This is a genomic window from uncultured Parolsenella sp. (assembly GCF_958346945.1).
GTDB lineage: Bacteria > Actinomycetota > Coriobacteriia > Coriobacteriales > Atopobiaceae > Parolsenella.
The window spans coordinates 1-57,671 of the sequence record NZ_CATVTL010000006.1 but is presented as its reverse complement, the minus strand read 5'-3'; the positions used below and the strand labels follow the sequence as shown (position 1 = coordinate 57,671).

Here is a 57,671-nt window from a genome sequence, read left to right as displayed (position 1 = left end):
ACCCTGAGGTGGCCTACCACGAGGTTGCCACCACCGAGCAGATCTGCGCGGACCTCGAGGCGCTGGGCATCCCCTACGAGCGCCCCACGAAGACGGGCGTGGTCGCCATGATCGCGGGCGCCGCGCCGGGTGCCTATGACGGGCAGGGCCATCCGCGCCGCCGCCTCATGCTGCGCGCCGACATCGACGCCCTTCCCGTGACCGAGCAGACCGGCGAGCCGTTTGCCTCGCAGAACGAGGGCTTCATGCACGCCTGCGGGCACGACTGCCACATCGCGATGCTGCTGGGCGCGGCACGCCTGCTCATGGGCCTACGTAGCGAGCTCGCGGGCGAGGTGCGCCTGGTGTTCCAGCCTGCGGAGGAGGGCGGCAACGGATCGAAGACGATGATCGAGGCGGGCGTGCTCGAGGGTGTCGACGGGGTCTATGGCACCCACATCTGGAGCGATGTCGAGGAGGGCAAGGTGAGCGTCGAGGCGGGGCCGCGCATGGCCGCGACCGACTGGTGGCGCATCGACGTGACGGGCCGCGGGGCGCACGGGGCCATGCCCAACCAGGGGGCGGACGCGGTGCTCGCGGGCGCGGCGATCGTCGAGAGCTTGCAGGCCATCGTGAGCCGCAACATGAGCCCGTTCGAGCCGGCGGTGGTCACCGTGGGCCAGTTCCACGGCGGCACGGCCCGCAACGTCATGGCCGGCAGCGCCTGGATGGAGGGCACGGTGCGCACCTTCCACGAGGAGGCGCACACGAGGATTCCCCAGCTCATGGACCGCATGGCGTCTGACGTGGCGGCCGCGTTTGGCTGCACGGCGCAACTCACCTACGAGGTGGCCCACACGACCGTGGTGAACACGCCCGAGGCCAGCGAGCGCGCAGCGGGGGCCGCAGCCGAGGTGCTGGGCGAGGACGCCATCACGCGCTACCAGGGTTCCATGCCCGGCGAGGACTTCTCCGAGTACCTGCAGAGGTGCCCCGGCGTGTTCGTGTTCCTGGGCAGCGGCACGGCCGACCCCAGCGGCAAGGTGTGGCCGCAGCACAGCAGCCACTACGACCCCAACGAGAGCGTCCTCGTGCGCGGCTCGATGCTCGCCGCCCAGTACGCCGTCGATTTTTTGAACGAGTAGGGCGAGAGGGGCGCAGTAGTAGGTACGTGTCACGGCGCGGGTCTCGCGCAGTTGACCGCAGTCCCTACATTTAGCTGCACTTTTATGCAAACTACCGAGTTGCGCGTCTGTCGTTTGCAGCAAATAGCAGGTTTGTGTAAAACGCGGGCCTCCGAGAAGGGCCTAAACCTTCCACTTTTCGGTAGTTTGCTGCAAACGGCAGGCTCCCCGCCTTACACAAAACGGCGCTTTGCAGCAAAAACCGAAACGCGCGCTTACAAGAATCGGTAGTTTGCGTCAAACGCAGGGACAGGCTGCTCGCCAGCTCGTCCTAATTTCGCGTCCGCTACGACGGTTCATCATAATTACGCGCCAGGAGCCCTCTGAGCACGTAATTTGGATGAACCAAGGCGTGGGACGCGTAGTTTGAATGAACAGACACTGCCGAGAAGAACGGGGCAGCGCGCTTCTCGGCAGTGTGCTTCTCGCCCACCCCATCGCGCGCCCACATCTACGCGCCCACCCCATCGCGCGCCCATATCTGTGCGCTCACCTCATCGCACACCCTATCGAGCACCCACATCTACGCGTCAGAACAACGAGCACCCACCTTTACGTGCTAGATGGCCTCCGGGCACGCAAAGATGGATGCTCGATGTATGCGGACACGTAAAAGCGGGTACTCGCCGCTGGTGGTACGCAATAGCGGGCTCTCGCTAGCAGCAGCACGTAATAGCGGGTGCTCGTTGATGGCGACGCGTAAAAGCGGGTGCTCGCCGTTGACGGCGCAAAATAGCGGGCGAGCGGCAGCAGCCCGGCCGCATCGCGCGCCACCCATTCGTCCATTTGGCGCGCCTACGCCATTCATTCGTCCGAATTACGCATCCGAAGCCTTCCAAACGCGTAGCTTGGACGAACCGATGCGCGAGACGCGTAATTTGGATGAGCGAACGAGAAGCGAGCGCGAGAAGCGCACCCCAATGCTCTCGTGCGTGAAAAGGCCGCGGTGGGCATGCGAGCCACACATCCGCCCATACAAAAAGGGCGAGAGACACGTGGCCCCTCGCCCTTGCTGCGCGCCATAATCGCCGCGCTACTCCTTCTCCTCGCCGGAAATGAGGCGCTGGTACATGGCATCGTTTGCCGCCATCTCGGCCTCATCGTCGAGGGGCGCGAGCTCGCTCGAGCCATACCTGCGCTCGAGTGCCTGGCCAATCAGGTAGTCGGCCACGCCGGGGTTCTTGGGCAGCAGCGGCCCGTGGATGTAGGTGCCCACCACGTTCTTGTAGAGGCATCCCTCGTACCCACTCTCGCCGTCGTTGCCATGGCCATGCACCACGCGGCCCAGCGGCTCCACGCCACTGCCCAGGTGCGTGCGGCCGCCATGGTTCTCGTAGCCCACGATGGGACGGACCGAAATGCGGCTCTCAATCGCGATGTTACCAATGAGGCGAGGCGTCCCGCGGTCGGTATAGAGATCGACCAGCGACAGGCCCTCGACCTTCTCGTCACCCATGAGGTACGAATGGCCCAGCAGCTGGTAGCCGCCGCACACGGCACCCAGCACGCCACCGTCCTCCACGTAGGCGGTGAGCTCGGCCCGCTCGGCCAGCAGGTGCTCGCACACGATGCGCTGCTCGCGGTCGGACCCTCCGCCAATGAACACGATGTCAACGTCGCCAAAGCTCGGGCGGTCGTCCACGTGCACCTCGCGCACCTCGCACTCGATGCCGCGCCACTCGAGGCGCTTCCGCAGCACCAGGATGTTGCCACCGTCCCCGTAGAGGTTCAGCAGCTCGGGATAGAGGTGCGCGATGGTCAGCTTCTTCTCGCTCACAGTCTCTCCCCCATCCCCTCGAGCTCGGCCTTTGCCGGCCACAGCGCCGAGTAGTTCGTGAGCACGTACAGCGGCCTGTCCTTGGGCAGGTCTGCCACGGCGTCGAGCGCCTCACGCACGGTGTGGGCCACCGGCGCCTCGAGGCCCGCGTACTTCATGCGCACGCACACGTCCTCGCCACGGTGCCCGCCCGCAACAACAGCGAGGTCACCGGCCTCGACCACGCCATCGCGACAGGGCGCGCCCACGGCCAGGCGCTCGAAGTCCACGTCCCAGATCCAGGAGATGTCCTTGCCGTCGTTGTAGTTGTCGTTGATGACAAAAAACGCCGCCTTCTTGCGGTCGTCCGCAAGCATGAGCGAGATGTTCTGGTTGAAGCCCGTGGGGTTCTTGGCGAGGTTGAGCACCACCTCGCGCCCGTCCACGCGGAAGTACTGCAGGCGGCCGTTCTCGGGGTGGTAGCCGTCGAGCGCGTGCTGGAACGTTGCCGCGTCGACCCCCGCGAGGTGCGCGCCCACAAAGGCCGCGAGCAGGTTGTAGACCATGTACACGCCGCCAAAGCTGGCGGAGAGGCGCACCGGCTCCTCGAGGCCGTCTCCCGCAACCGTGAAGCTCACCCCCGTGCGGCCCACCTCGACACCCGTGGCCCGCCAGTTGAGGCTGGGGCGGCAGAAGTCGCCGTTGGGGCAGCGGAAGGCCCCCAGCTGGGCGTAGGCGCGGTAGTCATAGGCAAGCTCGGCGCCGCACACCTGGCAGAAGCGCGCCTCGGGCACGCGGTCCGCGGGCAGGTGCAGGTCCTCGCCAATGCCAAAGGTGAGCACGCGCGTGCCCGCCTTGCGCGCACGCGCCGCCACACCCATCACCAGCGGGTCGTCGCCGCAGGCAACGAGCGTGGTCTCGGGCGAGGCCGCCAGCGCGCTCACGATGACGTCCTGCACGCGGTCAATCTCTCCGGCGCGGTCGAGTTGGTCGCGGAAGAGGTTAAGCAGCAGCAGGTAGCGGGGCCTGAGCTCGGGCAGGATGTTGATGGTGGAGAGCTCGTCGGCCTCCATGACCGCCCAGTCGGCGCTGCCGCCAGGCAGAAGCGCGGCAGCAACGCCCGGCGCCATGTTGGCGCCAACGCGGTTGCACAGCACGCGCGCACCACCTGCCTCGATGGCGCTCGCGAGCACGTTGTTCGTGGTGGTCTTGCCATTGGTACCGCACACGACGAGCGAGCCGTGCGCCAGCTTGGGCGCCAGGTTCGCGATGGCATGGGGGTCAACGGTCAGCGCCACGCGGCCGGGCAACTGGGAGGCCGAGCGGCCCGCCAGGTGCAGTCCGGCGGCCGTGAGACGGCCCAGCCCCCGTGCCAGTAGGCTCCTTGCTCCCACGGCTCGCTACTCCTCTTCCTGATTGGCCTCGGCGTCCTCGCGCACGCCCTGCATGCGCTCGTACTCCTCGGGCGTAAGCACGTCCTCGATGCGCAGGTTGACGCCGCCCACCTCGAGGCCCGTCATGCCGGCAACCTGCTTGACCACGACCTTATTGACGTCCTCGAACACCTGCGGGGCGTAGGCGCCGTACTCGATGAGCACGGAGATGTTGACGCGCACTGAGGAGTCGGGCATGACCTCGACCGAGACGCCCTTCGTGGGGTCGGCCGCGCCAAAGGTCTCCTGCACGCGGTTGATGAAGCCGCCCTTCATGCCCAGCACGCCAGGGACGTCGCGCACGGAGATGGCGACGATCTTCTCGATAACGCCGTTGGAGAACGTCAGCGAGTCCTCGGAGTCGAGGTCCTCGTCGGCATCGGAGAACGTGAGGTCGCCGGACTCGCTCTCTGCCAGGACGGTGGAGTCTGCGGGCTGCTCGGCCACCTCGGGCTCGAGCGTGGTCTCTTCGACGTTTGCCTTCGTGCTCATGTTGGCTCCTATCCGGGGCGATGCCCCTCACGCGACAATGGCGCCGCTAGTGCTTCTTGATCAGCTTCTCGACGATGCGGACGAGCTTGGGGTCGCCATCGGCGAACTGCCCCAGGGCCACGCCGGCCACCACGAGGATGGCGATGACGAGGGTCTTGAAGATGCCGATGGTGAACAGCAGGATGGCCACTAGCAGGCCGCAGGCGCCGCCGAGAACCGCGTTTCTGCTGTGCGGGAACGTCTGGTCGAGCCACTGCGAGGCGCGCGCGAACGCGCCGGGCTCGGGGGCGGCTGCGGCGGACTCGGGGGCGGCGCCGGTCGCGTCGGTGGCGCTATCGGCGGCCGCAGCCGCGCTGGTGCCCGTCTCGGCTTGGGACGCGCGCTCGTCCTGCTCGGCCTTGTCGCTCTGGGCGGGCTTTGGCTGGGCCGGCTCGATGCGGGCCTGGATCTTCTCGGACATGCGCTACGCCTCCTTCTCGCCGTGCATGGGAATCGTGATGTCGCCCGCGTCTTGCGCCGCGCTGGCGGGGATGTCGAGCTTCACGTCGACGAGAGGCTCGCGAGCGTCGCCTGCGCCCCGCTCGCCCTCGTCCTCGTACGAGCCGTCCTCGTCTTCGTCTGCCACGGCAACGAGCGAGCTTGCGTGCTGCGGCTCGAGGAATTCGACGTTGACGCTGCCCAAGTGCTCGCCCACCATCGCGGAAAGGCCGCAGGTAAGCGCCTCGTGCAGGGCCGGCGCCTCCTCAGTGACGTCGATCGACTCGTACGGCGTGACCTTGAGCCCCACGGTAACAGTGCCATGCTTGGCCACGACGCTCACGTCCTTGGCCACGCCCAGCCCCAGCTCCTCGACGATGTGCGAGGCCTGCGACGCCACGGCCGAGCGGGCCACCGTGATGGCGCCACCGTCGACGTCCATGACCGAGATGGCCTCCTTGCGGCGGCGCGAGAAGATTGAGCGCAGCAGCTCGAACGCGAGCCAGGCCGCCGTCATGCCCAGGCAGACCTCGACCGCCGTGACGTAGGCGGGGTATGACTCGAGGACCGTGACCTCAACCTCGAACAGGCCAAACCACGGGCATGCGAGCGCGGCGAGGGCAAACAGCCCCGCCAGCGAGAAAACGAACAGGATGAAGCGCCTGAAGCCGCCCATGGGCCTCCCCTTTCCTATAAAAAAGCGCCCCGGCCACACGACCGGGGCGCGTTACGTATTAGCATACCCCGAACGCCGGACACAAAGCCCCGCGGCGGGAAGCCACACACCTTGGCTGGACTACTCGTCCTCCTCCAGAGCGGCGACGACCTCGTCGGTCATCTCCATGGTGTGGTAGACGTTCTGGACGTCCTCGAGCTCCTCGAGGCGGTCGACCAGGCGCTGGACCTTCTTGGCGTCAGCGGCGGAGACCTGCGTCGGGGTGGTGGGGACCATGGTGAGCTCGGAGCCCTTGACCTCGATGCCCTGGGCCTCGAGACCCTTCTGGACCTCCTGCATCTTGTCGTAGGCCGTCCAGACGACCCACTCCTCGCCGGCGTCCTCGTAGTCGTCTCCGCCAGCCTCGGCGACGGCCATCATGAACTCGTCCTCGTCGACGGCGTTCTCCTTGTCGGCGACCTTCTTGTCGTCGGACTTGATGACCTTGTCGACGGCGATGGAACCCTTGCGCTCGAACTGGAAGGCCACGGAGCCCGTGGTGCCCAGCGAGCCACCGGAGTGGGTGAAGGCCGAGCGGACGTCGGCGGCGGTGCGGTTCTTGTTGTCGGTCAGGCAGTCAACGTAGACGGCGACGCCAGCGGGGCCGTAGCCCTCGTAGGTGACCTCGGAGTAGACGGCAGCGTCGGCGCCGGCACCAAAGGCCTTGTCAATGGCGGCCTTGATGCGGTCCTTGGGCATGGAGGACATGCGGGCCTTGGCCACGGCCGCGGCGAGAGACGCGTTGTTCTCGGGCAGCGGGTCGCCGCCGAGCTTAGCCGCGACGGTGATGTTACGAGAGAGCTTCGAGAACAGGGCAGAGCGCTTGGCGTCCTGCGCGCCCTTACGGTGCTTGGTGGTTGCCCACTTGGAGTGTCCGGACATGCACGTCTCCTTCTTGCCACAGCGCGTCCGTCCCTGTGGCCGACGCGCAAATCCATAGCCGTTCTGCGCGAATATACGCCTTTGGGGCGCATGCGCGCAACTTGCTTATATTAGACCTTTTTTATTCCCCATGTGAAGCGACGCGACAAAGGGGTCAGACCCTTTTGTCACGCGCGGAACCCTGCGGGGCGCGACGTCCCGACGCGCGCAAGGGACCACGGGGACATACATAAGACGAGAAGGACGCCCGCGTGGCGCCCTTCTCGGCATGGTCGTACTTGTTGTTGGGCACACAGCCGGCATGAACGCTTGGGGCATGCGGGGTGCGTAGCCCCCGCGTGTTCGCCCTTCTCGGCAAGAAACCCTAGGCGGCCCGCTTGAGGTGGCCCACCTGCGGGCGCTGCCAGCGGTGCGCCAGCACGAGCACGACGACGCCCGCGACCACGAGCGGCAGGCTCAGCAGCTGGCCCATCGTGATGGGGCCAAGGAGGTAGCCAAGCTGGGCGTCGGGCACGCGCACGAACTCGATGAGGAAGCGAAACACACCGTAGAGCACAAGGAACGTTCCCATGAAGGTGCCCTGGGGGCGCGGCGGGCGCCTGTGCGACAGGCAGAGGAGCACGACGAAGATCACGAGGCCCTCGAGAAGCGCCTCGTAGAGCTGGCTGGGGTGGCGCGCCACGTTGCCGCCCGTCTCGAACACCACGCCCCAGGGAAGGCTCGTGGGCTTGCCCCACAGCTCGCCGTTCACGAAGTTGGCGCAGCGGCCAAAGAAGAGTCCCAGGGGCGCGCCGATGACGCCCAAGTCACAGAAGGTCGCAGCCGACACGCCAATGACGCGGCAGACGAACGCGCCGCCCACGATGGCGCCAACAAAGCCGCCATGGAAGCTCATGCCACCCTGGTTCAGGGCAAAGGCCTCGAGCGGGCGCGCGAAGTAGTAGCCGTCGCCGTAGAAGACAACGTAGAAGAGGCGCGCACCGATGATGACGCCCCAGGCAATGCCCACGATGACGTTCACCACGTCGTCGGCCGTGAGGTCGAGTCCCCAGCGGCGGGCAACGCGATAGACCACGACACCCGCGAGGACAAATCCCGCGAGGTAGGCCAGCGCGTACCAGTGGACCTGCAGCGGTCCCAGGGTAAACGCGATGGGGTTCAGGCTGTGGTAGAGCTCGTTGAGCATGGGCATCCCTTCGACCGCGGCCCCGGCGAGCGTCCCGTTGGGCGGGCGCGGGGTCGTGGTGCTTCTCGGCATTGGTTGCGCGAGGCAGCGCCTCCTGCGCGCGGCGGCGCTAGTGCGTGAGCGTGTGGGCCGCGGCGGCACCGCGCTGGCCCTGGTAGTGGCTGCCGAGGCCGGCCGAGCCGTAGGGGCGCTCGGCAGGGCTCGACATGCGCTCGAACGACATCTGGCCAATACGCATGCCCGGGTGCAGCACGATGGGCAGGGTGGCGACGTTGGACAGCTCGAGGGTGATCTCGCCGTCCCAGCCCGGGTCGACGTAGCCGGCCGTCGAGTGAATCATGAGGCCCAGCCGGCCCAGGGTCGACTTGCCCTCGAGCTTGCCGAGGATGTCGTCGGGCACGGCGATGCGCTCGAGTGTGGTGCCCAGCACGAACTGGCCCGGGTGCAGCACGAACTGGCCGCCCTCGGGCACCTCGACCTCCTCGGTGAGGTCTGGCTGGGAGGTCGTGGGGTCGATGAAGGTGTGGGTGGTGCTGCGGAAGACCCTGAAGCTCGAGCCCAGGCGCACGTCGACCGACGCGGGCTGGACGTCTCTGAGGTCGAGCGGCTCGATGACGATGCGGCCGCTTTCGAGCTCGGCCTTGATGTCGCAATCGGAGAGGACCATCTACATCACCGCCCGCACGGCCGTGACGCCCGGCACGTGCTTCTTGACCACGCGCTCGATGCCCTGCGAGATCGTGACGTCCGACAGCGAGCAGCCGGCACACGCGCCCGTGAGCTCGAGCGACACGACGCCCTTCTCGTCTACGCCAACCAGCTCGCAGTCGCCGCCGTCGGCCTGCAGGCTTGGCCGAACGGCGTCGAGCACGACCTTGAGAAGCTCCTCGTCAACTGCCATGGCTGCTCCCCCTTCCGCGGCTTGCGACCGCGCTAGTACATCACCGGACGCACCGCGGTGACGCCCGGGACATGCTCCTTGATGATCGTGTCGATGCCCTCGGAGATGTCCGACGAGGCGAACATGCAGGCCGCACAGGCGCCGGTCATCTCGATGGTCACGACGCCCGTCTCGTCGTCGACGCCGATGAGCTCGATGTCGCCGCCGTCTGCCTGGAAGCTCGGTCGGATGGCGTCGAGCACCTCCTCGAGCAGCACGTGGTCGATCTTGGCGGCCTTCTGCTCGGTCGGCTGCTGGGCGTTCTCGTTGTCTGCCATTGGTACCCCTCTCCCCGGCATGGCCGGGCGCTTGGTCTTGTTCGTTGCGGGCGGCACGCGGCCGCGTCTGGTTTGCCGCGCGTGCGCGGAGTCGCCCGCCGGCCAAATGTGACCGCGCGCGACAAGGTTGATGCTACCCGATTCCCCAGAAGAGGTGGCCGCTCGATGCGTGGCGCTCGCGGGCGGCGGGCTTGCGCCCGGCCGCGACGGCGGCCAGGGCGTGCACGAGGCGCTCGACCGCGGCGGTGGCCTCGGCCTCGTCGAGCAGGGTCGCGTCGACGGCCAGGCGCATGACGCCCGCGGCGACGAGGTCCCCCACCTGCGGCGTCAGGTCGAGCGGCACGGCGTCGTAGATGCGCGAGCGGGCGTGCAGGTCGGTGCGCACGGGCAGCAGGCGGCCGTCGCGGTCGCGCAGCGAGAGGCGCCGTGCACGCAGGCCGCAGCGGGCGCAGTCGTGGATGCAGGCGTCTGCCACCTTGAGCACGCAGTGCTCGGCGGTCATGACGCGCGGGCGGCCCGACACGACCAGGCCAACAGGCACGTTTGCGCAGCTCGCGAGGTGCGCGATCTCCTCGAGCGTGAGCTCTGGCGACAGCCACACGCCCGCGGCACCGGCTGTCTCGAGGGCGGCCAGGCACGCCTCGTTGTGCACCGGGATGCAGCCGCGCAGCTCGGGCGCGGCGCCGCGCTCGGCCGCCAGGGCCAGCTCGGAGACGTTGCCCACGGCAACCGGCGCGCCCGCGACGACGCGCGCGTCCAGGCGGGCGTGGTCGGGCTCGCGGCAGACCTCGTCGAGGATCGCGATGGTGCCCGTAGGCCAGCCCTCGAGCGTGTCGAGGTCGTCTACCTGGGCATACACGCGCGTGGCGCCAGCCGCGACGGCAGCGGCCGCAACCTCGGGCGTGGGCGCGAGGACGCAGACCTCGGGAGCGACGTCGGCGGCGGGCGTAGGCGCAGCGTTTCCGGCGGGCGCGGGCACAGCGGCGGCGGTCAACGTTGCCGCGGCGACGGCGGAGCTCGCACCCTTGGGCGCAGCAGCGAGCGCACGGGCGCGAGCGGCGTACGGCTCGAGGATCGCGTGCTCAAGCCGCTCGCAGGCGGCGGCCCTCACCTTGTGGACGGCGGAGAAGCCCATGCCACACCCCTCGTCGAGCTCTACCTCGAAGGATACAGGCTCAAAGGGCGTGGAGCCCATGCGGCCCACGTGCTCGGCAAGGTCTTCCGCCGTCACGGGGCGGGTGCGCGCAGCCTCGACGACGAACCCCTCCACAGAGGCGTGGAGCAGCGAGCCGTCAGCCAGTGCGGGGCCGTCGACGCAGGCGAGCTCGACGCGAAAGGGCTCGCCCAGGTGCGCGACGACGCGCACGCCCACGCGCCTCTTGCGCGAAACCTCGAGCGCGAGGGCAGCATCGCTGCCGGCATGGGCCGCGGCGCTGCGAATCACGCGAACCGGGCAGCCCTTGGGCATGGGGCGGGCCACACGACACTCGATGACGTCGCCAGGTGCAGCGTCTACCTGCGCCGTTGCGGTCAGGAAGGCATCCGGGTCGTCAACGGGGCGCAGCTCAAGAAGATCTCCCGCGCCAATGGGCTCGCTCACGCGGATGGTCACGGTGCAGCGGGCGCTGTGCTTGTCTTGGCGCGGGTCCTTGTGCAGGTTGCCGCGGCCGTCACGGCGCTGGACCTGGCCGCCCGAGCTCGAGAGCACCTCGCCCGCGAGCTCACCTCGGTTGTTCGAGCGCTCGTAGCTCATCAACTCGTCGTCCGCGCTTCCACGCAGGTAGGCATCGGTGAAGTCGCGGTTGAACGCGCGCTTGAGGCGATGCGCCACCGCAGGGCTAACCGGAGTGGCGCCCAGCTCGGGCACGGCAGCGTCGCCCGCGGCGAGCACCGAGTCGATCTGCTCGCGGTAGGCGCCCACGACGCTCCAGACGTAGTCGGGGGCCTTCATGCGGCCCTCGACCTTGAGCGACCCGACGCCCGCGTCCATGAGCGCGGCGACGTCGGCGGCGGTGCAGGCGTCCTTGGGGCACAGCGGCCGGGTACGACCGGGTGCGGCAACGTCGCGACCGCGCTCGTCGACCAGGCGGTAGAGCAGGCGGCACGGCTGGGCGCACAGGCCGCGGTTGGCGCTGCGACCGCCGGCCATGCTCGACATCAGGCAGACGCCCGAATAGCAGTAGCACAGGGCGCCATGGCCAAAGACCTCGAGCTCGACGCCCTCCTTTGCGATGTGGGCAATCTCGGGCAGCGACAGCTCGCGCGACAGCGTCACGCGGTGCGCGCCGCGCTCGCGGCACCACCGCACGCCGCGGGCGTCGTGGACGTTTGCCTGCGTGGAGACGTGAAGCTCGAGCTCGGGCCAGGTGCGGCGGATGGCCTCGAACAGGCCCCAGTCCTGCACGATGAAGGCATCGGCCCCGCGAATGGCGGCCGAGCGCACGAGGGCCAGGGCACGGTCCATCTCGTCGTCGCGAACCACGACGTTGATGGTCACGTAGACGCGGGTTCCGGCGAGGTGCGCGGCGCGGCAGGCCTGCTCAAAGGCATCATAGGTGAAGTTATGGGCTCCCCTGCGCGCGTTGAAGTCATTGCCGACGCCGCAGTAGATGGCATCGGCACCCGCGGCAAGCGCGGCACGAAACGGCTCGGGCCCACCCGCCGGCGCCAGCAGCTCCATCGTCATTGCAACCCCCATCTTTTCGCTCAATCTAACCCGATAACAATAGCGCAGCGGCGTCGCCATCTCCCGATTTCATGCCTTGGGAACATTCGCGCGGGCCAAACTGTCAGTGAAACCGGTTTCTGGTGCACCCTAGGGCGCGCCGCGGAGTCGCCAATAGACAGAATCGCTATTAGTGGATATCCGCGAATAGCCATTTGGACCTATGGGCACCCGGCTATGGCCTCATTCAGCTCCTCAAGGCCATCCGCTAATTTACCTCGCTGCACCAGAAACCGTTTACACTGACAAATTCAGTCTCGACAACCTGGGACGAGCTTTTTACGGAGCTCTACTTGTCTCTTAAGGAAGTCATCGCCGGGCCTCGAACGCCGGCCCATGGCCCTAAACAGCGAGTCGAGGAGCTTCGAGAACAGAATGGGATTCTTGAGGTCATCGATCCATACGTTGATGATGGTCCAACCCACGCCGATAAGGTCATTCTGGCGGCGATCGTCACGTGCGCTCTGCTCGATGGCGTGGTATTGAAGACCGTTGTACTCAAGCCCCACCTTAAGCTTGGGAATTGCCAGGTCAATGAAATACTCAGAGCCGGCAACAGCGACGCGGTAGTTCAGCGCCAGCCCCGAAAGCCCAATCCCGCCCAAACTGCGAGGCAAGCAGAGCAGAAGGGTCAGCACAGACTCCATAGGCGAATGCGAGCCATCAAGAATAGAGGTCAATGCTCGGCGCAGTTTGGGCGCCCCTCGCATGCTCGCAGGCGCATCGAGCATGCTGGCGATTCGTGAACGCGAGCAAACTGCCCTGTCGATGTTGGTAAAGCCCTCCCACGAGTCCTTGCTGGAATCGAGTAGGTACGTACCGCAAAGCTCGGTGGCAACGAGGGCAAGGTCAACGATGCCATAATCCCGGCGAGCAGCAAGCTGAGCAACAACCAATTCAGGTGACGAGATGAGTAGGTCGTCCTTGGCCCTGACAAGAGACGCTCGCGGAAGAGGGGCATCCCGGCGATGGCGTCTAACGCCCGGCTGCGCGAGCGTCGAAGTCCCCCACGGCGTCAGCACGTGCACGGGACGGGTGCGAACGCCAAGGCCAACGAGGAGATCGTCGAGCTCGGCGGCGTTGGGGGCGCGGCAGCCGTCGAGGCTCGACGTGCGCGGATGGTCCATCAGCTCGCCAACCAGCTTGCCGCTCGAGCGGATGGCCTCGAGGGCCGATATGTCACACAGGCAGATGCTCATGCGGTGAGCCTAGCGCACCGACACGACGACGAGTCCCAAGCCCTCGAGAAACTCCCGGGGCGTCAGACACAAACCTTGCCAGAATCTAACAAAAATCGCGGCAACAAGTACACAAACGCGCCAGGCCACCCACTGATAACTAGCATAGACCCAGCTCAACCACATGATGAAAAAGCCCCGCGGGCACAGGACCGCGGGGCTTCAAAAGGCTATCGAACGCGCTGTCTACGCGAGGCGCGCGAAGTGGCGCTTGCCCACCTGCAGCACGTTGCCCTTCACGAGCAGCGACGGGTCGACGTTGTAGCTCTTGGCCTGCAGGGCCTCGCCGTTGATGCGCACGCCGCCACCATCGATGTCGCGGCGCGCCTGGCCAGCGGAGCTCGAGAGGCCCGCGGCGACAAGGACGCGCGGCAGGTAGACCAGGCCATCGTCGCCGGTCTCGATCTCAACCGCAACATCCTCGATGTGCTCGGGCATCTCGCGGTTGGAGTGTACGCGCGTGAACTCGGCCGCGGCGGCCTCGCCGGCGCCGGCGCCGTGGTACAGGTCGCAGATGTTGGCTGCGAGCTGGCGCTTGAGCTCGTAGGGGTCAGCCGAGCCGTCGGCGAGGGCGGCGTCGATCTTGTCGACCTCCTCGACCGAGAGGGTGCTGGCAAGGCGGAAGTACTTGCCGATCATCGTGTCGGGAATGCTCATGAGCTTGCCGTACATGTCGGCCGGCGCGTCGGTGAGGCCAACGTAGTTGCCGTAGCTCTTCGACATCTTGCGCACGCCGTCGGTGCCCTCGAGCAGCGGCATCGTGAGCGCAACCTGCGGCTCCATGCCCATCTTGTCCATAAGGTCGCGTCCGGCGAGCAGGTTGAACAGCTGGTCGGTGCCGCCCATCTCGACGTCAGCCTTGATCTCGACGGAGTCGAAGGCCTGCATCACGGGGTAGAGGAACTCGTGCAGGGCGATGGGCGTCTGGCTCTGGTAGCGCTTGGTGAAGTCGTCGCGCTCGAGGATGCGGGCAACGGTGAACTTGCTGCAGAGCTCGAGCAGACCCTTGAGGTCGAGCGAGAGGATCCAGTCACCATTGTGTACGATCTTGGTCTTCTCGGGGTCGAGGATCTTCATGGCCTGCGACACGTAGGTCTCGGCGTTGGCCTCGACCTGCTCCTGCGACAGCTGCGGGCGCGTGGAGTTCTTGCCCGACGGGTCGCCGATGAGCGCAGTACCGTTGCCGATGATGAGCGTGACCTGGTGGCCAAGGTCCTGGAACTGGCGCATCTTGCGCAGGGGCACGGCGTGGCCAAGGTGCAGGTCGGGGCTCGTGGGGTCAACGCCGAGCTTGATGTTGAGGGGCTGGCCCTTCTCGAGCTTCTTGCGCAGCTCCTGCTCGGGCACGATCTGGGCGGCACCCGAGGCGATCACCTTCATCTGTTCGTCGACTGAAAGCACGGTTCCTCCAATGAGCACTAGCACCCTCGCCCACGGCTGGGCGGTGCTTGGTTAGCAAGTATCCCGCCTGTGCGGGAACAGCCCTTCAGTGTAGCGGAACAGGGCCGAAAGACCCACCGAGGATAGCGGCAGGGCCACAATCGCAAACGGCAGGACGTAGACGGCCTTGGCCTCCCACAGCAGGTAGCAGCCAAAGCCGGTGAAGAAGACGGCGGCAAGCAGCAGCACAGCCGCATTGCGCACTCCCCCGCGTCCCCAGCGGCGGCACGTCAGGACCGCAGCGCCAAGGGCGGCGGCAAACGTCACCGTCTGATAGCCGTCGAGGACGTCGATCAGCACCGAACTCGCGGCCCCCAGGGGCGTCGAGGTGTCGGCGGGGTTCACGCGCACGCCCGCGGCGTTGCCGCACATCGAGAGGTAGTAGAGCGACTGGTAGGTGGGGTCGGCCCACTCGGTGGCGAGCTTCACGGCAAAGAAGCGCATCGCGTAACCGGGGTGCTTGGCAAAAGCCAGGACGTCGGCCGCGAGCTCGTGGGTCGCCACCTCGTTCTGGACGTCCGCGTTCTCGCCCGAGGCAAGCCACACGGCGTTGGAGTGGTTGGACCAGCCGCCGGGCGCGTACTCGTAAGGGCCGTCGTCAACGCTCACGTAGAACTCACCTGCGCCCATGCGAAGGCCCAGCTCAAGATGGTTGAGCGTAGTGAGCGAGCCGCCAAACTCGTAGCCGCCCGAGGCAGTCGCCAGCGCGTCGAACGGCAGACCCGACAGCGCGTGCGCCACCGCCACGACCGCGACGCAGCCCACAAGGCCCCAGCCCCGGCGGCGCACCAGGGCAAGGACAAACCACGCAAGAAGCGCGCCAATGGCAAAGAGCACGAACGTCGCCTTGACGCACAGCGCCGCGGCAAGCGGCGCGAGCGAGGCTGCGCACCACGCGGCCGCCTCGCGGCCGCCCGCGCTCATCGCGCGCGCCTGCAGGGCAAGAAACGCCAGTGCAAGGCCACAGCCCATCGCGTTGCCGTAGAGAAACATCGACAGCAGGTACATCGGGGCGCACAGGGCCACGAGCACCCAGGCCACGCGCTGGCCGCGCGCATCCCGGCAGCACAGGCGCGCGAGATCGAGCAGCGCCCACACGCCCAGGGAGGTCGCCGCGGCAGAGATCAGCTGGTAGACCATGAACGACGCATCGCCAAAGACGAGGCGCAGGCCATACATCATCCAAAACAGGGTCGCCTGGAACGGATAGCACGAGAAGTAGAGGCGCGCATCGTAGAACAGCGTGCGATAGGGGCCGCGGAAGATCGACGGGATGCCGCCGTCGACCGCGGCGCGCACGAAGTCGGAGACCATCCAGGAGTCGCCCCAGTAGGTGTCGCGCGCCTGCAGGGCGAGGATGATGACGACCTGCACCACGAACGTCCCCGCCACGAGGGCACGGCGGGCGCGGGGGCCGTCGAGTGCGCGGCCGCGACCCCACGCTAGGCGGCACAGCGCCACCACGAACAGCGCCCAGACGAGGCCGGGCCCCAGGTTCGCCACCCCGCCCGGCGCCACCCAGGTGCGGATCGACATGCTCTGGGTGAGGTTGCCGTCGTCGGCGCCCACCATGAGCCATACGGTCGAGAAGGCCACGGCGGCAAGCACTATGCCGAGCGTCACGGCCGTGAGCCCCAGGCCCAGGCCCGCGAGCACGTCGCCCGCGCGGCCCATGCGGCCCTCGCCGTCGCCGGGAAGCTCGCCGCCGGCACCCAGGCCGGCGCGCCCGTCGCGCGGATGCGCCACAAGGCCCGCGGGCCCGTCCTGCTCGCCCGCGCCCCTCTCGCCCACGTTCTGCTCGACACGCGGGTGCGCCACCCAGCCCGCGGCGGGGCGCTCCCGCAGCGAGGGGGCAGCATGCCGCAACGTCACGGCGCCCGCGCTACGACGCATCGGTCACGACCTTGCCCGAGCCGCCCGCCACGCCAGACGCGCTCGTACCGTTCGCGGCGCGATAGCCTACGATTGAGTCCTTGCCGTACCACTGGCACAGGCGGTAGTTGATGTAGTTGTCCATGTTGTCGCGGATGTCGCCCATGAGCAGCACGTGCGGCACGTTGGTGTAGTAGGGCACACGCAGGCTGCTCTCGGTGGAGCTCTCAATGGTGTTCAGGCGGTCCCACACCTGCGCGTCGTAGGCGGCGGCCTGGCCCGAGACGAGCGAGCGGGCGGCCGAGACGCTCGAGAGCTCCTCGCCCAGGTCCTTGTCGGTGGCCATGGAGCCCACGGTGCAGCCAAGCACGACGACGCCCAGCGCAAAGGCCCAGGCAACGTGCGCGAGGCACGAGACCTGGCCGCGGGGGCTGCCCGCCCCCAGCTCGCGACGGCACGCGGCGAGCCAGCCACACACCCAGAACACGTTGAGGACGACGAGCACGACGAACAGGTCGAAGCGGCAGTTCTGCACGCGTCCCGGGCCCGGCGTGCCCTGTGCCCAGAACGTGGGCGTGAAGCTCGTGGCGAACAGGGCGATCGAACCCGCGGCGACGAGCAGAGGCCAGCGGAAGCGCCAGCCGCGCCCCGCGGCGCGCTCGCCCACGCGCACGGCGATGGGCACGCAGACGGCCGCGAGCACGAACACCAGCCCGCTCGCCCACTGCTGCAGGTACTGGAAGGCCGCGGCGGAGGACCCCAGGATGGTGCCGAGCACGCCCGCGCCGTCGTCGGGGAACTGCGTGAGCTGACGCACCTCGTTGCCCGGCGCCGCGAGCGACAGGGCAAGACCCACGATGAGCAGGGCAAACGCGGGCAGCACGTCCTGTGCCGAGCGGCGGCCTCCCGCAAGCAGCACGCAGATGACGACGACCATGACCTCGGCCACGACGAGCGCCGTCACGAAGTTGCCGCCCGCCACGAAGGCCGCGAGCACGCACGACGCCACGATGGCGCCACGCGGGCGCGTCGTGCGCACGGGGTTGCAGATGCGCGCCACGCAGCCCAGCAGCGCCAGCGCCGCGGCATGGTAGCCGGTGTAGTAGATGGCGGAGTTGTACCAGAAGATGCCCTCGACGGGGCTCGGCTGCAGCAGCAGCTGCACGGCCACGACGAGGCACGCCACGCCCACGGCGAGGCCGCGCTCGCAGCCCAGCAGCTCGACGAGCGTGGTACGCGCGAAGAAGAGCGTGCCCGCCACGAGCAGCGCCATGACGAGCGGGGCAGCGATCACATAACACTGCTCGCCAAACACGCTGGGCTCGATGGCCATGAGGAAGATCGCCGAGTAGGTTCCCTGCCAGTCGAACCAGGCGTTTCCCACCTGCTGCAGGGCGGCGCCCAGCGCGGCGAGCACGCTGCCGGTGTCCTGAAGGGCAAGGTGCGCCCAGACGCCGTAGTGCCAGTCGTCCGCGTAGGAGTGGTTGTAGGCGCTGATGAGCACGAGCGGAACGAGCACGGCCACGAGCACGGCCGCGCCCATGACGCCCACCGCCAGGCTTGCCCGCCGACCTCGCCTATCCTGAGTACCCACCATGCGTCCTCGCTCTCCCTCGAAGCTCTCCCCAGTCTAGGGCATCTATCGGACACTCACGAAAACGCAACGAGGGGACATGGGGATGGGGACGTCGCGTGCCCAGCGCGACCAAACCGGCCTCCCAGGGGCCCGACTTAGTCGCGTTGGGCACGCGGTCGGCCGAGAGGGGCGGGGCAGTCGCGACAGGCACACGAAGCGGGGACAAAAGACCTGTCCCCTTGTCCCCGCGCACAGGGATGTGGACGGCTCGCACAAAAGCGCGCACCTATAGACCACGCATGCGGATTTGGCGGATAATGACAAAGATTGTCTTCACTCCACACAGGAGGTTTTTCGCATGGGAATTCGCAAGCGCCGCGCACGCGCCCACGCAAAGACGCACATCGTCGGCTTCTCTGCCGCCGGCATCGCCGGCTTTCTGGTGCTGCTGTGCATAGCCCTGGCCGTGTCGCTGGGCGCCGTCGTCGAGTCGTGGCTGCAGGACCTGCCCGACTACACCTCGGCCGACGCCTACCTCGTGGCCGAGCCCAGCGAAGTCTATGACGCCGATGGCAACACCATCGCGACGTTCTACCTCGAGAACCGCCGCTCCATCTCCCAAGACGAGGTCTCGCCCTACGTCTGGAAGGGCACCGTCGACGTCGAGGACGAACGCTTCTACAGCCACAACGGCATCGACCCCATGGGCATCGCGCGCGCCATCGTCTCGCAGCTCGCGGGCCGCTCGGAGGGCGCCTCGACCATCACCCAGCAGCTCGTGCGCAACACCGTCCTGTCCGACGAGCAGTTCGACAAGACCATCAAGCGCAAGGTCCGCGAGGCCTACATCGCCGTCGAGATGGAGAAGATGTACTCCAAGGACCAGATCCTGCTGATGTACCTCAACACCATCTACTACGGCCACGGTGCCTATGGCATCGAGGCCGCGAGCGAGACCTACTTCAGCAAGCACGCCAGCGAGCTCACCCTGGCCGAGGCGGCCACGCTCATCGGCCTGCCCAACTCGCCCTCCTACTACGACCCCACGCAGAACCCCGACGCCGCCAAGGAGCGCCGCAACAAGGTCCTCGACAACATGCTGCGCCTGGGCGACATCACCCAGGAGGAGCATGACAGCGCCCAGGCCGAGGACCTCGTCCTCAACCTCGGCAGCTCCACGATGGACAACCAGGGCACCTACCCGTTCTGGACCAACTACGTGAAGGGCCTGCTCGAGGGCGACTTCTCGCAGGACACCATCGTGCAGAGCGGCCTCAAGGTCTACACCACGCTTGACCCCACGATGCAGCAGGCCGCGCAGGACGCCGTGACCCGCATGCTCGACGAGACGGGCAACGAGCGCCTCGACAGCGCCATGGTCGCCATCGATCCCTCGACCGGCTACATCAAGGCCATGGTGGGCGGCAAGGACTTCTACGGCGACACCGACGACGCCCAGGTCAACGCGGCCACCACCGCCTTCAAGCAGACGGGCTCGAGCTTCAAGGTCTTCACGCTCGTGACCGCGCTCAAGCAAGGTATGAACCCCAACGTGCTCATCAACTGCAACTCGCCCATCCAGGTCACGAACTCCTGGAAGGTACAGAACTTCGCCAACACCTCCTACGGCACGATCACCCTGGCAGATGCCACCGCGAAGTCCTCCAACACCGGCTACGTGCAGGTGGGCATGGCCGTGGGCGTCGACAACGTGGTGCAGACGGCCCATGACATGGGCATCTCGTCTGACCTGCAGCCCTACGGCTCCACGATCCTGGGCGCCAACCTCACCTCGCCCCTCGAGATGGCCGAGGCCTACGCCACGCTGGCCAACGGCGGCGAGCACCGCGACCCGGTGGCCATCACCAAGATCGAGGACCGCAACGGCAACACCGTCTACGAGCACAAGGACAGCCCCACCCGCGTCATGGACGAGGGCGTGGCCCGCGCCGCCACCGAGGTGCTCGAGGGCGTCGTCACGAACGGCACCGCGAGCCGCATGTACAACTCGCTCACCATCAACCAGCCCGTGGCCGGCAAGACCGGCACCACCGACAACACCGAGAACCTGTGGTTCTGCGGCTACACCCCGCAGCTGTCGGTGGCAGTGTGGACCGGCTACAAGGGCCAGGACACCGCCACGCGCCTGCACCCCGACACGACGTCCAACGTGGCCTTCGGCCACTTCGTGAACGCCGTGCTCTCTGACACGCCGCGCGCCGACTGGCCCATGGCCAACGCCACGCTGCCCACCTACAAGGAGAACACCTCCTGGAAGTTCTCCAACACCTCGGCCAACGCCAACGACCCGCAGCCCGAGACCGAGGCCACGACCGAGGAGGCCACCGACACCGAGACCACCACCGGCGAGACCACCACGGGTGGCAACGGCGGAACCGGCGGCGGAAACGGCGGAACCGGCGGCACGGGCACCGGAACCGGCGGCACCACAACCACCGAACCGACGCCCACCCCCGAGCCCACGCCAACGCCCACGCCCGACTCGGGCACCGACGCGACGCAGTAGGCAGCCGACCAGGCTCCCGCGCAACAAGCGAATCCCCGCTCAGCCATGTGGCCGGGCGGGGATTTTTCTTAGGCCGAGGAACGCGGCTTGCAGTGCAGGACTGCAAGCTCCGAGAGGCAGACAAGCCGCAGGCGCGGCCCGACATGCGAGAGGCCCGCTCAACCACACGGCTGAACGGGCCTCCTCCTCGCAGCTGTGGGCCAAAGGGGCTGTGGGCCTACTCCCCCAGCGCGGCCTCGGCGGCGTCATAGGCCTCGTGCGCGAGCTTGAGCTGCGCGCGCACGGCCTCGTGGCCGGTGCCGCCAAAGGTGGTGCGGCGGCGCACGATGTTGTCGATGTCGAGCGCCTCGTGGGCGTCGTCGTCGAAGAGCTCCGAGTAGCTGCGCAGCTCATCGGTGGAAAGCTGCTGCAGGGTCACGCCCTCGCGCACGCAGTCGCCCACGATGCGGCCCACCACGGAGTGGGCGATGCGGAACGGCATGCCCTTGCCCACGAGGTAGTCGGCGAGGTCGGTCGCCGCCATGTAGCCCTCGTGCGAGGCCTCGCGCATGCGGTCCTCCTTGAAGATGCAGGTGGCAAGCATGCCCGTGCAGGCCATGAGCGAGCCCAGCACCGTGTCGGCGGCGTCGAACAGCGGCTCCTTGTCCTCCTGCAGGTCCTTGTCATAGGTGAGAGGCGTGCCCTTGACCGTCACGAGCAGGCTCGTGAGGTCGCCCACCACGCGGCCGGACTTGCCGCGCACGAGCTCGGCGAAGTCGGGGTTCTTCTTCTGCGGCATGATCGACGAGCCGGTGGAGTGGGCGTCGTCCATCTCGACGAAGCCAAACTCGGCCGAGCTCCACCACACGAGCTCCTCGCACAGGCGCGAGAGGTGGATCTGGCACACGCTGCAGGCGTAGATGAGGTCGAGCAGGTAGTCGCGGTCGCTCACCGAGTCCATCGAGTTGGCGGTGGGGCCCGAGAAGCCCAGGTCCTCGGCCGTCATGAAGCGGTCGAGCGGGTAGGTGGTGCCGGCGAGCGCGGCGGCACCCAGCGGGCAGACGTTGGCCGCGGCGCGGGCGTCCCGCACGCGCTTGAGGTCGCGATTGAACATCCAGAAGTACGCGAGCAGGTGGTGGCTCAGCAGCACCGGCTGGGCGGGCTGCATGTGGGTGTAGCCAGGCATGACCACGCCAAACTCGTCCTCGGCGCGCTCGAGCAGGACGGCCTCGAGCTTCACGAGCGAGGCAATGATCTCGTCGGCGAGGTCGCGGGCGATCATGTGCGTGTCGACCGCGGTCTGGTCGTTGCGCGAGCGGCCCGTGTGCAGGCGGCCTCCGGCGGCGCCGATGCGCTCGGTGAGCACGCGCTCGATGGCCATGTGAATGTCCTCGTCGCGGTCGACGTCAAAGACGAACTCGCCGCGCTCGATCTGGCCGGCGATCTCGTCAAGGCCGGCACGGATCTCGTCGGCATCCTGCTCGGAGATGACGCCCTGGTGCGCGAGCATCGCGGCGTGGGCCTTGGAGCCGCGGATGTCCTGGCGCCACATGCGCTTGTCAAACGGAAGCGAGGCGCCAAAGCGCTCGAGCTCGCCGGTGGGTGCGGCGGAGAAGCGGCCGCCCCACAGGGGCTTGGGGGCATCGGAGCTGGTAGGCGCGGCAGTGTTCTGGTCGCTCATGTCGTCCCAATCCTTGTGAGTGAGGCCCGCCCGGCGCAGGTGCCGGGCGGGCCGCTTGTACGCAAACTCTTATGGTAGCAGCAGCCGCCTGCCGTCGGGCGCGCAAGGCGTCCGCGGCCTCGCCGTCAGCGGGGCCGCGTCACCCCCGGGCTCGCCCTACTCGACCTCGCCGTCTGCGGGAGCGGCGCAGGCGTCGTCGCCGGCCACGGGCGCGGCATCGGCCTCGTCCCTCTCGGCCGCGGCGGCGCGCTCGGCGGCGGCAGCCTTGGCGGCCTCGATGCGCTCGAGCTGCTCGCGGGTCAGCGGCAGGGCCTCGGGCACGTCGGGCACGGCGCAGGCGCCATTCTCGCACGCGTCGTCGGCCAGGTCCGCGCCGGCCAGGGGCGCCACCACGTTGGTCGTGGGGTCGGCGGGGTTCACCAGGGTAAACGCCGCGGCTCCGGCCTCGGTCGAGGCGGCGCGGGCCGCGCGGAAGTTCTCCTTGGCCACGCTGATCATGAGCTTGATGCGGTTCAGCTGGTTCACCTCGGAGGCACCCGGGTCGTAGTCGACGGCCACGATGTTGCTCTCGGGGTGCATCTCGCGCAGGCGCTTGATGACCGACTTGCCCACGACGTGGTTGGGCAGGCAGGCGAACGGCGAGCAGCACACGATGTTGGGCGTGCCCGTCTCGATGAGGTCGCACATCTCGGCCGTGAGCAGCCAGCCCTCGCCCATCGTGTTGCACAGCGACAGGATCTGCTTGGCCTTGGCGGCGAGCTCGTAGATGTCGGGGTAGCCCTCAAAGCGCGTGGTCTTCTCGAGCATGCGGTTGATGGGCTCGCGCATGGCCTCGATCACCTTGATGCCCGTCTGGTGCGTGAGGCGCTTGCGGAACTTGGTGCCCAGCTCGCCGCGCATGTTCATGGGGCTCGTCATGCCAAAGAGGAAGAAGTCGACCAGGCCCGGGACGACGGCCTCGCAGCCCTCCTGCTCGATGACGCGCACGACCTCGTTGTTGGCCGTGGGGTGGAACTTGACGAGGATCTCGCCCACGACACCCACGCGCGGCTTGGAGCGGTCGTTGACCACCGGCAGCGTCTCGAAGGCGTCGATCGAGTCCTGGCACAGCTTGAGGAAGCCACGCTGGCCGCAGGAGACGAGTTCGGCCTTGGCACGCTCCATGAACTGCTCGTAGAGGGCGTCGGCGGAGCCGGGCTTGGCCTCGTAGGGGCGCACGCGGTAGAGCATCTGCATGATGAGGTCGCCATAGAGCAGCGCGTAGACCGCGTGGACGATGAGGTCGGGCTTGAAGACGTTGAAGCCGGGGTTGTCCTCGTCGAGGCCGCTCGCCGCGGTGAGCGAGACCACCGGGATCTCGGGGTGGCCCGAGTCGCGCAGGGCCTTGCGGATCAGCGCGATGTAGTTGGTGGCGCGGCAGCCGCCGCCGGTCTGGGAAATGATGACGGCCGTGCGGGTGAGGTCGTACTTGCCGCTCTCGATGGCCTCCATGATCTGGCCCGTGACCAGGATCGATGGGTAGCAGATGTCGTTGTTAACGTACTTGAGGCCCGCCTCGACCGCGCCGTGGTCGACGGAGGGCAGCAGCACCGCGTTGAAGCCGGCGTGGATGAGCAGCTGCTCGACGAGCTCGAAGTGCACGGGCGACATCTGCGGGCACAGCAGCGTGTAGCCGCTCTCCTGCATCTGCTTGGTGTAGCGCACCTTGTTGAACGCGGCGCTCTTGGCCTCGCGCCAGACGGGCAGGCCACTCGCCGCGGTGGTGGCGTGGGCAAGCGAGCCGTCGGCGTTGTGGACGTCGACGGGGCCGGCCGGCGCCAGCGTACCCTCGGCGACCTTGCGCTCGAGCTCCTCGCGCTGCTCGGAGAGGGCGGCCATGAGCGAGCGCACGCGGATGCGCGCGGCACCGAGGTTGCTCACCTCGTCGATCTTGAGCACGGTGTAGATCTTGCCCGAGGCCTCGAGGATCTCCTGCACCTGGTCGGTGGTGAGGGCGTCGAGGCCGCAGCCAAAGCTGTTGAGCTGGATGAGGTCGAGGTCGTTGCGGCTCGCCACGAAGCGCGCGGCACGGTAGAGGCGCGAGTGGTACATCCACTGGTCGACGACGCGGATGGGGCGCTCGGGACGCATCTTGTGGGCCACGGAGTCCTCGGTGAGTATCGCGAAGCCAAAGCTGTTCACGAGCTCGGGGATGGCGTGGTTGATCTCGGGATCGTTGTGGTAGGGGCGTCCCGCGAGCACGATGCCGTGCGCGTCGTTCTTCTCCATCCACTCGAGGGTCTCGTCGCCCTTGCGGCGCATGGTCTGCTTGAACTCGAGGTCGGCCTCCCATGCAGCGTTCACCGCGCGGTCGATCTCGGCGCGGGTGATGTGCTCGCCCTTGAAGCGGCCGCGGCCGTTGGCGGCGTCGGCCTCGCGCTGCACGCTGATGAGCTCGTAGAGGCGGCGCTTGAGCTCACGCTTGTCGTCATAGGGCACGAAGGCGTCGAGGAACTCGACCTGGGGCTGCGCCAGCTCGTCGACGTTGAGGCCCAGGGCCTGCGGATAGCTCATGACGATGGGGCAGTTGTAGTGGTTGCCCGCCGTCTCGTCCTCCTGGCGCTCCCAGCGGATGCAGGGCATCCAGATGAAGTCGGGGTCCTTCTCGAGCAGGTTCATGATGTGGCCGTGGCTGAGCTTGGCCGGGTAGCAGACGGACTCGGACGGCATTGACTCGATGCCCGCCTCGTAGGTCTTCTTGGTCGACTGGTCGGACAGCACCACCGAGAAGCCCAGCTCGGTGAAGAACGCGTGCCAGAAGGGGTAGTTCTCGTACATGTTGAGTGCGCGCGGAATGCCCACGGTGCCGTGCGGGGCGGTCTTTGGGTCGAGCACGGGGCGGTCGAACAGCAGCTTGTTCTTGAACGCGAACAGGTTGGGGGCAGCCGTCTTGGCCTTCTTGTGGCCGGCGCCCTTCTCGCAGCGGTTGCCCGTGATGAACTTGCGGCCGTTGCCAAAGTTGTTAATCGTGAGCAGGCAGTTGTTGGAGCAGCGGCCGCAGTGGGCCTTGGTCTGCTTGACCTGCAGGTTGTCGATCTCGTCGCGCGAGAGCAGCGTCGAGGTGCCCTCAGCGCCGGCGCGGTCGCGGGCGAGCAGGGCGGCGCCGTAGCAGCCCATGCAGCCGGCGATGTCGGGGCGGATGGCCTCGCGGCCGGTGAGCTTCTCGAAGGCGCGCAGGGTGGCGTCGCTCATGAAGGTGCCGCCCTGGACCACGACGTACTTGCCGATCTCCTCGGGGTCGCGCATCTTGATGACCTTGAACAGGGCGTTCTTGATGACCGAGTAGGACAGGCCGGCGGCGATGTCGCCCACCGTCGCGCCCTCCTTCTGGGCCTGCTTGACGCGCGAGTTCATGAAGACGGTGCAGCGGCTGCCCAGGTCAACGGGCTTCTCGGCACCCATGGCGGCGCGGGCGAACTCCTGGACCGCAAGGCCCATGGAGTCGGCGAAGCTCTCGATGAAGGAGCCGCAGCCCGAGGAGCACGCCTCGTTGAGCATGATGTGCTCGATGACGCCATCCTTCACGCGCAGGCACTTCATGTCCTGGCCGCCGATGTCGAGGATGAACTCGACGCCAGGCACGAAGGCCTTGGCGCCGCGCAGGTGGGCGACCGTCTCGATCTCGCCGGAGTCGGCGCGCAGGGCCTCGATGAGCAGGGCCTCGCCGTAGCCGGTGGTGGTCACGTGGCCGATTGTCGTGCCCTCGGGCAGCTTGTCGTAGATGTCGTCCATGATCGTGCGGGCGCAGCCCAGCACGTCGCCGCGGTTGTTGCCGTACCAGGTGTAGAGCAACTCGCCGTCCTCGCCCACCACGGCGGCCTTCATCGTGGTGGAGCCGGCGTCGATACCAATGAAGACGCGGCCGCGGTAGCTCGTGAGGTCGCCCTTGGGAACCACCTGCGCGTCGTGGCGCGCGTGGAACTCGGCGAGCTCCTCGTCGTTCGCGAACAGCGGGTCGAGGCGCTGGACCTCGGAGCCCTGGATGTCGCCCAGGTTGTCGAGCGCGTCGATGACCTCGGCAAACGTCACGTGCTTGTCGGTCTCGCCGGCAAGGGCGGCACCGGTCGCCACGAACAGGTGGGCGTTGGTGGGAACGATGCGGTGCTCCTCGTCGAGGCCGAGCGTCTCGTAGAAGCGGTGGCGCAGCTCGGAGAGGTACTGCAGCGGGCCGCCCAGGAAGGCCACGTGGCCGCGGATGGGGTGGCCGCAGGCGAGGCCCGAGACGGTCTGGTTGGCGACAGCCTGGAAGATCGAGGCGGCGACGTCGGCGGGGGCGGCGCCCTCGTTGAGCAGCGGCTGGACGTCGGTCTTGGCAAAGACCCCGCAGCGGCTGGCGATGGGATAGATGTGGGTGGCGTTGCGCGCGAGCTCGTTGAGGCCGCCCGCGTCGGTGTGCAGCAGGCTCGCCATCTGGTCGATGAACGCGCCCGTGCCGCCGGCGCAGGTGCCGTTCATGCGCTGCTCGATGCCGTTGTCGAAGTAGATGATCTTGGCGTCCTCGCCGCCCAGCTCGATGGCAACGTCGGTCTGCGGGATGAGCGTCTCGACGGCGCGCTTGGAGGCGATGACCTCCTGGACGAACTCGAGGTCGAGCCACTTGGCGAGCAGCAGGCCACCCGAGCCGGTGATCGAGACGCGCATCGAGGCGTCGCCGAGCACCTTGGCCGCGCCCTCGAAGAGCTCCTTGGCGGTGGCGCGGATGTCGGTGTGGTGGCGCTGGTAGTTGGCGTAGACGATGTGGTCGCGCTCGTCGATGACGGCGAGCTTGACGGTGGTGGAGCCCACGTCGATGCCCAGGCGCAGCTGCGCGCGCGAGAAGTCGGTCTTGTTGGCGGGGCGCAGCTCGGCGCCGTTCTCGACCAACTCGATGCCGCGGGCCACGCGGGCCTGGGCCGCGTTGGACGAAGCCGGGTTGTTAGTCATGGTCGCTCTCCTTGGTCTGGGCGGCGTGGGCCGTCTTGCTGTCATGAGGTGCGGGCGCGTCGGCGTGGTTCCCCGCCACGCTCGAGCGCATGAGGGCCAGCGCGTAGGCCGGCACGTCGAGGTCGATCTTTTTGCCGTAGAGGTCGCCAGGGCGCACGAAGGCGAGGGCCGTCATCATGAGGGCCATCGTGCGCACGTCCTCGCGCATGCCGCCCGTGAGCCAGCGCGTGAGGACGCCGGCCTCGGCCGACACGGCAAAGGCGAGGTAGTAGTCGAAGAAGGGTCCGAGGGCCCGGGCGTCGATGCCGTCGAGGGCGCGGGCGCAGACGGCATCGGTGCAGACAGCCTTGATCTTCTCGACGAAGGCGGGGTCGCCGCCCTGACCGAGCAGGGCCGTGAGGTGGCCGGCGTTGTCGCGGAAGTACTCGAGCAGCTCGACCGCGCCGGGGGCGGGTTCGAGGGCGTCGAGGGCGCCGGCGAGCTCGTCGAGGTTCGTGGCAACGATGCCCGCGACCAACGCGCGGATGTCTGCCAGGGCCTCGGTCTCGATGGCGTCGACCAACTCGGGGATGTCGTGGAAGTGCGAGTAGAACGTGCGGCGTGTGAGGCCGGCGCGCTCCGTGACGGCCGTGACCGTGACGCGCGACAGGTCGCCGGTGGCGGCGATCTCTGCCACGAGGGCGTCGCGCAGGCGCGTCCTGCTGCGCCTGATGCGGCGGTCGAGACGAACGGGAGCGCACCCCGTGGCAAGCGCTTCTTGCAAGTGTTCCTCCTCCGGCTGCCTGGGACAGTTGCACAGGCAGGTATTGTCCCAAGTTGGGACAGTTAAGCCCGTAGCTTATCTGTCCCAACTATGTAGTTGTTGCACAGCGTGAGCAGTATTGCACAAGGTGAGAATTATCGATGCCGCGGCGGCGCGGGCGCACGCAAGGCACACAGTTGCGGGGAGGGCGCCGGACGCCCTGCTCGTCCTCGCCTGCTCGCCTCGCCCATCTCGGCCACGCCCCGTTCGCCCCGTCCTTCTCCCCCTCGTCCTACTCGTCCTTCTCGGCCACGCTCTACTCGTCCTCGTCCTTCTCCTCCCCCTCGCCCTACTCGTCCTACTCGCCGGGCACACGCTCGCAGGTTTACATAACACCGCCCACCACGCGCTGGCGGCCGCTCGCAGAAGCGCGGACGCCAAACCCGCGCCGCTATGGTTACGTGGCACGCACATGACACCCGCAACCCTTGGGAGGACCCATGGAGTTCAACAACGTCGTCGTTGCCGGCGGAGGCGTGCTGGGAAGCCAGATCGCGTTCCAGGCGGCCTATTGCGGCAAGAGCGTCACCATCTGGCTGAGGAGTGAGGGCAGCATCGGGCGCACGCAGCCCAAGCTCGACCACCTGCACGAGACCTACCGCGCGGCCATCGAGGAGATGGCGAGCGGCAAGGGCACCTGGTGCGCGGGCCTCTCCAAGCCCGGCGAGCCCCTCGACGCCGCGGCCTGCCTCGAGCGCGTCGAGTGCGCCTACTCCTCCATCAAGCTTGAGCTCGACCTCGCCGCCGCCGTGGCCAACGCCGACCTCGTCATCGAGAGCATGGCCGAGGAGCTCTCGGCCAAGGAGGCCTTCTACGGCAAGCTCGCGCCGGCGCTGCCCGAGAAGACCGTGATCGCCACGAACTCCTCGACGCTGCTGCCCTCGGCCATGGCCAAGTTCACCGGCCGCCCCGACCGCTTCTTGGCCCTGCACTTTGCCAACTCCATCTGGAAGAACAACACCGCCGAGGTCATGGGCACGAGCGACACCAGCCCCGCGCACTTCGACGAGATGGTTGCCTTTGCCGAGCAGATCAACATGATTCCCCTGCCCGTGCGCAAGGAGAAGAGCGGCTACCTGCTCAACTCGATGCTCGTGCCGTTCCTGCTGTCGGGCATGGACCTGTGGGCGTCGGGCGTGAGCGACCCCCAGAGCATCGACATCGCCTGGACGCACGGCACCGGCGCCCCCAAGGGCCCATTCCAGATCATCGACACGGTGGGCCTCAACACCGCCTATAACATCGTGATGCAGTACCAGAAGGTGCCGGGCCTGCTGAACCCGCTGCTCAAGAAGATGATGCTGCCGTACAACTACAAGCAGATCGCTTCCATGCTCAAGGCCATGATCGACCGCGGCGAGCTGGGCGAGTCGACCGGCAAGGGCTTCTACACGTACGAGTAGGGCGTTGGCGTCCGGCGGTGCCCGCCCCTCTCGCACACGCATCGCGACGGCTGCCCACTCGCGGCGCCTCTCCCGCACGTCATCCCAGGGCCCCGTAGATTTCGTCGAATCTGCGGGGCCCTCCCCATGCACGGCTAGGATGGGAGACCTACGAAGGGAGGGGCATGGCGCAGCCCTACGACAACGACCGCACGCAGGTTCAGGGCCGCACGTCGGCCGAGCCATACGCGCAGGGTAACCCCTACGCGGCCCAGCCAGGCGGCGCCCCCCATGCCGGTCAGCCGGGAGCCAACCCCTACGCCAATCAGCCGGGCACGCGGCGCGCGCAGGGCCGCCAGCCCGTCCCCTCTCCCCCGCAGCAGAACCCCTACTTCCCGCAGGGCGTCGCGCCCGCGCCGCTTCGCCGCCACCGCCGCGCCGGCTCGGAACGCGCGCAGTCGTCGCAGCCGCCTCTCGAGCGCCCGCGCGCCATGGACCAGGCCGCCCCGAACGCACCCGTCTCCGCCCACGCGCCCCGCCCGCGCCGCCGCGGTCGCCACGGCATCCTCTCGGCTCTGCTCTGGCTCGTCATGGCGGGCGTCTACGGCCTGCTCGCGCTGCGCATGATCCCGGCAAGCCACGCCGCGGGCTCGGCCGTGCCCGAGCTCGTCTCGTTCGTGCCGGTGGCGCTCGTCCCCACCATCGTCTGCCTCGCGCTGGCCCTGCTCTGGAGCCGCCGCGTGCTCGCGGTGGCCTGCGCGCTGGCCCTCGCCGTCAACGGCTGGTGGCACATCGGCTACTTCACCGGCAGCGCCCGCGTCTCGAGCGAGGCCACGGCCGCCGTCGCGAGCACCAACACCACGGCCGACTCCTACGCCCGCGTCATGACCTGCAACACCTACAACGGACAGGCCAGCGCCGTCGACATCGTGAACCTCGTGCGCGAGAAGCACGTCGAGGTGCTGTGCCTGCAGGAGCTCACCGACGGCATGGTCGACGACCTCGAACGCGCCGGCATCGACGAGCTACTCCCCTACCACGTCGTCTCGGCGGGGGCCTCGGCCATCTCGAACGGCGGGCGCAACGGCATCTGGACCGCCGCGCCGCAGGACAACGTGTCGAGGAACCTCCTGCCCATCGACACGAGCTCGATGCCGGCCGCGAGCATCCAGGTAGGAGACGCCACGGTGCGTATCGTGAGCGTGCATCCCAACTCGCCCGTGCGCGGGGCCGAAGATTTGTGGGACGAGGGGCTGTCGGTCATCGGGAGCCTGTCTGACTACGGCCACGCCTACCTCATCATGGGCGACTTCAACTCGGCATGGGATCACGCGCGCTTCCGCGAGCTTCTGGGCACCACCTTTGCCGACGCCGGCCAGGCGAGCGGCGGCGGAATGCACATGACCTACCCGGCCAACAAGGCCATACCCGCACTCGTCGAGATCGACCACATCGTGTACTCCAAGAACTCGGGCATCATGGTGAGCTCGCTCGAGACCGCCCAGGTCTCGGGCACCGACCACCTGGCGCTCATCGCCACGCTCGAGGCCCTGTAGCTAGCAGCGGTCGCCCCGGCGGAGGAGATTATGCGCGCCACCACCCTGGGCGATGATGCCGTTGAGCAGGCCCACTTCGAACTGGAGCTCGCCAATGAGGAGCTTGAGGCGCGCGGGGTCATCGGGCAGGGTCTCGACGTCGGCGTCGAGCGCAAGGCGGGCGCGGCCGCGTATTTCGTAGGTGCCACGCACAGCCGGGCAGCGGGTTGTCACAGGTAGTTTCCTCTCCCTTAATAGAACCTGAAATAGGTTGAGGGCGGGCCGTCAATTATTTAGCGGAGCAGTCCGTAAATTAATCAGCTTGTCATGCTTCTCCCCCTATAAGCGGTGCTTTTCCCCAATGGAGGCCAATAGCCCCGTACGAGCAACGCAGCGCCATTGGTTTGGCACGTTTCAAGCGCCCCGGACGTGCGCAACCGATGGCACGTTGAGCGAGCAGCAAGCCGCCATCGGTTTGGCACGTTCGGGACGCCACGGACGTGCATAACCGGCGGCTCGTTGGGCGAGACGTGCACGAACGTTGGCCCGCCAAAGCCAACAGTAAGCCACCATCGCCACGCCAACAGTCCCAGCGATAGGAACTTTTCCGCCATCTACCAGCACAAACGCACTAAGTAACGCTTAATTCATAAATTCCTACTGGTTTAGTTGGTTTAATCGTGGCATACTATCGCCAGCGAGCGAGGCACACCCCGCGCCCGCTCGTCCCATGGACGGCACGCACACGCGAACATCCCGTCCGCCAGCTCGGGCCCCAGGCTCACAGAACAAGGAGGCACCCCATGCACGTCGCCAACCACGTCGAGTCCCTCATTGGCTCCACCCCCCTCATCGACCTCTCCTCGCTGCTGCCCGCAGACGTCCAGGCCACCGGCGCCCGCGTCCTGGGCAAGTACGAGGCCACCAACCCCGGCGGCTCCGTCAAGGACCGCGTGGCCCGCTACATGCTCGACGCCGCCGAGGCGTCCGGCGAGCTCCAGCCCGGAGGCACCGTCATCGAGCCCACGAGCGGCAACACCGGCGTTGGCCTGGCCATGCTCACCGCCGCCCGTGGCTACAAGATGATCCTCACCATGCCCGAGACCATGAGCATCGAGCGCCGCAAGCTCGCCGCCTCCTACGGCGCACAGATCGTCCTGACCCCCGGCTCCGAGGGCATGAAGGGCGCCATCGCCAAGGCCAACGAGCTGCACGAGTCCACGCCCAACAGCATCGTGGCCGGCCAGTTCACCAACCCCGCCAACCCCCGCGCCCACTATGAGACCACCGGCCCCGAGGTCTGGGCCGACACCGAGGGCACCGTCGACGCCATCGTCGCCGGCGTGGGCACCGGCGGCACCATCTCCGGCACCTCCAAGTTCCTGAAGGAGCACAAGCCCAGCGTCCGCGCCGTCGCCGTCGAGCCGGCCGAGAGCCCGGTCCTCTCCGGCGGCAAGCCCGGCGGCCACAAGATCCAGGGCATTGGCGCCGGCTTCGTCCCCGACAACTTCAAGCGCGAGGTCGTCGACGAGATCCTGCCCGTCGTCAGCGCCGACGCCATCGCCACGCGCGCCAAGCTCGCCTCCGAGGCAGGCGTGCTCGTGGGCATCTCCTCCGGCGCCGCCGCCTTCGCCGCCCTCGCCGTGGCCTCCCGCCCGGAGTTCGCCGGCAAGACCGTCGTTGCCATCCTGCCCGACACCGGCGAGCGCTACCTCTCCATGGACCTCTAGGCCAAGAAGACCGGCAGGCCACGCGCCGTCCCAGCGGCGCACCCCACACGCACGGGCGTCGTCCCCGCGACGCCACGCACGACCCGGCCGTCCCCGCGGCCGCCCAGCATCACCTGCGCAAGCCCTCTCCTCATTCCCTCATCGCGCAAACGCGCCGCACCCACCCGGATGCGGCGCGTTTTTTGTGCGCATGGCCCAGGTACGCGCTCGCTACCTGCGCCTTCGGCTAGGCTGTGGCTATCTATGTGAGCAATGGCACGCCGGGGGGCAGCTGCCCGCGCGGCCGCCCCCCAAAGGGGCGTCCCGGCAGCCATCGGAACGGGCAAATGGTGTCCCGAGAGGTGATTGACATGACTGACGCGCAGACCGCACGTGGCGAGGAGCTCGAGCTCTTCGCCACCTGTCCCAAGGGCTTCGAGGCGCCACTCGCGGCCGAGCTCGCAGGCCTGGGCGCCAAGGGCGTGCGTGCCCTCCACGGCCAGGTCGCCTTTGCGGGCACGCTCGCCGACGCCTACCGCATCTGCCTGTGGAGCCGCATCGCCTCGCGCGTCATGCTCGTGCTGGGCCACGGCGCCGCCGCCAACGCCGACGAGCTCTACCAGACCCTGCGTGAGGCCTGCTGGGAGGACCACCTCTCCCTCACCTCGACCTTTGCCGTCGACGCGCACGGCACCAACAACGAGCTGAGGAACACCCAGTTCATCGCCCTGCGCGCCAAGGACGCCGTCTGCGACCGCCTGCAGGCCAAGCTGGGCGCCCGCCCCAGCGTCGAGACGCGCCACCCCGACGTCACCGTCGTCGCCCGCGTGCGCAACGACCGCGTGACCTTTGGCATCGACCTGTCGGGCGAGCCGCTGTTCCGCCGCGCCTCCACCCGCCGCGCCGCCGACGACGGCCTGGGCGGCCTGCGTCCCGACTACGCGGCCGCCGTGCTCGCGATGGGCGCCTGGCACCGCTGCTGCCGCCGAGACGACCCCACCCTCGCCGTGGCCTTCTCCGGCTCGGGCACGCTCGTTGCCGAGGCCGCGAGCGCCGCGCTCGACCGTGCCCCGGGTCTGCTGCGCACGCGCTGGGGCTTCACCGGCTGGCTCGGGCACGACGAGGACGCCTGGGCGGCCCTCCTCGCCGAGGCAGACGAGCGTGCCGAGAAGGGCGCAGCGCGCGCCGAGAAGCTCCACCTCGTGACCATCGACCCCAGGAAGGGCGCCGCCGCTGCCGCCCGCGCCTCGCTGCGCGCCGCCGGCCTCGACGTCGCGATCGCGTCGCTTGCCTCGGCAGACGAGCTTGCCCGTCGCCTTGCCCCCGCCGACGCCTCGGCCACGCTCGCCGCGATCGACCTCTCCTGGCTGGACGCCGACGAACTCGCCCGCGAGGTCGCCGCCATCGGCCTCGCCACCGCGACGGCAGACGCCCTGCCCCAGGGCTCGCGCCTCGTGGCCCTCTCCACCACGCCCACGCTCGACGCGAGCCTGGGCCTTGCCGCCATCGACCAGACCAGGACCTTCGTAGGCCGCGACGACGCCACCATCACCACCTACGAGACGGGCACGCCCGCGGCCTCGCCCGCCGACGCCAATGCCGCCGAGAAGGACGACGCCGCCGCCGAGGCGCCCGCCCGCGCGACCGTGACGCTCAAGGACGGCACCACGCTGCCCGTGCTCGTGCCGCAGTCCGACCAGTTCGCCGCCCGTCTCGCCAAGGTCGCCAAGCTGCGCGCCAAGTGGGGCCGCCGCGAGGGCATCAGCTGCTACCGCGTCTACGACACGGACCTGCCCGACTACGCCGTCGCCATCGACCTCTACCAGGCGGCTGAGGGCTCCCGCGGCGCCGACGCCCATGGCCGCTGGCTCGTGGTGCAGGAGTACGCCGCGCCCAAGGACATCGACCCCGAGCTCGCCCGTCGCCGCCTGCTCGACGTGCTCGCCATCGCCCCGCACGTGCTGGGCGTTGACCCTGCCTGCGTGACGCTGCGCGTGCGCCGCCACGCCAAGGGCGGCTCGCAGTACGCCAACGAGGGCGAGGGCGACAAGCGCGCCGGCCGCCGTGGCCGCCTCGCCCTCGCCCCCGGCGCCCACCTCGTCGAGGAGGGCGGCCTCATCTTCGAGGTAAACCTCGCCGAGCGCCTCGACACGGGCCTGTTCCTCGACCACCGCGACGTGCGCGCCCGCGTGCGCGAGATGGCCAAGGACATGCAGGGCTCCAAGCGCTTCCTCAACCTCTTTGCCTACACGGGGTCGGCCACCTGCTACGCGGCCGACGGCGGCGCCAAGCACACCACGACGGTCGACCTGTCGCGTACCTACCTCGACTGGGCCGAGCGCAACATGGAGCGCAACGGCTTCGTGGGCCCCGATCACGAGTACGTCCAGGCAGACGTCGTGCGCTGGGTGAGCGAGCAGCGCCACACGCCCAACCGCTGGGACCTCGTCTTCTGCGACCCGCCCACGTTCTCCAACTCCAAGCGCATGGGCCGCGACGTCTTTGACGTCCAGCGCGACCACGCCGAGCTCCTCATTGGCATTTCGCGCCTGCTCACGGCCAACGGCATCTGCCTGTTCTCGTGCAACCTGCGCGGCTTTGAGCCCGACGTCGAGAAGCTCGCCAAGGCGGGCGTCGAGATTGCCGACGTCACGGCGGGCACCATCCCCGAGGACTTCAAGCGCAACGCCAAGATCCATCACGTCTACCTCGTGAAGCGCACGCCCAGGCCCGAGGGCGCCCCCACGTCCGCGGCTCCCGCCCGCGCCCAGGGCAGCGCCGGCCGCACCCAGGCCCGTCCCGACCCGCGCGCCAACGAGGCCCGTCGCGACGAGCGCCCCTACGGCTCGCAAGGCGGACGCCCCCGCTACGGCGCGGGCAGGCGAGACGACCACGACGCGGGTCAGCGCGGCCCGCATGGCCTACGTGGCGACCGACCCTACGGCTCCGACCGCCGCGAGGACCGCAGCCGCAACGCCAGCCGCCCCTACGGCTCCGACCGACGCGAGGAGCGCAACCACGGCGCAGGCCGTCCCTACGGCGCAGGCCCGCATGACTCCCGCGGCTCGGCTCGCCCCTACGGCGCCGGCTCGCGCGACGCCCGAGGCGACCGCCCGCGCTACGACGCGGCACGGCCGGACGGCCCGCGCCCACACACCGCGCGCTCGCAGGGTCCCATGCGCCCGCTCATGGGCAACGGCCCCAGGCCCTCGCAGCACGGCGGCGCCGGCAGGCCGCGCCTTCAGGGCAACGGCCCGCGCCCGTCGCAGTTTGGCGGCGGCCACCGCGGCCGCAACGACGGTCCCACCGAAGGCGGCAGGACCAACCGGTAGCAGGGCAAACGCAACGCGTACACGCCACCGACGCCCACTTCACACACGGTAGGCGCGATAATGCTAATTGAGGCTGCCTGGATTTGGCTTTCAGTCAGGCCCAAGCAGCCTTTACATGCGCGCGGGCGCTCGTTCAGAATGGAGTGAACGCCCCGCCACGCGAGGCAAGCCCGGGTCCACCCGGTTCCACAGGCACGGGGCGCAAGCCCCCGTCTCAAGGAGAGACACGAACATGGGAGTTTCCCAAACGGCAGAGAGGACCGCTTCTAAGAAGCGCTCTCCCAAGGGCGGCATTCCGCTATCCGCCGCAATGATCCTCGTCACGCTCGGCGTGGTGTACGGAGACATCGGCACGAGCCCGATGTACACGCTCAAGGCCATCATGAGCGGCAACGGTGGCCTCACCACGATGAGCCAGGACGTCGTCATCGGCGCGCTGTCGCTCATCATCTGGACGATGACGCTCATCACCACGGTCAAGTACGTCCTCGTGGCCATGAAGGCCGACAACCACAACGAGGGCGGCATCTTCGCCCTGTACAGCCTCGTGAAGCGCTGCGGCAAGTGGCTCATCATCCCGGCGATGATCGGCGGCGCCGCGCTGCTCGCAGACGGCATCCTCACGCCGGCCGTCACGGTCACCACGGCCATCGAGGGCCTGCGCACGATCGACTTCTTCCACGCGCTCATCGGCGACAACCAGGGCATCGTGGTGCTCATCACCATCGTCATCCTGTGCGCGCTGTTCGCCATGCAGCGCGCCGGCACCTCCACGATCGGCAAGGCGTTCGGCCCCATCATGACCGTGTGGTTCCTCTACCTGGGCATCACGGGCCTCGTCAACGTGGGCGCCGACCTCAACGTTTTCCGTGCGCTCAACCCGCTGCGCGGCATCATGTTCCTGTTCAACGGCAACCTCAACCACGCCGGCCTCATGGTGCTGGGCAACGTGTTCCTGTGCACCACCGGCGCCGAGGCCCTCTACTCGGACATGGGCCACGTGGGCAAGGCCAACATCTACGCCTCCTGGCCATTCGTGAAGGTCTGCCTCATTCTCAACTACCTGGGCCAGGGCGCCTGGATCCTCGCGAACAACGGCAACGCCGCGCTCGCCGCCACCCCCAAGCTCAACCCGTTCTTCCAGATGCTGCCCGAGGCCGTGCGCGTCTTCGCCGTCGTGCTGTCGACGTTCGCCGCCATCATCGCCTCCCAGGCGCTCATCACGGGCTCCTACTCCATCATCTCCGAGGCGATCCGCCTCAACCTCATGCCGCACATGCGCATCGCCTACCCGTCTGAGACGAAGGGCCAGATCTACATCCCGCTCGTCAACAACATCATGTGGGTGAGCTGCATCGGCGTCGTGCTGTTCTTCCAGACCTCCTCGCACATGGAGGCGGCGTACGGCCTGGCCATCACCGTCACGATGCTCATGACCACGCTGCTGCTGTTCACCTACCTCTCGAAGATTCGCAGGAAGCACGCCCTCGCCGTCCCGTTCCTCGCATTCTTCATGCTGCTCGAGTTCGCGTTCTTCTTCTCGAGCCTCACCAAGTTCATGCACGGCGGCTACGTGACCGTCATCCTCGCGACGCTCATCTTCGCCGTGATGTACGTCTGGCGCCGTGGCACGGCCATCGAGCGCACGCAGAGCGTCTACCTGCCGGTTGACCAGTACGTGGACCAGCTTGCCGAGCTGCGCGCCGACGACGAGATTCCCTACCTGGCCGACAACCTGGTCTTCCTCACCAACGACTCGTCGCCCGACATGCTCGATCGCGACATCCTCTACTCGATTCTCGACAAGAGGCCTAAGCGCGCCCGCGCGTACTTCTTCCTCAACATCCAGGTGACCGACGAGCCCAACACGCACGAGTTCTCGATCAATACCTTTGGCACAAACTACCTGTTCAAGGTGCAGATTCGCCTGGGCTTCCGCGTGAACCAGCGCGTCAACGAGTACCTCTACCAAATCGTGGAGAAGCTCGTCGAGGACCACATGATCGAGCCGCAGCACCACAAGTACTCGATCTACAAGAAGAAGAGCGAGGTGGGTGACTTCCGCTTCTGCCTCATTCGCAAGGTGCCCTCGAGTTCGGCCGACATCTCGGCGTTCGACCGCAACATCATCCTGGCCAAGTACGTCATCCGCAGGGTCTGCGGCTCACCTGCGCACTGGTACGGCCTCGAGAACTCCAACGTGGTGTTCGAGTACGTGCCGCTCTTTGCGCGCTCCAAGCGCCAACACGTGCTGCAGTACGTCGAGCTGCCCGAGGCCATGCGCCACGTGCGCGCCGCGGTCGACGAAGCGCACGCCACCTACCTGACCCACGAGAGCGGCGCCTCTGCCGACGCCGCCAGCGACGAGGACATCGACATGTTCGATGCCGCGGTGCGCAAGGCCCACGACGACGAGGCCAGGCACGTCGAGGACTCCGTCATCGGCGGCGACACGGCGGTGTTCCACCCCATCGTGATCGACGAGGACGGCGAGAGCGAGGGCCGCAAGGAGTAGCCCGCGCGCCCATCTCATAGCGAGCGCAAGGCGCCCCGGCGGTTTTAGCAACCGCCGGGGCGCCTTATTTGCTAGGCTGATCAACTTTTTCTTGCTAATTCGGTATGCCGGCCACCAAGCGCTCTGGCAACGGACAATTTACCAGCGGATTTATCAAGCCAGATATCCAACTGTCCCGTCAGCGCCTACAACAAGCACGAAAAACCTGATTAGCACGCTCCAATGGCGAGCCTACCCGCGCTGGTCGATGGGCACGTAGTCGCGCAGCTCGATCACGGAGTTGTAGGCCGGGCGGATGATGCGCCCGCTGCCGTAGAGTTCCTCCATGCGGTGCGCCGTCCAGCCCGCAAGACGCGCCATCGCGAAGATGGGTGTGTAGAGGTCGGCCGGGATACCCAGCATCGAGTACACGAAGCCCGTGTACAGGTCGATGTTTGCGCAGATGGGCTTGTTGGTGCCGCGCGCCGCGCGGATGATGTCGGGCGACAGCCGCTCGATGCCCTCGATGAGCGCGAGCTTGTCCTCGCAGCCCTTGAGGGCGGCGAGCTTGCGGGCGTAGCGCTTGACCACGCGGGCGCGCGGGTCGCTCTTGGTGTAGACGGCGTGGCCCATGCCATAGACGAGCCCCGTGTTGTCAAAGGCCTGGCCCACAGCGATGCGTTCGAGATAGCTCGCTAGCTCGTCGTCGTTGTCCCAGCGCTCGACATGGGAGGCAACGTCTTCGATCATCGCACCCACCTTGGCGTTGGCGCCGCCGTGCTTGGGACCCTTGAGCGAGCCCATCGCCGCGGCGTAGGTGGAATAGGCGTCGGTGCCTGAGCTCGAGAGGACGCGGCAGGTGAAGGTCGAGTTGTTGCCGCCGCCGTGCTCGGCATGGAGCATGAGCATGACGTCGAGCATCATGGCCTCGTCGCGGGTAAAGCCCTCGTCGCCACGCAGCACGTCGAGCACCGTCTCGGCCATCGAGTGGCCCTGGCGCACGGGCGGCACGAGCAGCTGCGAGCCGTCGCGGGCGGCGACCGACGCCGCGTGCGCGATGGCCGCGATGCGCGGCAGGCGCGCGAGCAGCGACAGTGACACATCGACCTCGTGCTGCGGCGAGGTGTCGTCGGGATTCTCGTCGAAGGCGTAGAGCAGCAGCGTCGAGCGGGCCATGACGTTCATGATCGAGCTCGACTCGGTGGTGCGCGGGAACAGGCTCAGGTAGCCGGTGGGCAGCTCGCGACGCGAGTCGATGCGGGCCTTGAAGTCTGCGAGCTCGGCAGCGCTGGGCAGACGGCCCGAGATGAGCAGGTAGGCCATCTCCTCGTAGCCAAAGCGGCCGGCGCCGTGGGTCTGCCCCACGAGGTCGTCGAGGTGATAGCCGCGCATCACGAGGTCGCCCTCGTCGGGAACGACCTTGCCGTCGACCTTGTTGTAGCCATGGACGTTGGAGACCGTGGTGAGGCCCACGAGCACGCCCGAGCCGTCGGCGTTGCGCAGGCCACGCTTGACGTCGTACTCGCGATAGAGCTGCTCGGGCACCTTGTCGACGGAGGCAAAGCCCTCGTAGAGGCCCACGCTCTCGGCCGGGCGGCCCAGTCCCTCGACGCTCGAGGGCATGGGCGTCACGTCGGTGGCGTGGAGCAGTGCCGAGGTGTCCTTGTTGGTGAGGATGCGACGCACCACATGCGAGCGGATGCGCTCGGAGGGCGTGGTGCGTGGACGCTGGGGAAACGTGGCCATGGCGGCCTACAGGCGATACATGAACTTGAAGACGTCCTCACGCTGGATCGTGATCTGGACGCCGAGCTTCTCGGAGAGGGCGGCAAGGCCGTCGTGGATGGTGGCGAAGTCGGCGCCACCCAGGTCGACGAGGGTCGTCATCGTGAACATGCCCTGCAGGATCGTCTGCGAGATGTCGAGGATGTTGACGTCCTGCTCGGCAAGCAAGCCGGCGACCGCGGCGACGATGCCGGATCGGTCGGCGCCCAGCACGGAGATGATGGCGCGGTCGGTGGTCGTGGTCTCGTCGCTCATGTGCTCCTCGCATTTCTGTGGCAGCCGCCACACGTTGCGTACGGTGTGACCTGCCATTGTAGTGCAGCCACGTTACCGGCGTATTGCGAGCAGGGCCCCATCCGTTGCGCACCCACTTTTACGCATTCATTCACCAAGCACCCGCATTTACGTGCCAGAAGACCTCCCAGCACGTAAATGCGGGTTCCCAATGCAAAACGGCGCGCAAAGATGGGTGAGCAACGAAAAGGGGCGAGAAGAACGCGCAGGGTAGGCGTGGCGCAAACGCAGGGGGGGGCGAGAGGCGCATGTCCCTCGCCCCCACGGGACGGCAAATCTGACAGCCGGAGCCTACTCCCCCAGCGTCCAGGCGTCGCCCTCATGCTGCAGGGCCACCATGCGAGCAAACTCTCCGCCCGCGGCCATGAGCTCGGCGGGGCTGCCCTGTTCGGCCACCACGCCATCGCGCAGCACCACGATCTTGTCGGCGTTCTCGACCGTGCGCATGCGGTGGGCAATCACGATGACCGTCTTGCCCACGAGCAGGCGCGAGAGGGCCTGCTGCACCTGCGTCTCGTTCTCGACGTCAAGGCTCGCCGTAGCCTCGTCAAGCAGCACGATGGGCGCGTCCTTAAGCAGCGCGCGGGCAATCGAGATGCGCTGGCGCTCGCCGCCCGAGAGCTTCGAGCCGTTCTCGCCGATCATCGTGTCGTAGCCCTGCGGCATGCGGCTCACGAACTCGTCGCAGTTGGCGGCACGCGCGGCGGCGAGCACCTCCTCGTCGGTGGCGTCGCGCCTGCCCAGGCGGATGTTGCCCATCACGGTGTCATCGAACAGCAGCACGTCCTGGAACACGATTGCGTAGTCGCGCAGCAGCGTCTCGGGGTCGACGCTCGCGACGTCGATGCCGCCCACGGAGACGGTGCCCGCCGTGGCGTCCCAGAAGCGCGCGGCCAGGCGGCTCACGGTCGACTTGCCCGAGCCGGACGGCCCCACCAGGGCCGTGACCTGGCCCTCGCGCGCCACGAAACTCACGTCGCGCAGCACCTGCTCGCCCGCGCGCCCATCCTCGTCCATCCCATAGCCAAAGGCCACGTGCGAGAACTCGATGTCGTGTCTCGCCGGCTCGAACTCGCGCGCGCCCGTCGCAAGCGGCTCCTCCATGATGGAACGCATGCGCGCAGCGCTCGTCTCGGCGGCAAAGAGCTCGGAGAGCAGCGCCAGCGTCTGGTCGAACGGGGCATAGACGCGGCTCACCATGAGCAGGAACGCAAAGAACGTCATGAAGCCGATGGCACCCGACGCCACGAGCGAGGCGCCCGTCACCACCGTGGTGGCTATCCCCAGGCGCAGCACGGCGTAGGCGCCGTTCACCACGAGGCCGTTCGTGAGCTCTCCTTTGGTGCAGGTCCTCTCCGCATGGTCTATCTGGGCGTCGAGGCTCTCGAGGTAGTGCTCCTCCTGGTTGGTGGCACGGATCTCGCACACGCAGTCGAGCGTCTCCTGGATGCCCTCGGTGACCCCGACCTTCTCGGCACGGTTGGCGTCGAAGAGGGGGCGCAGCGGCCCTCGGCTCGCGAACAGCATCGCAAAAGCCACGGGCACGCTCCAAAACGCCGCAAGCGAGAGCTGCCAGCAGAACGCCAGGGACCCCGCGAACACGATGGCTGTCGAGATGATGGCGCCCCACAGCTCGCCCAGCACGTGGCTGCAGGCGTGCTCCATGGTCTGGACGTCACCCATGATCGTCTCGGTGAGGTCCGCCAGGTCGCGCTTGCCAAAGAACGACAGCGGCAGGCGGCGCAAGCGCTCGGCGATGTCGATGCGCTGCTGGCCGCACTCGTCGTAGAAGACGCAATAGGTGTTGACGTACTGCATCCAGTTGCACCCAAAGAGCAGGGCGATGAACGCGATGAGGCCCAGCGCGAGCGGCGCCAGCGCGGGCAGCTCGCCGCCGTCGACCAGATGCTCCGCGAACGCACCCATCACGTAGTACAGAAAGCCGATGCCCGCCATGGTCACGAGGTTCGTGAGCGTGGTCCACAGGATGCCGCGCTTCATGCCGGCATAGGCGGTGTCGCTGAGCAGATACTTCTTCTTGAATGAGGCGAACATCTAGGCCTCACCCCCTTCCCGGGCAATCGCGGGCGCACCCGCGGCCGCCCCATCGCCCGTCTCGGCGCGGGAGCCGGCATCTGAGCCACTGGCCACCGCGCCGGCTGCGCTCGATATCTTCCAGCTCACGGCCTGCTCGTAGTCGGCCCACATGCGCGCGTAGAGGCCACCCCGCACAAGGAGCTCGGAGTGGGTGCCCGTCTCGGCAACGCGACCCCGCTCAAGAACCACGATCTTGTCGGCACCCACCACGGTCGAGAGGCGATGGGCAATCATGATCACCGTGCGACCGGCCGCCAGACGCGTGAAGGCACGCTGGATGAGCGCCTCGTTCTCCGGATCGGCGAAGGCCGTGGCCTCGTCGAGCACCACGATGGGCGCGTCCTTGATGATGGCGCGCGCAAGGGCCACGCGCTGCACCTCGCCGCCCGAGAGGTAGGCGCCGCCCGCGCCCAGCATCGTATGGATGCCCTGCGGCAGCTTGGCCACGATGTCGTCGCACTGCGCGTCATGGAGGGCCGCGAGCACCTGCTCATCGGTGGCATCGGGGCGTGCCGCACGCACGTTGTCGGCGAGCGTCTGCCTAAAGAGCCGGTTGGTCTGGAAGACGAAGGCAACTTGGTCCATGAGCTCGTGCGCATCGACATCGCGCACGTCGACGCCACCTACGGCCACGGAGCCTGAGGTCACGTCCCAGAAGCGCGGCACGAGGCTCGCGGCCGTTGACTTGCCGCCGCCCGAGGGACCCACGAGCGCCACGGTGGAGCCGGCCGGTACCTCGAAGCTCACGTGGTCGAGCGCGGGCCTCTCGGCACCCTCGTAGACAAAGCTCACATCGCGGAAGGCCACGGAGTTGTCCGCCGGATGCTGCGAGTGCTGCGCGCGCGGGAGCTCGGCAGCCGCCATGAGGGCACGCACGCGGGCGAGCGAGTCGGCACTCATCTGAGAGGCCTCACCGGCAAACTGCAGCTTCGCCATGGCCGTGGGCACCACCGCAGAGAAAATCGCGTAGAAGGCAAAGTTCGCGAAGAAGCGCGCAAAGTCGCCCTCGCCCGGCGCCAGCAGCAGAGCCGCCGGCACGAGGAAGACCACGAGGCCGTTAAGCACCGTGAGCTGCGCTACCTGCGGGGTGCGGCAGAAGGTGCCGGCATAGTTCATTGCCATGTGCGAGTACTCGGAGATGGCGTCGTGAAACGCCTTGAACGAGTAGACCGTCTGCTGAAAGACCTTGACGACGGGAATGCCGCGCACGTACTCGGTGCCCGTGGCGTTCATCTTGGTGAGGGCGCCCATGTACTGCTTCATGAACTCCATGCCCTCGCCGCTCATCATGCGCATGAGGCACGCGACCGAGACGGCGACGGCGGCAAGGCACGCCAGCCCCAGGCGCCAGTCAAAGACGGCGAACAGCGCGAGCATGCCCACCACCATCGCCACCGCGCCCGCGACATCGGGCAGCATGTGAGCAAGCAGCGTCTCCGTCGAGGAGGCGCACCCGTCGATGACGCGGCGCAGCTCCCCGCTGGAGTGGGTCGAGAAGTAGCCCAGTGGCAGGTGCATGAGGTGCGCACAGGTCTGCTTGCGCATGTTCGAGGCGCAGCGAAATGCCGAGAGGTGCGTGCACATGAGCGCGCAGAAGTACACGGCGATCGAGGCCACGGCAAGGCCCACGGCCCACCAGCCATATGCGGCGATGCCCGCCGCCTCGTCCCAGTTGGGCGCCACCGCGATGAGGTCGCGCGCCACGAACCAGATGCAGACGAACGGCCCAAAGCTCAAGAGCTGCGCCACGGCAGACAGCGCCATGCCCACGTACGTGAGCGGCCGGCGGCTGCCGGAGAACTCGAGCAGCTGCGCCACGGCGCCCGGCTCCCTGTTCTTCTTTGCCATCCCTTCTCCTTAACGTTCGAGGTTGATAAGTTAGCCACCGCGAACTTATCATGAGGGCAGCGCGCCCCTCCCCCGCCAGCCAAAGGGGAGACGAATCCGAAAGAGAAGGGGACGTTTTCGCAACATGGCCGCCTGTCCAGCAGACATCACCGAGCTCTACGCCCCACAGTTCGAGCAGTTTGGCCTCTCGCTCGACGAGCGCGGCGCCACGTTCACGGGCAGCGTCGACAACGATGTTGGCTCGGGCCGCGCATGGCTTACGCCCCTCTCGGACAGCTGCCTGGTCCTCGAGCACGCCATCACGCCTAAGAGCGACATGCTGCTGCTCGAGCGCACGCCCAGCCCCTATGCCTGCGCCTCGCTGGTCAACGAGTCGACGCTCGTCTGCATGCCCGAGTCTGGCATAAGCCCCACCAACGTGAGGGTGGCACCTGGGGAGAACGACACGTCCACCACCTGCAGCTTCGTGCGTAAGAACAGCGACGAGAACCTTTCGCCCCTGCGGGCGGGCCACCTCTACCGGTCGCGCTCCGTGATCTTTCTGCCCCGCTACTTCGACGAGCTCGAGCGCAGCTACCCCGGCGAGTACTCGGGGCTCTTTGACTCCTTCGCGCGCGGTTGGGGCGAGCAGGCGCAGCTTGCGATGGGTGGGGCGCTGCGGCGCATCAGCGAGCGACGTGCCCAGGGGCCGGCCGGCCGTCTCTATCTGCGAGGCGTCGTCGAAACGATGGTGGCCGAGCTCGCCTGCGCCAACGCAAGCGGCGAGCTGGCGGCTCGCGCGGCGGGCACCCGCGAGAGCGAGCGGCTCGTCCTGCTCGTTCGGGCACTTGTCGAGCGCGGGCTCGACGAAGGACGCGCAATGGGCGTCGACGAGCTGGCGACACGCCTCTACGTGAGCCGCTCCAAGCTCTGCGCCACCTTTAGCGCCGAGACGGGCGAGGGCGTGGCCGCCTACGTGCGCAGACGCCGCAGGAGCGGGCGGAGAAGCTGCTTGCCGAAGGACGTCTCTCGATGGGACAGGTCGCCAAGCAGCTGGGCTACCCGCGCGCCTCGGCTTTCTCGCAGGCGTTTCGAGCCGCCCGCGGCATCTCTCCCAGCGTCTGGCAGCAGTTCAACGGCTAGACGCAAGGCGGGCAGCCCCTCCTGGCAGCTCCAAGTCCCATCGGCTCGTCCGTTTCGCGCGCCCCAAGCCTTCTCAACACGTAATTTGGATGAGCGGACGGAGCGAGCGCGTAGATTGGACGATTGGGACAGCCGCGGCGCAAACGCACGGGCGCGCGCCCGGCACGCTCTGCGCCCTCCAGCGCCACGCGCGCTCGCCGCACTCCCGCACCCCCCAGCGTAACGCGCTCGCCTCAGCTCCGCACCTCTCGCCTCAAGCGCCACACATGTCCCGGCACCCGCCCCAGCCCTTACCCGCACGATAAGTTCACCTTTGCAAACTTTTTCTTGACCTCCCCGCCAAGCGCCCCTAGTGTAGGCATAAGTTACCCATAGCTAACACTTTGCAGCCGCACGGTTGCGCCGCGGGAGGCACCATGACGCTCGACAGATTCGGCCTTGAGCACGCAATCGTTCGCCACTGTTCGCCCACGCTCGCGGGAATCAAGCCGGGATGCCTCTTCAACGTGCCCGGCAGCTTCTCGCCCAGCCCCGCCTGCGAGCGAGGTCGCGCGCTTGACGCCCTCGTTGCCCGCGAGAACGAGGCCCTCGCCCCCAGCGGCGTGCGCGTGCGCGTGCTGGCCCGCCGCTCCTGCGGCGCGCTCGTGTTCGTGTATCGCCCGGAGCTCCTGGGCTCACACCTGCGCGAGGCACGCGTGGCCGAGCTGCTGCGCGGCTGGGGCTACGCCACGAATGGGCCGGGCTGGCTTGAGGGCGTTCTGGCCCAGCTGGGAGCACGTCTGCAGGCTCAGGCCTGCAGCGGCGAGTTTCCCCACGAGGTGGGGCTCTTCCTGGGCTACCCCACCGACGACGTCGTGGCCTTCATCGAGCACGAGGGGCGCGATTACCTGTGCTGTGGCTGCTGGAAGGTCTACTCGCACCCCGAGCGCGCGCAGGCCTGCTTTGCGAGCTATCGCCGTTGCACGCAGGCGTGCCTCGCCCTGCTCGAGACTGGCTCGACCGTAGCCGACCTCGCGAGCGGGCACGTGGCCATCGCGGCATAGGCAGCACAAATCGAATCCATACCCGAGACGCGGGTTGGCATAGGAAAGGACAGACAGATGAGCAAGGTAGCAGTGGTTTTCTGGAGCGGCACCGGCAACACCGAGACCATGGCAGACGCCGTGGCCGAGGGGGCTCGCACCGCCGGCGCCGAGGTCGACCAGGTCCAGGCCACCGACTTCGACGCCAGCGCCGTGGCCGGCTATGATGCCGTCGCGTTTGGGTGCCCCGCCATGGGCGACGAGTCGCTCGAGGAGGATGAGTTCGAGCCGATGTTCGAGGCCGCCGAGGCACAGCTCCCCGGCAAGAAGGTTGGCCTGTTTGGCAGCTACGACTGGGGCACCGGCGACTGGATGGACACCTGGCGCGAGCGCACGGAGGGCGACGGCGCCGAGGTCGTGGCCACCGTCATCGCGAACCTCGAGCCCGACGACGAGGCCCTGGCCTCCTGCAAGGAGCTCGGCGCCGCCCTGGCGTAGCTCGCAGGGCGTCTCTAGATAGTTAGGCGGCCGGAATCTGTCAGTGTAAACGGTTACACGTGCGACGGCTTAATAGCAGAGAAGCCCAAAACCCGCCAAAACGCATTTAAGGGATAGCCAAACGCTCAGAAGCGAGGCCATTTCGGCCCACGCCGACGTAATAGGAGCCCCCGAAAGGCCGCCTCAGGCCCTTCGGGGGCTCCCTCATCGCACGTGTAACCGTTTACACTGACAACCTCGCGCGGCCAAACCTATTTGAGGTCACCCTCATAGGGCAGGATCTCGGCCAGGTAGCCCTTCTCGCGCAGGGCCGCCTCAATCTCGTCGAGCTGCTCCTCGCTGTCAGCGGCAATGCGGTGAAAGTGGTAGCCGCTCGTGACCGTGAGCAGCGGGTAGCTCTTCCCCGAGTGGATGTTCTCGAGGTAGCGCTCCACGTCACGGCGGTTGCGGATGTCGAGGTCGCCGGTGATCTTGCCGTAGACGCGGTGATTAACCATGACGTTAAGCACCGCCCCGCCCAGGTCGACGATGGTCGTAAGTTCGTCGGCAAGGTCGTCGAGGCCGTGGCACACCTTCACGAGCCGCGTGGGCACCTGCGGCTCGCCTGAGCCGCCCAGTAGCACGTAGCCGCGGCTCGTCGCCACGATGTCATGGCCGTCGGCGCGCAGAAGCGCGATATCCTGCACCACAACCTGCCTGCTCACGCCCACCGCCTTGGCCAGCGAGCTGCCCGACACCGGCGTGGCAGACGCCTGCAGCTCGGCCACGATACGCTCCCTGCGCTCACCACCCTTCATCGGACCACCTCGGCCGCGGGCTCGCCCACCATGCGCAGGTGCTTGAGCGACAGGTCGAGGATGGGGGCGGAGTGTGTGAGCGCGCCCGACGAGATGTAGTCGACGCCCAGGTCTGCCAGGGCGCGGATGTTGCTCGCGTCGACGTTGCCCGAGCACTCGGTCTTGGCGCGGCCATCGATGAGGGCAATCGCGGCGGCCATGTCGTCGTGGCTCATGTTGTCGAGCATGATGATGTCGGCACCGGCCTCGACGGCCTCGCGCGCCATGTCGAGGTTCTCACACTCGGCCTCGACGGTGCAGGTAAACGACGCATGGGCGCGCGCGGCGGCAACGGCTGCGGCCACGCCGCCGGCGGCGTCGATGTGGTTATCCTTGAGCATCACGGCCGTCGACAGGTTATAGCGGTGGTTACGCCCGCCGCCAATCGCCACGGCCGCCTTCTCGAAGACGCGCAGGCACGGCGTGGTCTTGCGCGTGTCGACGAGCACGGTGCTCGTGCCCTCGAGCGCGGCGGCCATCCTGCGCGTGTAGGTGGCGATGCCGCTCATGCGCTGCAGGAAGTTGAGGGCCACGCGCTCGCCCGAGAGCAGCACGCGGGCGTCACCGTACACGGTGGCGAGGCGCTGGCCGGCCGCGACCTCGTCGCCATCGGCCACCGTAGCCTCGACGCGCGTGGCGGGGTCGAGCAGCGCAAACGTGCGGGCAAAGACGTCGAGGCCGGCGATGACGCCGTCTGCCTTGGCGATGAGCTGCACCTCGGCGGCGCGGGCCTCGGGGCACACCGACGCCGTACTCACGTCCTCGAAGGTGATGTCCTCACGCAGTGCCTGGACGATAATGTCCTCGCCCACCAGCTTCAGGGCAATGGGATCCATCCCTCACGCCTCCCTCGCGGCCGCAGCCGCCTCGCTCGCAATGGTCTCGATGTCGACGGGCGCCTCGCCAAAGGCCAGGCCGCCGTCGTGGGCGCACGTGCCGTCGCGCTCGCACAGCTCGTCGATGGCAAGCATGCCGTTGCCAGCCACGCGGTGGCGGCCGTCGAGCGCGGGCGAGCCCGCGACCTCGACGGGCAGCGACGGGCCGCCCAGCATGCGACGGGCCGCGCGACGGGCAAAGACGAGCGACTCGAGCAGGCTGTTGCTGGCCAGGCGGTTCTTGCCGTGCACGCCATTGCAGCAGGTCTCGCCTGCGGCATAAAGGTGCGGCATCGTCGTGGCGGCGTCGCGGTCGACCCACACGCCACCCATGAAGTAGTGCTGCGTGGGTACCACGGGAATGGGCTCGCACACGATGTCGCGGCCGTCCTCGAGGCAGCGCTCGCGGATGTTGGCGAAGTGCCCGCGGATGACCTCGGGCTCGACGGGGCCAAAGCTCAGCCACTCGTGAGGCACACCCTCCTCGCGCATGCGCTTGGTGATGGCCGCGGCCACCACGTCGCGCGGCTGTAGCTCGTCGGTGAAGCGACGGCAGTCATGGTCGAGAAGGACGGCGCCCTCGCCGCGACAGCTCTCGGAGATGAGAAACGTGCGACCTGGCTGGGGGCTGAACAGCCCCGTTGGGTGAATCTGCACGTAGTCGAGGTGCTCGAGGCGAACGCCATGCTTACGGGCAATGTAGCAGGCATCGCCCGTGAGCTGCGGATAGTTGGTCGAGTGGTCGTACATGCCGCCAATGCCGCCCGTGGCCCACAGGGTATTGGCGGCGCAGATCTCGAACGCCTCGGACGCGGCCTCGAGCTCGTCTGCCGGCGTGGTCGAGGCGCCCTCGGGCAGGGCCACGGCGCGCACGCCCGCGCAGACCTGCTGGCCGTCGCGTTCCTCCACGATGATGTCGCTCATGGCAACGTGCTCGAGGATGCGCACGTTGGGCAGGCGGCGCACGGCGGCAAGCAGGGTCGTCGTGATCTCCTTGCCCGTGATGTCTGCGTGGAAGCAGATGCGCGGACGGCTGTGGGCGCCCTCGCGGGTAAACGCAAGCTCGCCGGCCTCGTTGCGTTCGAGGTCGCAGCCCAGCGCCACGAGGTCGTCGATGACCGAGCGGCTCGAGCGAATCATGATGTCCACGCTCTCGCGGCGGTTCTCGTAGTGGCCGGCGGCCATCGTGTCGGCAAAGAAGGCCTCGTAGTCGCCCGCCTCGGGCAGCACGCAGATGCCGCCCTGGGCAAGCATCGAGTCGCACTCGTCGACATTGCCCTTCGACAGCATCACGACGCTCGTGCTGGTAGGCAGGTTGAGGGCCGCATAGAGGCCCGCCACGCCACAGCCGGCGATGACTACGTCGGCACTCATGTTCTCGTACTTCATGGCCATCCCCTACCTTGCCGCGTACTCGAGCATGCGGTCGAGCGTGAGCTTGGCGCGCTCGGCGGCCTCGGGCGTCACGTCGATGCTGACCTCGCCCGAGCCCGTGGCGAGGCATCCCACAAGGCGACGCAGGTCAATCATGTCCATGTTCACGCAGGTGGGACGCGTGGCCGGGAAGTAGAAGCGCTTACCCGAGCCAGCCGTGCGGCGCTCGAGCTCAAAGAGCACGCCCGCGACCGTCACGATGATGAACTCGGATGCGTCGCTCTTCTCGGCATACGTGATGATGCCTGCGGTCGAGCCGATGTAGTCGGCCTCCTCGAGCACCTCGGCCTTGCACTCGGGGTGCGCGAGCACGAGCGCGCCCGGATGCTCAAGCTCGACGGTCTCGACCTGCTCGCGCGTGATCACGTGGTGGCGAGGGCAGTAGCCGGGATTGAGGATGACGTTCTTCTCGGGCACCTGCTCGGCCACGTAGCGGCCCAGGTTCTGGTCGGGGATGAACAGGACGTTGCTCTGCGGCAGCTCCGAGACGATCTTGACGGCGTTGGACGAGGTCACGCAGACGTCGCTCCAACTCTTGATCTCGACCGTAGAGTTCACGTAGCAGACAACCGCAAGGTCGTCGCCATACTGCTCGCGCGCGGCGTCGACCGTCTCTTTCTTGACCATGTGGGCCATGGGACAGTCGGCGGCAGGCTCGGGCAGCAGCACCGTCTTGCCGGGGTTAAGCAGCTTGGCGCTCTCGCCCATAAACTCGACGCCCGCGAGCACGATGGTCTTGTTGGGCAGCGTGCGGGCGAGCTTCGCGAGGTAGAACGAGTCGCCTACGTAGTCGGCGACCGCCTGGACCTCGGGCGCCACGTAGTAGTGCGCAAGAATCACGGCGTCGCGCTCAGCCTTAAGGCGCTCGATGGCCTCCCTCAGCTCGGCGGGCACGAGCGCGGCACGCTCGGCCGCGGTGGTGCACGAGCCCACGCCCTCGCTCACGAGGCGGGCGAGCTCGTCGGCCTCGCGGACCTGGTCGGCAGCGGCAGGCGCTACTGGCGCGTCCGTTACATCGCCGGCGACGTCTGCCTGCGCGGCGGTCTCGCGGGCGTCGTCGCAGGCGCCATGCGCCCGGCTGCCGGCGGCGTCGGCCTGCGCGGCGGTTTCGAAGTTGGCCATCACGGCCCCTCTCGTCATGCGCGCGCCCGCCCCCGGGTGCGCGCCACGATCATTCGAGGGGACAGTATGACACTTGCCAAGACACCTGACAAGACAGCTGTAAAGACAGGTACCAACAAGGACGAGAGGAACAAATGCAGAGGCACGTCTACCGAAAGGACAAGCGAGGCAAAGCCGACTGCACGCAATTCGACAACGTGCATCCTCGCGGCGCCCGTAAGGCAAGCAGCTGCACCTAATTCGGCCTTGTGCATCCGTTCTGGCGCGTACAAGGACGACAGGTGCACTCAAACGGCCCTCGTGTATTCCCCGACCGCCCAGGCACGGATGCACCAGCCCGTTATACGTGCATCGGCGCGGTCGCAGCACTCCACAGCAAATGCACCAGGTCGCTTTACGTGCACCGGCGGGGCCATCGCTCTCGGAAACGAATACACCAGGCCGGCAATTGCGCTTCGACGCGACCCTCGCTCCCGAACACGAATGCACTACGCCCCACTCCATGCAGGCCGCTGCGCCTCGCGAACGACAGGCCACCACGCCTCGAGTTGCGCGGCAGGCAGACGCATGCCGCACATGTAGCACCAAGGCGCGCGATGCGGTCCCGGCCGCCTACTCAACAGCCTAAATCGTGACGCCGCTCGACCAGTCGCCGCCGGTCTTGGCCGCACGGTTGCGCAGGTTCTGGATCGTAGCCTCCATGCCGTGCGGCGCGTAGCCGTCGTAGGTGCCCAGGTCCTGCGGGATGTAGGCCGCGAGGCTCATCTCGGCCGTCTGGTGCGGGTCTAGCGGTTCCTCTCCCGGCGTTGCGGCGTAGGCGCACACGCGGGCGCCCTTGCCACCCAGCTTGACCTCGTACTCGCTCGTGGGATCGTCGGGACGGTCCGCGCGGGCGTCGCGGCTGGTCCAGACAGGCTCATAGCCGGCAATCGGCAGCTGCGTCAGGGCAAAGTCGAACAACGGCTGGCTGTCCGTGCGCAGGCGCACCTGCCCGCCCGGCGCCAGCACATGGCGATAGTCCATGAGTCGCTCGAAGTTCGCCGTGCGCTTGCTCGAGTCCTTCTTGCGCGGAAACGGCGTGGGAAAGTTGAGGTAGATGCACGCAAGCTCACCCGGAGCAAACATCTCGGTGACGCGCGTGGCGTTTCCCGGCACAAAGACCACGTTGGAAAGCCCGCTCTCGCAACCCGCCTGCGCGGCATAGGCAATGCAGATAGGCTCGGAGTCCATGCCAATAAACAGCACGTCGGACTCACGACGGGCGGCCTCGACCGTAAAGCCACCGCGTCCGCACCCCAGGTCGAGACGAACCTCGCGGAAGGGCGCGGCACCGCTCTTGCGGCACGCGGCAGCCCACAGGCCGCGCCAGCCATACGGGTTGGGCTCGATGGCCGCGGCATAGCGCTCGAGGCGCTCCTCGAGCACGAAGTTCTTGGGCAGGCGAATGTGCAGTCCGTGCATGTTTCCCACATTTCTAGCAAAGCTTGCGCGAGCAGGTCGCCTGCGCGCCCCATCGGCACGCAAACAGGCCGCCAACGCATCCGGCCAACGCAAGCAGGTCACTCGCGCTCAAACGCTCCCCATTATCAGGGTAAACGCCCACGTCCGGCGCCACGCCCTTCCAATACGCACAAAAAGAGGCCCGTCGCAGCGCGTGGCTGCGGCGGGCCTGATGCCGCACGTGGGAGCGTCGAGCGCAGAGCCCAACGCTCGACCGTACGGCTGGATGAGGGACCCAAGCTAGGGAGCTCCCCCCTGAGCTCCCTAGCCGGAATGCGTCCCGGGGAAACGCTTACTTACTCGTTGTCGCCAGCAGTCATCTGGGTAGCGGAGAGCTCACCCTCGGAGGCAGCGGCAGCGTCGGGCCAGACCCAGCTGGTGAAGGCGGGGTGATCGTAGCCCTCGTCGACGGCGAACTGGAAGGCCTCCTCGCGGAAGTTCTCCCACTCCTCGATCTTGGCGGCGAACTTCTCGGCGTCGATCATGCGCAGGGCGTCAGCAGCGAGGGCCCAGCGGTCCATGTTGTTGAGACGGAGCATGTCGAACGGCGTGGTCGTGGAGCCCTTCTCCTCGTAGCCGTGGACGTTCCAGGCGTCGTGGCCCGGACGATCCCAGACGAGGCGACGGATGGTGCCGGCGTAGGCGTGGAAGGCGAAGAGGACGGGCTTCTCGCCGTTGCCGAAGAGCTCGGCGAACTCCTCGTCGGAGATGGCCTGGTCGTTCTCGGAGACGTTCTGGATCTTCAGAAGGTCAACGACGTTGACGAACTTGGCCTTGACGCCCTCGCCCTTGAGCATGTCGAGGGCAGCGAGGGCCTCGAGGGCCGGCACGTCGCCGCAGGTGCCCAGCACGATGTCGGCGTCAGCGAGCGTCTCGGCGCTGCTGGCCCACTTCCACTCGGCGACGCCCTCGGCCAGCTCGGCCTTGGCCTCGTCGACGGTCAGGAAGGTCGGGGCGGGCTGCTTGCCGCAGAAAATGGCGTTCACGCAGTTCGTGGACTGGTAGCAGCGCTCGGCCACGGCGAGGGCCATGTTGGCGTCGCAGGGGTAGTAGGCGTTGACGACGTGCGTGTCGTTGGCCTTGTTGAGCAGCAGGTCCACGAAGCCCGGGTCCTGGTGGGAGAAGCCGTTGTGGTCCTGACGCCAGACGTGGCTGGAGAGCAGGATGTTGAGGCCGGCGATGGGCTTGCGCCAGGGGATCTCACGGACGGTGGCCTCGAGCCACTTGCAGTGCTGGTTGATCATCGAGTCGACGACGTGGATGAAGGACTCATAGGAGCTCCACACGCCGTGACGGCCGGTGAGCACGTAGGCCTCGAGGAAGCCCTCGCACTGGTGCTCGGAGAGCTGCTCGACGACCTTGCCGGACGGGGCGAGGAGCTCGTCGTTGTCAGCGTCGGCGTAGAAGCCGCCCTCCCACTGCTTCTGGGTGTACTTGTAGGCATCCTGGAGACGGTTGGAAGCGGTCTCGTCCGGGCCAAAGATGCGGAAGTTCTCCATGTTGTTGTGGAGGACGTCGGCGGTGTAGGCACCGAAGACGCGGGCGGCCTCGGTGGCACCCCAGCCGTGGCCCTTCTCGGCAACCGGCACCTCGTGGGTGTGGATGTCGGGGAGGACGAGGTCCTCGCGGACAAGGCCACCGTTGGCGTTGGGGTTGGCGCCGATGCGCAGGTCGCCCTTGGGCATGAAGGCGGTCACCTCGGGACGGATGGCGCCCTTCTCGTCGAAGAGCTCAGCCGGCTCGTAGGACTTGAGCCAGCCGCGGAGCACGCGGAAGTGCTCGTGGGTGTCCTTGGCGGAAGCCAGCGGCACCTGGTGGGCACGCCAGGAGCCCTCGGTCTTCTTGCCGTCGATGTGCTTGGGGCACGTCCAGCCCTTGGGGGTGCGGAAGACGATCATCGGGTAGACCGGGCGGGTCTCGTCGCCAGCCTCGGCAGCGGCCTTGATGTCGCAGATGTCGTCGAAGACCTCCTCGAGCAGCGCGGCGAAGCGAGCGTGGATGGAGGCGTGGGACTCGTTGTCGAAGCCGGCAACGAAGAAGTGCGGGTCATAGCCCATGCCCTCGAAGAACTCGGTGAGCTCGTCGTCGGAGATGCGGGAGAGGATCGTGGGGTTGGCGATCTTGTAGCCGTTGAGGTGCAGGATCGGCAGCACGATGCCGTCGGTCTTGGGGTTCACGAGCTTGTTGGACTGCCAGGACGTGGCGAGCGGGCCCGTCTCGGACTCACCGTCGCCCACGACGGCGACAGCGAGCAGGCTGGGGTTGTCCATGACGGCGCCGTAGGCGTGGGACAGCGTGTAGCCGAGCTCGCCGCCCTCGTGGATGGAGCCGGGGGTCTCGGGGGCGTAGTGGGAGGGGATGCCACCGGGGTAGGAGAACTGGCGGAAGAACTTCTGGAGGCCAGCCTCGTCGTTGGTGATGTCCGGGCGGATGTCATAGTAGGTGCCGTCGAGCAGGGACTGCGCGGTGCCGGCGGGGCCACCGTGACCGGGGCCCATCAGGAACACGGCGTTCTGCTGGTGGTCGGCGATGAGGCGGTTGACGTGACCGAACAGGAAGTTCACGCCGGGCGTGGTGCCCCAGTGGCCAACGAGGCGGTGCTTGACGTCGGGACGGCCGAAGTCGCGGGTCTCGCCGGTCTTCTCATCGGTCCAGTCGGAGCGCATGAGGGGGTTGGAGCGCAGGTAGATCTGGCCGACGGACAGGTAGTTCGCCGCGCGCCAGTACTTCTCGACACCCTCGAGCTCCTGCTCGGAAACGGGGCCGTCAAGCTTCTGCCAGGGGGTGCCGATGACGGGATGTGCCATGTGCCTCTCCTCTTCCTGCACGGCATCTCAGCCGTGCGTCGTTATGCCCTTGCGGGCACCAAGCACGAGCCGTTGCTTGGGGGTTGGCTCGTGCCCTTTTTGACTGACCGAGACGGAGTATAGATAGGTAAATCGTTTTACCTCGACGTGAACGCAAAGCGCTTACAATCCTTCTAAGCGTTTAACTCCGTGAGCGGTAGCAAATTTGCCGTGAACGGTAGGTAAATTTGACGAAACATAACCGACATGTTTCGCAGGAATGGTCAAGTTCAAGGCGTGGCCGAGAAGGGCACGCGGACGCCATCACACTTACTACAAATAAGACCTATGTGTCTGGTTGGGACGGCTTGGCGAGGCGGGCGCCGGGGAGCCCGCCGACGCGGCCGCCCTGGGTCCGTGCATGCTCGCTCTCTCCCGGACGCGCCCGACACGTCCCTCAGAGGAGCCCGCCGACGCGGCCCTACCCCTCGAGCGTGCGCACGCTGTCCTTGATCACGAGCTTGGGGTCGAGCACGATCTGCTCGGGCTCGCCCAGCCTGCCAGCCTCGTGCTCATCGATGCGGCGGAACAGCAGGTCGAGCGCCGCACGCGACAGCTCGGGCACGTTCTGCTCGATTGAAGTGAGCGCCGGCTCAAACAGGACGTCGGCCGCGGAGTTGTCGTAGCTCACCACCGAGTAGTCGCGCGGCACGCGCAAGCCCTTGCTGTAGAGGCGCTTGAGCAGGCCCAGCGCGATGTTGTCCGAGCTCGCAAACACGGCCGTCGCGTCGGTGTCGACCAAGCTTGCCGCCGCGTCGAACGCACTCGCGATGTAGTAGTCGCTGCCCAGCACGTAGTCTGCCTGCACGCAGATGCCTGCCTCGCCCAGCGCGCGGGTGTAGCCGTCGAGGCGCTCGCGGCCCGTGTTCGAGCGGGCGTTGACGATGCAGGCGATGCGGCGGTGCCCGTGCTCGATGAGATGACGCGTGGCCAGGTAGCCGCCCAGCTCGTTGTTGAAGCGCACCTTGTCGCAGGCCAGGTTGTCGATGAAGCGGTCGACCATGATGTAGGGCGTGGGCAGGGTCGAGAGGTTGGCGATAAGCTGCTCGTCGATGGCAAACTCGTTCGAGACGACGATGAGCAGGCCGTCCACGCCACGGTTCACGAGCAGGCGCACGAGCTTGGCGTCGTTCTGCGGGTTGTCGTCGGAGTTCGTGATGATGAGGGCATAGCCCTTGGCGCGGCACATGAGCTCGAGGTTCTTGGCGAGCGAGGCAAAGAAGCGGCTCTCGATGTTGGGAATGATGAGGCCGATGGTGCTCGTGTGCTGCATCACGAGGCTGCGGGCGATCTGGTTGGGTACGTAGCCAAAGCGGCGCGCCGTCTCGAGGATGCGCCGGCGGCTCTCCTGCGAGACCTTGCAGGGGCGGTCGTTGAGCACGAGCGACACGGAGGTGGGCGAAAGCCCCACCTCGTTAGCGATGTCCTTGAGCGTCACCTTTGCCATGTCGCCTCCATTCCGCGCGCACCTGCCGCTATCGTACCCCGAGCAGCCTTTGGCCGAGAGTGGCAGCGATTGAGCCGCGCGGCCCGACACCGCTCCACTAACCTTAAAAGACGTACCTAGTTCGAGACGACCCACGAGGAGGACGCCATGTTCTGCACCAAGTGCGGGGCCCAGCTTCCCGATGACGCACGGTTCTGCTCAAAGTGCGGCGCCCCGGTTGCCGCCACTCCCGAGCCGGCACCGGCACCCACACCCGCTCCCGAGCCGAAGTCGGAGCCCGTACCTGCACCGGAGCCGCCCGAGCCAGCACCCGCGCCCGAGCCAGCGCCCACGCCTGAGCCCGTACCCGCGCCGGAGCCCGAGCCAGCG

Annotated in this window: 41 protein-coding genes (1 of these 41 running past the window's edge); 11 read left to right on the top strand and 30 right to left on the bottom strand. The window is 67.5% G+C overall.

Features of this window, described 5'->3' with window-relative positions; genetic code table 11:
- Positions 1-1,124, top strand: the 3' portion of a protein-coding gene (locus tag Q3866_RS05165; protein WP_301830142.1) for an amidohydrolase. Its footprint begins 115 nt before the window's first position; the window shows 1,124 of its 1,239 coding nt (coding positions 116-1,239); the start codon falls outside the window, past its left edge; it ends in the stop codon at positions 1,122-1,124.
- A gap of 1,072 nt (positions 1,125-2,196) precedes the next feature.
- Here the strand turns inward: Q3866_RS05165 and Q3866_RS05160 are convergent.
- From Q3866_RS05160 to Q3866_RS05090, 15 genes are all read right to left on the bottom strand, one after another.
- On the bottom strand, positions 2,197-2,940 hold the full coding sequence (locus Q3866_RS05160; RefSeq protein WP_301830140.1) for a type 1 glutamine amidotransferase: 744 nt from the start codon (positions 2,938-2,940) through the stop codon (positions 2,197-2,199).
- Positions 2,937-4,313: a MurT ligase domain-containing protein gene (locus tag Q3866_RS05155; protein WP_301830139.1), complete on the bottom strand. Its 1,377-nt coding sequence runs from the start codon at positions 4,311-4,313 to the stop codon at positions 2,937-2,939. The genes Q3866_RS05160 and Q3866_RS05155 overlap by 4 nt, the downstream gene beginning before the upstream one ends.
- Positions 4,314-4,319: 6 nt before the next feature.
- Complete coding sequence (locus tag Q3866_RS05150; protein WP_301830137.1) at positions 4,320-4,844, bottom strand: Asp23/Gls24 family envelope stress response protein; 525 nt, start codon at positions 4,842-4,844, stop codon at positions 4,320-4,322.
- Between the two features lie 46 nt (positions 4,845-4,890).
- Entirely contained in the window at positions 4,891-5,304 is a 414-nt protein-coding gene (locus Q3866_RS05145) for a DUF2273 domain-containing protein (protein WP_301830135.1), read from the bottom strand.
- A 3-nt stretch (positions 5,305-5,307) separates the two neighbouring features.
- Entirely contained in the window at positions 5,308-5,997 is a 690-nt protein-coding gene (locus tag Q3866_RS05140; protein WP_301830134.1) for a hypothetical protein, read from the bottom strand.
- A gap of 120 nt (positions 5,998-6,117) precedes the next feature.
- Positions 6,118-6,918: a YebC/PmpR family DNA-binding transcriptional regulator gene (locus Q3866_RS05135; RefSeq protein ID WP_293825073.1), complete on the bottom strand. Its 801-nt coding sequence runs from the start codon at positions 6,916-6,918 to the stop codon at positions 6,118-6,120.
- 364 nt (positions 6,919-7,282) lie between these two features.
- A complete protein-coding gene (gene lgt / locus Q3866_RS05130; RefSeq protein ID WP_301830132.1) occupies positions 7,283-8,104 on the bottom strand; it encodes a prolipoprotein diacylglyceryl transferase in 822 nt (273 codons plus the stop codon).
- Between the two features lie 109 nt (positions 8,105-8,213).
- Positions 8,214-8,771 carry a dCTP deaminase gene (dcd, locus tag Q3866_RS05125; protein ID WP_293674273.1) on the bottom strand — a complete coding sequence of 186 codons (558 nt, stop codon included), beginning with the start codon at positions 8,769-8,771 and terminating at the stop codon, positions 8,214-8,216.
- Complete coding sequence (locus Q3866_RS05120; RefSeq protein WP_293674272.1) at positions 8,772-9,005, bottom strand: NifU family protein; 234 nt, start codon at positions 9,003-9,005, stop codon at positions 8,772-8,774.
- A 32-nt stretch (positions 9,006-9,037) separates the two neighbouring features.
- Positions 9,038-9,322, bottom strand: a complete 285-nt coding sequence (locus Q3866_RS05115; protein ID WP_293825076.1) for a NifU family protein — start codon at positions 9,320-9,322, stop codon at positions 9,038-9,040.
- A 133-nt stretch (positions 9,323-9,455) separates the two neighbouring features.
- On the bottom strand, positions 9,456-12,020 hold the full coding sequence (locus Q3866_RS05110) for a U32 family peptidase (RefSeq protein ID WP_301830130.1): 2,565 nt from the start codon (positions 12,018-12,020) through the stop codon (positions 9,456-9,458).
- Positions 12,021-12,298: 278 nt separating this feature from the next.
- Positions 12,299-13,246, bottom strand: coding sequence for a hypothetical protein (locus tag Q3866_RS05105; RefSeq protein ID WP_301830129.1), 948 nt, complete (start codon positions 13,244-13,246; stop codon positions 12,299-12,301).
- A gap of 225 nt (positions 13,247-13,471) precedes the next feature.
- Positions 13,472-14,686, bottom strand: coding sequence for a tyrosine--tRNA ligase (gene tyrS, locus Q3866_RS05100; protein WP_293674228.1), 1,215 nt, complete (start codon positions 14,684-14,686; stop codon positions 13,472-13,474).
- Positions 14,687-14,737: 51 nt separating this feature from the next.
- Entirely contained in the window at positions 14,738-16,618 is a 1,881-nt protein-coding gene (locus tag Q3866_RS05095) for a hypothetical protein (protein WP_301830127.1), read from the bottom strand.
- Positions 16,608-18,194, bottom strand: a complete 1,587-nt coding sequence (locus tag Q3866_RS05090; RefSeq protein ID WP_301830125.1) for a DUF6056 family protein — start codon at positions 18,192-18,194, stop codon at positions 16,608-16,610. Before Q3866_RS05090 ends, Q3866_RS05095 begins: the two co-directional genes overlap by 11 nt.
- A gap of 337 nt (positions 18,195-18,531) precedes the next feature.
- Between Q3866_RS05090 and Q3866_RS05085 the strand changes: the two genes are divergently transcribed.
- Entirely contained in the window at positions 18,532-20,700 is a 2,169-nt protein-coding gene (locus tag Q3866_RS05085) for a transglycosylase domain-containing protein (RefSeq protein WP_301830124.1), read from the top strand.
- Positions 20,701-20,917: 217 nt separating this feature from the next.
- On the opposite strand, the gene argH is transcribed toward Q3866_RS05085, so the two are convergent.
- From argH to Q3866_RS05070, 3 genes are all read right to left on the bottom strand, one after another.
- A complete protein-coding gene (argH, locus tag Q3866_RS05080) occupies positions 20,918-22,360 on the bottom strand; it encodes an argininosuccinate lyase (RefSeq protein ID WP_301830122.1) in 1,443 nt (480 codons plus the stop codon).
- A gap of 156 nt (positions 22,361-22,516) precedes the next feature.
- Positions 22,517-27,322, bottom strand: coding sequence for a 2-hydroxyacyl-CoA dehydratase (locus Q3866_RS05075; RefSeq protein ID WP_301830120.1), 4,806 nt, complete (start codon positions 27,320-27,322; stop codon positions 22,517-22,519).
- Entirely contained in the window at positions 27,315-28,085 is a 771-nt protein-coding gene (locus Q3866_RS05070; protein ID WP_293825097.1) for a TetR/AcrR family transcriptional regulator, read from the bottom strand. The genes Q3866_RS05075 and Q3866_RS05070 overlap by 8 nt, the downstream gene beginning before the upstream one ends.
- Positions 28,086-28,564: 479 nt before the next feature.
- Between Q3866_RS05070 and Q3866_RS05065 the strand changes: the two genes are divergently transcribed.
- Both Q3866_RS05065 and Q3866_RS05060 read left to right on the top strand, forming a co-directional pair.
- Complete coding sequence (locus Q3866_RS05065; RefSeq protein WP_301830119.1) at positions 28,565-29,527, top strand: 3-hydroxyacyl-CoA dehydrogenase; 963 nt, start codon at positions 28,565-28,567, stop codon at positions 29,525-29,527.
- Between the two features lie 164 nt (positions 29,528-29,691).
- Positions 29,692-31,062, top strand: a complete 1,371-nt coding sequence (locus Q3866_RS05060) for an endonuclease/exonuclease/phosphatase family protein (RefSeq protein ID WP_301830117.1) — start codon at positions 29,692-29,694, stop codon at positions 31,060-31,062.
- On the opposite strand, the gene Q3866_RS05055 is transcribed toward Q3866_RS05060, so the two are convergent.
- The gene (locus Q3866_RS05055) at positions 31,063-31,275 is read right to left on the bottom strand and encodes a hypothetical protein (protein WP_293674294.1); all 213 of its coding nucleotides are present in this window, start codon (positions 31,273-31,275) and stop codon (positions 31,063-31,065) included.
- Positions 31,276-31,844: 569 nt separating this feature from the next.
- Between Q3866_RS05055 and cysK the strand changes: the two genes are divergently transcribed.
- From cysK to Q3866_RS05040, 3 genes are all read left to right on the top strand, one after another.
- Positions 31,845-32,771, top strand: a complete 927-nt coding sequence (gene cysK, locus Q3866_RS05050; protein WP_301830116.1) for a cysteine synthase A — start codon at positions 31,845-31,847, stop codon at positions 32,769-32,771.
- Between the two features lie 350 nt (positions 32,772-33,121).
- Positions 33,122-36,082 (top strand): bifunctional 23S rRNA (guanine(2069)-N(7))-methyltransferase RlmK/23S rRNA (guanine(2445)-N(2))-methyltransferase RlmL, encoded by a 2,961-nt coding sequence (gene rlmKL / locus Q3866_RS05045; protein WP_367881371.1) that lies wholly within the window; start codon positions 33,122-33,124, stop codon positions 36,080-36,082.
- Positions 36,083-36,314: 232 nt separating this feature from the next.
- Complete coding sequence (locus Q3866_RS05040) at positions 36,315-38,597, top strand: KUP/HAK/KT family potassium transporter (protein WP_301830114.1); 2,283 nt, start codon at positions 36,315-36,317, stop codon at positions 38,595-38,597.
- 231 nt (positions 38,598-38,828) lie between these two features.
- On the opposite strand, the gene Q3866_RS05035 is transcribed toward Q3866_RS05040, so the two are convergent.
- The 4 genes from Q3866_RS05035 to Q3866_RS05020 form a co-directional block, all read right to left on the bottom strand.
- Positions 38,829-40,322, bottom strand: a complete 1,494-nt coding sequence (locus Q3866_RS05035; protein ID WP_301830112.1) for a citrate synthase — start codon at positions 40,320-40,322, stop codon at positions 38,829-38,831.
- Between the two features lie 6 nt (positions 40,323-40,328).
- Positions 40,329-40,616 (bottom strand): ACT domain-containing protein, encoded by a 288-nt coding sequence (locus tag Q3866_RS05030; protein WP_293673819.1) that lies wholly within the window; start codon positions 40,614-40,616, stop codon positions 40,329-40,331.
- Positions 40,617-40,946: 330 nt separating this feature from the next.
- On the bottom strand, positions 40,947-42,710 hold the full coding sequence (locus tag Q3866_RS05025; RefSeq protein ID WP_301830110.1) for an ABC transporter ATP-binding protein: 1,764 nt from the start codon (positions 42,708-42,710) through the stop codon (positions 40,947-40,949).
- The gene (locus Q3866_RS05020; RefSeq protein WP_301830109.1) at positions 42,711-44,600 is read right to left on the bottom strand and encodes an ABC transporter ATP-binding protein; all 1,890 of its coding nucleotides are present in this window, start codon (positions 44,598-44,600) and stop codon (positions 42,711-42,713) included.
- A 1,011-nt stretch (positions 44,601-45,611) separates the two neighbouring features.
- Between Q3866_RS05020 and Q3866_RS07810 the strand changes: the two genes are divergently transcribed.
- From Q3866_RS07810 to Q3866_RS05005, 3 genes are all read left to right on the top strand, one after another.
- Positions 45,612-45,722, top strand: a complete 111-nt coding sequence (locus Q3866_RS07810; RefSeq protein ID WP_367881370.1) for a hypothetical protein — start codon at positions 45,612-45,614, stop codon at positions 45,720-45,722.
- Positions 45,723-46,138: 416 nt separating this feature from the next.
- Positions 46,139-46,765, top strand: coding sequence for a DUF3793 family protein (locus tag Q3866_RS05010; RefSeq protein ID WP_301830107.1), 627 nt, complete (start codon positions 46,139-46,141; stop codon positions 46,763-46,765).
- 57 nt (positions 46,766-46,822) lie between these two features.
- Positions 46,823-47,242, top strand: coding sequence for a flavodoxin (locus Q3866_RS05005; RefSeq protein ID WP_301830106.1), 420 nt, complete (start codon positions 46,823-46,825; stop codon positions 47,240-47,242).
- A 251-nt stretch (positions 47,243-47,493) separates the two neighbouring features.
- Here the strand turns inward: Q3866_RS05005 and Q3866_RS05000 are convergent, their stop codons facing one another.
- The 7 genes from Q3866_RS05000 to Q3866_RS04970 all read right to left on the bottom strand — a co-directional run bounded on the left by Q3866_RS05000 (position 47,494) and on the right by Q3866_RS04970 (position 57,302).
- Entirely contained in the window at positions 47,494-48,039 is a 546-nt protein-coding gene (locus tag Q3866_RS05000; RefSeq protein WP_293673813.1) for a transcription repressor NadR, read from the bottom strand.
- Positions 48,036-48,914, bottom strand: a complete 879-nt coding sequence (gene nadC, locus Q3866_RS04995; RefSeq protein ID WP_301830104.1) for a carboxylating nicotinate-nucleotide diphosphorylase — start codon at positions 48,912-48,914, stop codon at positions 48,036-48,038. Before nadC ends, Q3866_RS05000 begins: the two co-directional genes overlap by 4 nt.
- 3 nt (positions 48,915-48,917) lie before the next feature.
- Positions 48,918-50,342 carry an FAD-binding protein gene (locus Q3866_RS04990; protein ID WP_301830086.1) on the bottom strand — a complete coding sequence of 475 codons (1,425 nt, stop codon included), beginning with the start codon at positions 50,340-50,342 and terminating at the stop codon, positions 48,918-48,920.
- 9 nt (positions 50,343-50,351) lie between these two features.
- A complete protein-coding gene (gene nadA / locus Q3866_RS04985; protein ID WP_301830085.1) occupies positions 50,352-51,509 on the bottom strand; it encodes a quinolinate synthase NadA in 1,158 nt (385 codons plus the stop codon).
- Positions 51,510-52,133: 624 nt separating this feature from the next.
- Positions 52,134-52,970 (bottom strand): tRNA (guanosine(46)-N(7))-methyltransferase TrmB, encoded by an 837-nt coding sequence (locus Q3866_RS04980; protein WP_301830084.1) that lies wholly within the window; start codon positions 52,968-52,970, stop codon positions 52,134-52,136.
- 335 nt (positions 52,971-53,305) lie between these two features.
- Positions 53,306-55,816: a phosphoketolase gene (locus Q3866_RS04975; RefSeq protein ID WP_301830082.1), complete on the bottom strand. Its 2,511-nt coding sequence runs from the start codon at positions 55,814-55,816 to the stop codon at positions 53,306-53,308.
- Positions 55,817-56,276: 460 nt separating this feature from the next.
- Complete coding sequence (locus Q3866_RS04970; protein WP_301830080.1) at positions 56,277-57,302, bottom strand: LacI family DNA-binding transcriptional regulator; 1,026 nt, start codon at positions 57,300-57,302, stop codon at positions 56,277-56,279.
- Positions 57,303-57,449: 147 nt separating this feature from the next.
- Between Q3866_RS04970 and Q3866_RS07805 the strand changes: the two genes are divergently transcribed.
- Positions 57,450-57,671 (top strand): zinc-ribbon domain-containing protein (locus Q3866_RS07805; protein WP_367881369.1); only part of this gene is annotated, 222 nt, incomplete at its 3' end.

Excerpts from the sequence above, each read along its gene's own strand:
- lgt (WP_301830132.1), bottom strand. The coding sequence starts at position 8,104 with ATGCTCAACGAGCTCTACCACAGCCTGAACCCCATCGCGTTTACCCTG.
- Q3866_RS05135 (WP_293825073.1), bottom strand. The coding sequence starts at position 6,918 with ATGTCCGGACACTCCAAGTGGGCAACCACCAAGCACCGTAAGGGCGCG.
- Q3866_RS05085 (WP_301830124.1), top strand. The coding sequence starts at position 18,532 with ATGGGAATTCGCAAGCGCCGCGCACGCGCCCACGCAAAGACGCACATC.
- Q3866_RS05040 (WP_301830114.1), top strand. The coding sequence starts at position 36,315 with ATGGGAGTTTCCCAAACGGCAGAGAGGACCGCTTCTAAGAAGCGCTCT.
- Q3866_RS05095 (WP_301830127.1), bottom strand. The coding sequence starts at position 16,618 with ATGCGTCGTAGCGCGGGCGCCGTGACGTTGCGGCATGCTGCCCCCTCG.
- Q3866_RS04970 (WP_301830080.1), bottom strand. The coding sequence starts at position 57,302 with ATGGCAAAGGTGACGCTCAAGGACATCGCTAACGAGGTGGGGCTTTCG.
- Q3866_RS05020 (WP_301830109.1), bottom strand. The coding sequence starts at position 44,600 with ATGGCAAAGAAGAACAGGGAGCCGGGCGCCGTGGCGCAGCTGCTCGAG.
- Q3866_RS05005 (WP_301830106.1), top strand. The coding sequence starts at position 46,823 with ATGAGCAAGGTAGCAGTGGTTTTCTGGAGCGGCACCGGCAACACCGAG.
- Q3866_RS05000 (WP_293673813.1), bottom strand. The coding sequence starts at position 48,039 with ATGAAGGGTGGTGAGCGCAGGGAGCGTATCGTGGCCGAGCTGCAGGCG.
- Q3866_RS05140 (WP_301830134.1), bottom strand. The coding sequence starts at position 5,997 with ATGGGCGGCTTCAGGCGCTTCATCCTGTTCGTTTTCTCGCTGGCGGGG.
- Q3866_RS05010 (WP_301830107.1), top strand. The coding sequence starts at position 46,139 with ATGACGCTCGACAGATTCGGCCTTGAGCACGCAATCGTTCGCCACTGT.
- rlmKL (WP_367881371.1), top strand. The coding sequence starts at position 33,122 with ATGACTGACGCGCAGACCGCACGTGGCGAGGAGCTCGAGCTCTTCGCC.
- Q3866_RS05035 (WP_301830112.1), bottom strand. The coding sequence starts at position 40,322 with ATGGCCACGTTTCCCCAGCGTCCACGCACCACGCCCTCCGAGCGCATC.
- cysK (WP_301830116.1), top strand. The coding sequence starts at position 31,845 with ATGCACGTCGCCAACCACGTCGAGTCCCTCATTGGCTCCACCCCCCTC.
- Q3866_RS05105 (WP_301830129.1), bottom strand. The coding sequence starts at position 13,246 with ATGAGCATCTGCCTGTGTGACATATCGGCCCTCGAGGCCATCCGCTCG.
- nadC (WP_301830104.1), bottom strand. The coding sequence starts at position 48,914 with ATGGATCCCATTGCCCTGAAGCTGGTGGGCGAGGACATTATCGTCCAG.
- Q3866_RS05150 (WP_301830137.1), bottom strand. The coding sequence starts at position 4,844 with ATGAGCACGAAGGCAAACGTCGAAGAGACCACGCTCGAGCCCGAGGTG.
- nadA (WP_301830085.1), bottom strand. The coding sequence starts at position 51,509 with ATGGCCAACTTCGAAACCGCCGCGCAGGCCGACGCCGCCGGCAGCCGG.
- Q3866_RS05090 (WP_301830125.1), bottom strand. The coding sequence starts at position 18,194 with ATGGTGGGTACTCAGGATAGGCGAGGTCGGCGGGCAAGCCTGGCGGTG.
- Q3866_RS05075 (WP_301830120.1), bottom strand. The coding sequence starts at position 27,322 with ATGACTAACAACCCGGCTTCGTCCAACGCGGCCCAGGCCCGCGTGGCC.
- Q3866_RS05065 (WP_301830119.1), top strand. The coding sequence starts at position 28,565 with ATGGAGTTCAACAACGTCGTCGTTGCCGGCGGAGGCGTGCTGGGAAGC.
- Q3866_RS07810 (WP_367881370.1), top strand. The coding sequence starts at position 45,612 with ATGGGACAGGTCGCCAAGCAGCTGGGCTACCCGCGCGCCTCGGCTTTC.
- dcd (WP_293674273.1), bottom strand. The coding sequence starts at position 8,771 with ATGGTCCTCTCCGATTGCGACATCAAGGCCGAGCTCGAAAGCGGCCGC.
- Q3866_RS04990 (WP_301830086.1), bottom strand. The coding sequence starts at position 50,342 with ATGAAGTACGAGAACATGAGTGCCGACGTAGTCATCGCCGGCTGTGGC.
- argH (WP_301830122.1), bottom strand. The coding sequence starts at position 22,360 with ATGAGCGACCAGAACACTGCCGCGCCTACCAGCTCCGATGCCCCCAAG.
- Q3866_RS05060 (WP_301830117.1), top strand. The coding sequence starts at position 29,692 with ATGGCGCAGCCCTACGACAACGACCGCACGCAGGTTCAGGGCCGCACG.
- Q3866_RS05110 (WP_301830130.1), bottom strand. The coding sequence starts at position 12,020 with ATGGGGGTTGCAATGACGATGGAGCTGCTGGCGCCGGCGGGTGGGCCC.
- Q3866_RS05115 (WP_293825076.1), bottom strand. The coding sequence starts at position 9,322 with ATGGCAGACAACGAGAACGCCCAGCAGCCGACCGAGCAGAAGGCCGCC.
- Q3866_RS05025 (WP_301830110.1), bottom strand. The coding sequence starts at position 42,710 with ATGTTCGCCTCATTCAAGAAGAAGTATCTGCTCAGCGACACCGCCTAT.
- Q3866_RS04975 (WP_301830082.1), bottom strand. The coding sequence starts at position 55,816 with ATGGCACATCCCGTCATCGGCACCCCCTGGCAGAAGCTTGACGGCCCC.
- Q3866_RS05145 (WP_301830135.1), bottom strand. The coding sequence starts at position 5,304 with ATGTCCGAGAAGATCCAGGCCCGCATCGAGCCGGCCCAGCCAAAGCCC.
- Q3866_RS04980 (WP_301830084.1), bottom strand. The coding sequence starts at position 52,970 with ATGCACGGACTGCACATTCGCCTGCCCAAGAACTTCGTGCTCGAGGAG.
- Q3866_RS05120 (WP_293674272.1), bottom strand. The coding sequence starts at position 9,005 with ATGGCAGTTGACGAGGAGCTTCTCAAGGTCGTGCTCGACGCCGTTCGG.
- Q3866_RS05030 (WP_293673819.1), bottom strand. The coding sequence starts at position 40,616 with ATGAGCGACGAGACCACGACCACCGACCGCGCCATCATCTCCGTGCTG.